56 protein-coding genes and 1 tRNA gene (2 of these 57 cut by a window edge) are annotated in these 57,671 nt (G+C 34.2%); 35 read left to right on the top strand and 22 right to left on the bottom strand.

All coding sequences use genetic code 11. The annotated features are described in order from the left end of the window. The 4 genes in view from HM984_RS07305 to HM984_RS07290 are tightly spaced (at most 24 nt apart) and all read left to right on the top strand, a layout consistent with a single transcriptional unit that may run on beyond the window. On the top strand, nt 1-1,723 hold the 3' portion of the coding sequence (locus HM984_RS07305) for a TonB-dependent receptor plug domain-containing protein (RefSeq protein ID WP_179348681.1). Its footprint begins 113 nt before the window's first position; 1,723 of the gene's 1,836 nt are visible here — the last part of the coding sequence; the start codon falls outside the window, past its left edge; it ends in the stop codon at nt 1,721-1,723. 3 nt (nt 1,724-1,726) lie between these two features. Beyond that, on the top strand, nt 1,727-2,815 hold the full coding sequence (locus tag HM984_RS07300; RefSeq protein ID WP_179348680.1) for a YncE family protein: 1,089 nt from the start codon (nt 1,727-1,729) through the stop codon (nt 2,813-2,815). A 24-nt stretch (nt 2,816-2,839) separates the two neighbouring features. Next, complete coding sequence (locus HM984_RS07295; protein WP_179348679.1) at nt 2,840-4,126, top strand: YncE family protein; 1,287 nt, start codon at nt 2,840-2,842, stop codon at nt 4,124-4,126. Then, a complete protein-coding gene (locus HM984_RS07290) occupies nt 4,123-5,097 on the top strand; it encodes a T9SS type A sorting domain-containing protein (RefSeq protein WP_179348678.1) in 975 nt (324 codons plus the stop codon). Before HM984_RS07295 ends, HM984_RS07290 begins: the two co-directional genes overlap by 4 nt. Before the next feature lie 137 nt (nt 5,098-5,234). Here the strand turns inward: HM984_RS07290 and HM984_RS07285 are convergent. Further along, nucleotides 5,235-5,309, bottom strand: a tRNA-Pro gene (locus HM984_RS07285). A 103-nt stretch (nt 5,310-5,412) separates the two neighbouring features. Between HM984_RS07285 and HM984_RS07280 the strand changes: the two genes are divergently transcribed. From HM984_RS07280 to HM984_RS07210, 15 genes are all read left to right on the top strand, one after another. Then, nucleotides 5,413-6,513, top strand: a complete 1,101-nt coding sequence (locus HM984_RS07280; protein ID WP_179348677.1) for a PQQ-dependent sugar dehydrogenase — start codon at nt 5,413-5,415, stop codon at nt 6,511-6,513. Further along, complete coding sequence (locus HM984_RS07275; RefSeq protein ID WP_115810238.1) at nt 6,510-6,953, top strand: c-type cytochrome; 444 nt, start codon at nt 6,510-6,512, stop codon at nt 6,951-6,953. The genes HM984_RS07280 and HM984_RS07275 overlap by 4 nt, the downstream gene beginning before the upstream one ends. 58 nt (nt 6,954-7,011) lie before the next feature. Beyond that, nucleotides 7,012-7,617: a uridine kinase gene (gene udk, locus HM984_RS07270; RefSeq protein WP_092468706.1), complete on the top strand. Its 606-nt coding sequence runs from the start codon at nt 7,012-7,014 to the stop codon at nt 7,615-7,617. Further along, nucleotides 7,617-7,943, top strand: coding sequence for an FtsB family cell division protein (locus HM984_RS07265; RefSeq protein ID WP_115810236.1), 327 nt, complete (start codon nt 7,617-7,619; stop codon nt 7,941-7,943). The genes udk and HM984_RS07265 overlap by 1 nt, the downstream gene beginning before the upstream one ends. Next, a complete protein-coding gene (locus HM984_RS07260) occupies nt 7,936-9,315 on the top strand; it encodes a methylmalonyl-CoA mutase subunit beta (RefSeq protein WP_179348676.1) in 1,380 nt (459 codons plus the stop codon). The genes HM984_RS07265 and HM984_RS07260 overlap by 8 nt, the downstream gene beginning before the upstream one ends. A 55-nt stretch (nt 9,316-9,370) precedes the next feature. Then, nucleotides 9,371-11,494: a methylmalonyl-CoA mutase gene (gene scpA, locus HM984_RS07255; protein WP_179348675.1), complete on the top strand. Its 2,124-nt coding sequence runs from the start codon at nt 9,371-9,373 to the stop codon at nt 11,492-11,494. Between the two features lie 56 nt (nt 11,495-11,550). Further along, nucleotides 11,551-12,483, top strand: coding sequence for an alpha/beta hydrolase (locus tag HM984_RS07250; RefSeq protein ID WP_179348674.1), 933 nt, complete (start codon nt 11,551-11,553; stop codon nt 12,481-12,483). Between the two features lie 101 nt (nt 12,484-12,584). Beyond that, nucleotides 12,585-15,422 carry a M16 family metallopeptidase gene (locus tag HM984_RS07245; protein WP_179348673.1) on the top strand — a complete coding sequence of 946 codons (2,838 nt, stop codon included), beginning with the start codon at nt 12,585-12,587 and terminating at the stop codon, nt 15,420-15,422. Nucleotides 15,423-15,561: 139 nt separating this feature from the next. Further along, on the top strand, nt 15,562-16,329 hold the full coding sequence (locus HM984_RS07240; protein WP_115810226.1) for a ParA family protein: 768 nt from the start codon (nt 15,562-15,564) through the stop codon (nt 16,327-16,329). Further along, entirely contained in the window at nt 16,329-17,231 is a 903-nt protein-coding gene (locus HM984_RS07235; protein ID WP_115810224.1) for a ParB/RepB/Spo0J family partition protein, read from the top strand. Before HM984_RS07240 ends, HM984_RS07235 begins: the two co-directional genes overlap by 1 nt. Beyond that, on the top strand, nt 17,221-17,808 hold the full coding sequence (locus HM984_RS07230) for a DUF5683 domain-containing protein (RefSeq protein ID WP_179348672.1): 588 nt from the start codon (nt 17,221-17,223) through the stop codon (nt 17,806-17,808). Before HM984_RS07235 ends, HM984_RS07230 begins: the two co-directional genes overlap by 11 nt. Nucleotide 17,809: 1 nt before the next feature. Then, a complete protein-coding gene (gene dapB, locus HM984_RS07225; protein ID WP_179348671.1) occupies nt 17,810-18,511 on the top strand; it encodes a 4-hydroxy-tetrahydrodipicolinate reductase in 702 nt (233 codons plus the stop codon). A 63-nt stretch (nt 18,512-18,574) separates the two neighbouring features. Next, nucleotides 18,575-20,179, top strand: coding sequence for a signal peptidase I (lepB, locus tag HM984_RS07220; RefSeq protein ID WP_179348670.1), 1,605 nt, complete (start codon nt 18,575-18,577; stop codon nt 20,177-20,179). A 21-nt stretch (nt 20,180-20,200) separates the two neighbouring features. Continuing rightward, a complete protein-coding gene (locus HM984_RS07215; RefSeq protein ID WP_179348669.1) occupies nt 20,201-20,821 on the top strand; it encodes a WbqC family protein in 621 nt (206 codons plus the stop codon). A gap of 80 nt (nt 20,822-20,901) precedes the next feature. Further along, nucleotides 20,902-21,210 carry a DUF6122 family protein gene (locus HM984_RS07210; protein ID WP_115810214.1) on the top strand — a complete coding sequence of 103 codons (309 nt, stop codon included), beginning with the start codon at nt 20,902-20,904 and terminating at the stop codon, nt 21,208-21,210. Between the two features lies 1 nt (nt 21,211). On the opposite strand, the gene HM984_RS07205 is transcribed toward HM984_RS07210, so the two are convergent. From HM984_RS07205 to HM984_RS07175, 7 genes are all read right to left on the bottom strand, one after another. After that, nucleotides 21,212-22,234 carry an endonuclease/exonuclease/phosphatase family protein gene (locus HM984_RS07205; RefSeq protein ID WP_179348668.1) on the bottom strand — a complete coding sequence of 341 codons (1,023 nt, stop codon included), beginning with the start codon at nt 22,232-22,234 and terminating at the stop codon, nt 21,212-21,214. Nucleotides 22,235-22,239: 5 nt separating this feature from the next. Beyond that, entirely contained in the window at nt 22,240-23,112 is an 873-nt protein-coding gene (locus tag HM984_RS07200; RefSeq protein WP_179348667.1) for a rhomboid family intramembrane serine protease, read from the bottom strand. A gap of 2 nt (nt 23,113-23,114) precedes the next feature. Continuing rightward, nucleotides 23,115-23,867, bottom strand: a complete 753-nt coding sequence (locus HM984_RS07195) for a rhomboid family intramembrane serine protease (protein ID WP_040756430.1) — start codon at nt 23,865-23,867, stop codon at nt 23,115-23,117. A gap of 3 nt (nt 23,868-23,870) precedes the next feature. Then, nucleotides 23,871-25,730, bottom strand: coding sequence for a DNA mismatch repair endonuclease MutL (gene mutL / locus HM984_RS07190; protein ID WP_115810206.1), 1,860 nt, complete (start codon nt 25,728-25,730; stop codon nt 23,871-23,873). Next, a complete protein-coding gene (locus HM984_RS07185; protein ID WP_179348740.1) occupies nt 25,730-26,014 on the bottom strand; it encodes a riboflavin synthase subunit beta in 285 nt (94 codons plus the stop codon). The genes mutL and HM984_RS07185 overlap by 1 nt, the downstream gene beginning before the upstream one ends. Nucleotides 26,015-26,493: 479 nt before the next feature. Then, nucleotides 26,494-27,000: a 6,7-dimethyl-8-ribityllumazine synthase gene (gene ribH / locus HM984_RS07180; RefSeq protein ID WP_179348666.1), complete on the bottom strand. Its 507-nt coding sequence runs from the start codon at nt 26,998-27,000 to the stop codon at nt 26,494-26,496. A gap of 3 nt (nt 27,001-27,003) precedes the next feature. Further along, nucleotides 27,004-27,768 (bottom strand): tetratricopeptide repeat protein, encoded by a 765-nt coding sequence (locus HM984_RS07175; RefSeq protein ID WP_179348665.1) that lies wholly within the window; start codon nt 27,766-27,768, stop codon nt 27,004-27,006. 140 nt (nt 27,769-27,908) lie between these two features. Here HM984_RS07175 and recF point away from each other — a divergent pair, with 140 nt between their 5' ends. The 8 genes from recF to HM984_RS07135 all read left to right on the top strand — a co-directional run bounded on the left by recF (nt 27,909) and on the right by HM984_RS07135 (nt 35,349). Then, complete coding sequence (recF, locus tag HM984_RS07170; protein WP_179348664.1) at nt 27,909-28,988, top strand: DNA replication/repair protein RecF; 1,080 nt, start codon at nt 27,909-27,911, stop codon at nt 28,986-28,988. Then, nucleotides 28,985-29,404, top strand: a complete 420-nt coding sequence (locus HM984_RS07165) for a lipocalin family protein (RefSeq protein WP_179348663.1) — start codon at nt 28,985-28,987, stop codon at nt 29,402-29,404. The genes recF and HM984_RS07165 overlap by 4 nt, the downstream gene beginning before the upstream one ends. A 51-nt stretch (nt 29,405-29,455) precedes the next feature. After that, nucleotides 29,456-29,752, top strand: a complete 297-nt coding sequence (locus tag HM984_RS07160; protein ID WP_020896067.1) for a DciA family protein — start codon at nt 29,456-29,458, stop codon at nt 29,750-29,752. Between the two features lie 344 nt (nt 29,753-30,096). Further along, entirely contained in the window at nt 30,097-32,508 is a 2,412-nt protein-coding gene (locus HM984_RS07155) for a penicillin acylase family protein (protein ID WP_179348662.1), read from the top strand. Further along, nucleotides 32,508-32,867 (top strand): hypothetical protein, encoded by a 360-nt coding sequence (locus tag HM984_RS07150; RefSeq protein ID WP_179348661.1) that lies wholly within the window; start codon nt 32,508-32,510, stop codon nt 32,865-32,867. Before HM984_RS07155 ends, HM984_RS07150 begins: the two co-directional genes overlap by 1 nt. 164 nt (nt 32,868-33,031) lie before the next feature. After that, nucleotides 33,032-33,331, top strand: a complete 300-nt coding sequence (locus HM984_RS07145) for a type II toxin-antitoxin system RelE/ParE family toxin (RefSeq protein WP_179348660.1) — start codon at nt 33,032-33,034, stop codon at nt 33,329-33,331. Nucleotides 33,332-33,334: 3 nt separating this feature from the next. Beyond that, the gene (locus HM984_RS07140) at nt 33,335-33,664 is read left to right on the top strand and encodes an addiction module antidote protein (protein ID WP_115810190.1); all 330 of its coding nucleotides are present in this window, start codon (nt 33,335-33,337) and stop codon (nt 33,662-33,664) included. A 476-nt stretch (nt 33,665-34,140) separates the two neighbouring features. After that, entirely contained in the window at nt 34,141-35,349 is a 1,209-nt protein-coding gene (locus tag HM984_RS07135) for an MBL fold metallo-hydrolase (RefSeq protein WP_179348659.1), read from the top strand. Between the two features lie 174 nt (nt 35,350-35,523). Here the strand turns inward: HM984_RS07135 and HM984_RS07130 are convergent, their stop codons facing one another. Continuing rightward, a complete protein-coding gene (locus tag HM984_RS07130) occupies nt 35,524-36,996 on the bottom strand; it encodes a T9SS type A sorting domain-containing protein (protein ID WP_179348658.1) in 1,473 nt (490 codons plus the stop codon). Nucleotides 36,997-37,274: 278 nt separating this feature from the next. Further along, nucleotides 37,275-38,207 carry a peptidylprolyl isomerase gene (locus HM984_RS07125; protein WP_179348657.1) on the bottom strand — a complete coding sequence of 311 codons (933 nt, stop codon included), beginning with the start codon at nt 38,205-38,207 and terminating at the stop codon, nt 37,275-37,277. Between the two features lie 140 nt (nt 38,208-38,347). On the opposite strand from HM984_RS07125, the gene HM984_RS07120 reads away from it, so the two are divergent. Next, entirely contained in the window at nt 38,348-38,806 is a 459-nt protein-coding gene (locus tag HM984_RS07120) for a hypothetical protein (protein ID WP_020896059.1), read from the top strand. A gap of 27 nt (nt 38,807-38,833) precedes the next feature. Here the strand turns inward: HM984_RS07120 and HM984_RS07115 are convergent, their stop codons facing one another. Continuing rightward, nucleotides 38,834-39,178 (bottom strand): hypothetical protein, encoded by a 345-nt coding sequence (locus tag HM984_RS07115; protein WP_179348656.1) that lies wholly within the window; start codon nt 39,176-39,178, stop codon nt 38,834-38,836. Nucleotides 39,179-39,413: 235 nt separating this feature from the next. Beyond that, on the bottom strand, nt 39,414-41,615 hold the full coding sequence (locus HM984_RS07110; protein ID WP_179348655.1) for a RecQ family ATP-dependent DNA helicase: 2,202 nt from the start codon (nt 41,613-41,615) through the stop codon (nt 39,414-39,416). 88 nt (nt 41,616-41,703) lie between these two features. Here HM984_RS07110 and HM984_RS07105 point away from each other — a divergent pair, with 88 nt between their 5' ends. From HM984_RS07105 to HM984_RS07085, 5 genes are all read left to right on the top strand, one after another. Beyond that, nucleotides 41,704-42,669, top strand: coding sequence for a KpsF/GutQ family sugar-phosphate isomerase (locus tag HM984_RS07105; RefSeq protein ID WP_115810177.1), 966 nt, complete (start codon nt 41,704-41,706; stop codon nt 42,667-42,669). Continuing rightward, nucleotides 42,669-43,511, top strand: a complete 843-nt coding sequence (gene tatC, locus HM984_RS07100) for a twin-arginine translocase subunit TatC (RefSeq protein ID WP_115810175.1) — start codon at nt 42,669-42,671, stop codon at nt 43,509-43,511. The genes HM984_RS07105 and tatC overlap by 1 nt, the downstream gene beginning before the upstream one ends. Before the next feature lie 3 nt (nt 43,512-43,514). Further along, nucleotides 43,515-43,871: a carboxymuconolactone decarboxylase family protein gene (locus HM984_RS07095; RefSeq protein WP_115810173.1), complete on the top strand. Its 357-nt coding sequence runs from the start codon at nt 43,515-43,517 to the stop codon at nt 43,869-43,871. Nucleotides 43,872-43,944: 73 nt separating this feature from the next. Further along, the gene (gene lptB / locus HM984_RS07090; protein ID WP_092468628.1) at nt 43,945-44,685 is read left to right on the top strand and encodes an LPS export ABC transporter ATP-binding protein; all 741 of its coding nucleotides are present in this window, start codon (nt 43,945-43,947) and stop codon (nt 44,683-44,685) included. 53 nt (nt 44,686-44,738) lie between these two features. Next, nucleotides 44,739-45,710: a carboxypeptidase-like regulatory domain-containing protein gene (locus HM984_RS07085; RefSeq protein ID WP_179348654.1), complete on the top strand. Its 972-nt coding sequence runs from the start codon at nt 44,739-44,741 to the stop codon at nt 45,708-45,710. Nucleotides 45,711-45,807: 97 nt separating this feature from the next. On the opposite strand, the gene HM984_RS07080 is transcribed toward HM984_RS07085, so the two are convergent. The 4 genes from HM984_RS07080 to HM984_RS07065 form a co-directional block, all read right to left on the bottom strand. After that, a complete protein-coding gene (locus HM984_RS07080; RefSeq protein ID WP_179348653.1) occupies nt 45,808-45,963 on the bottom strand; it encodes a hypothetical protein in 156 nt (51 codons plus the stop codon). 143 nt (nt 45,964-46,106) lie between these two features. Further along, nucleotides 46,107-46,406, bottom strand: a complete 300-nt coding sequence (locus HM984_RS17590; protein ID WP_218845031.1) for a hypothetical protein — start codon at nt 46,404-46,406, stop codon at nt 46,107-46,109. A 374-nt stretch (nt 46,407-46,780) separates the two neighbouring features. Then, nucleotides 46,781-47,662, bottom strand: a complete 882-nt coding sequence (locus tag HM984_RS07070; RefSeq protein WP_179348652.1) for a DUF808 domain-containing protein — start codon at nt 47,660-47,662, stop codon at nt 46,781-46,783. Between the two features lie 24 nt (nt 47,663-47,686). Beyond that, nucleotides 47,687-48,442, bottom strand: coding sequence for a CDP-alcohol phosphatidyltransferase family protein (locus HM984_RS07065; RefSeq protein WP_179348651.1), 756 nt, complete (start codon nt 48,440-48,442; stop codon nt 47,687-47,689). Between the two features lie 306 nt (nt 48,443-48,748). Here HM984_RS07065 and HM984_RS07060 point away from each other — a divergent pair, with 306 nt between their 5' ends. Both HM984_RS07060 and HM984_RS07055 read left to right on the top strand, forming a co-directional pair. Further along, entirely contained in the window at nt 48,749-49,822 is a 1,074-nt protein-coding gene (locus tag HM984_RS07060; RefSeq protein WP_115810163.1) for a putative type IX sorting system protein PorV2, read from the top strand. Between the two features lie 8 nt (nt 49,823-49,830). Then, nucleotides 49,831-51,000, top strand: coding sequence for a lipoprotein N-acyltransferase Lnb domain-containing protein (locus HM984_RS07055; protein ID WP_179348650.1), 1,170 nt, complete (start codon nt 49,831-49,833; stop codon nt 50,998-51,000). 276 nt (nt 51,001-51,276) lie between these two features. Here HM984_RS07055 and HM984_RS07050 read toward each other — a convergent pair whose 3' ends face one another. The 6 genes from HM984_RS07050 to HM984_RS07025 form a co-directional block, all read right to left on the bottom strand. Further along, the gene (locus HM984_RS07050; RefSeq protein ID WP_179348649.1) at nt 51,277-52,671 is read right to left on the bottom strand and encodes a sugar transferase; all 1,395 of its coding nucleotides are present in this window, start codon (nt 52,669-52,671) and stop codon (nt 51,277-51,279) included. A gap of 292 nt (nt 52,672-52,963) precedes the next feature. Then, nucleotides 52,964-53,782 carry a class I SAM-dependent methyltransferase gene (locus HM984_RS07045; RefSeq protein ID WP_179348648.1) on the bottom strand — a complete coding sequence of 273 codons (819 nt, stop codon included), beginning with the start codon at nt 53,780-53,782 and terminating at the stop codon, nt 52,964-52,966. A gap of 71 nt (nt 53,783-53,853) precedes the next feature. Further along, entirely contained in the window at nt 53,854-54,876 is a 1,023-nt protein-coding gene (locus HM984_RS07040; RefSeq protein ID WP_257018460.1) for a glycosyltransferase family 4 protein, read from the bottom strand. Next, on the bottom strand, nt 54,830-56,212 hold the full coding sequence (locus HM984_RS07035) for an O-antigen ligase family protein (protein ID WP_179348647.1): 1,383 nt from the start codon (nt 56,210-56,212) through the stop codon (nt 54,830-54,832). Before HM984_RS07035 ends, HM984_RS07040 begins: the two co-directional genes overlap by 47 nt. 3 nt (nt 56,213-56,215) lie before the next feature. Beyond that, nucleotides 56,216-57,343 (bottom strand): glycosyltransferase, encoded by a 1,128-nt coding sequence (locus HM984_RS07030; protein WP_179348646.1) that lies wholly within the window; start codon nt 57,341-57,343, stop codon nt 56,216-56,218. Between the two features lie 234 nt (nt 57,344-57,577). After that, nucleotides 57,578-57,671 carry the 3' portion of a glycosyltransferase family 4 protein gene (locus HM984_RS07025; protein WP_179348645.1) on the bottom strand. The gene runs 1,025 nt beyond the window's last position, so only the last 94 of its 1,119 coding nucleotides appear in the window; the start codon falls outside the window, past its right edge; it ends in the stop codon at nt 57,578-57,580.

Genomic DNA, 57,671 nt, shown 5'->3' with positions numbered 1-57,671 from the left:
TAAAGATTCTACATACACTAGAAACGTTATTGTAGTTAAAGACAGTGTTCTAAAACAAAACCAAGCTTCATTAACCAATTTTCTAAACTTTAATAGTACCGTTTATTTTAAGGAAAATGGTCTAGGCATGGTTTCTTCTCCGTCGTTTCGAGGGACTACAGCATCGCAAACCTCAGTTCTTTGGAATGGTATTAATATTAACTCACAAACCACTGGGCAAACTGATTTTAACACCATTAATACACGTGGTTATAACAAAATAGAAATAAAACCAGGAGGTTCTAGTGTTGCTGATGGCAGTGGCGCTATTGGAGGCTCTATTAATTTAGTAAATGAATTGGGCTTTAACAAAGGATTTCATAATGAACTCTTTGCTAATTATGGTGAGTTTAACACCTACGGAATAGATTACCAAACCAATTATTCTTCAAAGAAATTCAGCATGCTTTTAGGTATTGCAAGAAATGCTTCAGATAATAATTATCCGTATCCCGAAACCGACCGCATCAATATTAATGGCCAATACCACAATACTAATGTCAGTTTTGCAGCGACTTCAAAATTGAATTCAAATAACACACTTAAAGTTTTTGCTAATATATATGACGGTAGACGGAATTTTTCGGTACCTACACCAAATGCTTTAAAAACAAAATATACAGATTTCAACACGCGCTCATTAATAGAATGGGAAAGTCATTTTAGTGCATTTAAATCCAATCTTAAAGTAGCCAGCACCACTGAAGAATACCGCTATTTTGGAAATATTAATAATGACTTTTACACCTATGGAAAGGTCACTAGTTTTATAGCTAAATACGGGCTAGACTACGTTCTGTCTAATAAAATGTTACTTACCGCTGGACTTAATTACACACACAATGATGGTCGTGGCTCTAATATTGCTTCAGAAACCCGTAACTTATCTGCTGCTTTAGTGAGTTTTAAACATGTGCTTTCAGAAAAATTTCTATACGAATTAGGATTGCGTCAAGAAACCAATGAACAGTATGGGAATCCACTTTTATATTCTGCAGGTTTTAGTGCTCAACTCACCGACGTTTATCAATTAAAAGTTAATACATCCAAGAATTTTAGAATCCCGACTTATAATGATTTGTATTGGCAAGGCGTTGGAAATACGGATTTAAAACCCGAAACCTCTTATCAAGGTGAAATCAGCAATAATTTCAACTTTAAAAACCTATCCATTTCGTTAACTGGTTATTATAATTATGTCGAAAACTTGTTGCGTTGGATTCCTGATAATTCAGGTATTTTCAGACCAGAAAACACGAATAAGGTTGAAATTTACGGGCTTGAATCGGTCGTTACACTTCAAAAATCATTTGGAAATCATAAATTAACAGGTTCTGCAACCTTTGCTTACACGGTTTCAGAGAATAAAGAAACAGGAAAGCAGTTAATTTATGTGCCGTTTTACAAGTTCACGTCTTCAGTGGGTTACAATTACAAAAGAATTTCAGCTTATTACCAATACCTCAATAATGATGAAGTCTTTACAACTACCGACCATGCTACCGAACATATTTTAGACAGCTATATGGTGGCTAATTTAGGGGCCGAATATACCCTTAGTAAAAAACGCAACTATAAGCTAGGTGCACAAATACTCAATTTTTGGAACGAATCTTACGAAAGCGTTCTCAACCGACCAATGCCTGGGCGGAATTTCAACTTCTATTTACATTTAAAATTTTAAAATATGAAAAACCATTTTCACAAATTAGCAAGCCTCTTAATCATAGCGACACTAAGTATAACATCCTGTACTAGTGATGACAGAGACGATCCTATTGCTGTGCAACCACCCTCTGGAAATTATACAGACGGTATATTTATTTTGAATGAAGGCGGATTTGGTTATTCTAATGCTTCAATTTCTTTTTTCGGAGAGACAGGTGACGTTTATAATTCCATTTATACTGAAGTTAACGGTGTAAATCTTGGAGACACCGCACAAAGTATGGGTTTTAATGGTGACAATGCGTATTTAGTAGTCAACAACTCATCTACAATAGAAGTTGTTAATCGCTATACGTTTGAATATATCGCAACAGTAAGTGATATGATTGTCAATCCTAGATACATTGAATTTAGCAACAACAAAGGCTATATCACCAACTGGGGAGATCCAAATGACGTCAACGATGACTTTGTCGCGGTTTTAAATTTAGATACAAATCTTATTGAAGCTACCATTCCTGTAGCTGAAGGTCCAGAAAAAATACTATTGAACAATGATAAACTTTACATAACGCACAAAGGTGGCTATGGCTATGGTAATACTGTAAGTGTCATTGATGTGGCATCACAAAGTCTAGCAAATACTATTTCGGTGGCAGATGTACCAGATGGCATGGTAATAGACAACGGATATCTCTACGTCATTTGTTCTGGTAAAGCCTCTTGGACAGGAGATGAAACCCTAGCAAAACTTTTTAAGATTAATCTATCTGACATTAATGATGTAACGGCGCTCACTTTTTCTGCAGGTCAACATCCTAGTCATCTTGAATTTGAAAATGGAACATTGTATTACACCATGGACAATGCTGTATACAGTTTAGACAGCAATGGTTTTCAGCTTCCAGAAACCCCTTCTTTTTCAACAGCAGCAGATGGTGTTGAGATTCTTTATGGTTTTGAGGTGCACGAAGGTGCTATCTATATCGCTGATGCTAAAGATTACGTTTCTAATGGAGAAGCATTTATTTATAATCTTAATGGCGATTTACAAAACCAATTCTCAGTCCAAATCATTCCGAATGCATTCTATTTTAACAACTTATAATAATAAATTAAAAACAATTAAACTATGAAAAACTATTACAAAAAAACACTTTACATTCTATCTGCAGTTTTATTATCTGCAACAAGCTACGCTCAAGACTACTCTGATGGTCTCTTTATTTTAAACGAAGGTTTATTTGGTACAAATACGGCTTCAGTTTCACATATTGATGCCAATGGAACATTAGAAAATGATATTTTCACGACTCAAAATCCTAGTATGACTTTAGGTGATACAGGACAAGGAATGGGCTTCTATGGCGATTTTGCTTATGTCATACTTCATTATAGTGACGAAATAAAAGTAATGAACAGTACGACTTTTGCTTTTTCGGCTAGCATTACAGATCAATTAAGCGCCCCACGTAATATCGCATTTTATGATGGTTATGGTTATGTGACTAATTGGGGAGATCCATCAGATACAACTGATGATTACGTTGCTGTAATCGATTTAGCAACTAATACCATTACTGAAACAATTCTTGTAGCTGAAGGTCCTGAAAAAATTGTTCAGAAAAATGGAAAATTATTTGTGGCGCATCAAGGTGGTTATGGTTATGGTAATTCTGTTTCTGTAATTGATATAGCAACAAGTACTGTAGAATCAATCACTGTAGGCGACGTGCCATCATCATTAAAAGTTGACGATGATTATTTATATGTACTTGCTAGTGGAAAACAAGCTTGGACAGGTGATGAAACTTTAGGTAGTATTCACAAAATAGATTTATCAGATTATCAAAACCATGTGACCATTGATTTTCAAACGTCAGAGCACCCAAGTTTTTTAGCATTAGATGCTACTGATTTATATTATGTTTTAAATAATAACATTTATAAAATGGCTTCAACAGATACAACGCTTCCAACAGTAGCCTTTAATACAACGACTGACGCACAACTCACTTATGGTTTTGACAAGGTTGACGACAAGCTCTATTTATTAGATGCTATAGATTATGTAAGCCCAGGAAAAGTATTTGTATATGACGAAAGCGGACTTTTACTAACACAACACATCGTAGGACCACTTCCTAATGGAGTTTACAAAAACGAAGGAACTCTAAGCGTTAATAACTATGCTTTTGAAAACACAACTATATTCCCGAATCCTGCATCTGGAAGTTTTCAATTAAACCTTACAGAAAATGCTACTGTAAAATTATATGATGTATCAGGAAAATTAGTAAAAGACGTAAATTACACAAACACGCAACCAATCTCTTTAGAAGGTATAGAAACCGGAATGTATTTAGTTAATGTTGAAGTGAAAGGAAATTCTACAACTCTAAAACTAATGGTGAAATGATAAAAACGGTTCTTCTCTTTCTGTGTTCTAGCTTTGTTTTACAAGCTCAAAGTTATGCGCCTGCTGCAGGTGAACCAGGTTCTACTGCTATTTCTGCTGATAGTCCTGTTTTTGTAGCTTGGGCTACTGACATAGAATTACAACGTGGACATGTTGATATTTCTAACCCTACATTTGAGCATGAGGATAGTAATTATGCAACTTATGGAACAGCTGAAGATGCCTTAGGCTCCGCAACCAATAGCGTGGTAAGCTTAGGAGATGCTGGTGAAGCCACCCTAACCTTTGAGACACCAATTACCGATGGCGATGGTTTTGACTTTGCTGTTTTTGAAAATAGTTTTAGTGCTACTTTTCTAGAATTAGCTTTTGTTGAAGTGAGTTCTGATGGTGTTAATTATTTCAGGTTTCCATCTCATAGTGAAACGCAAACAGAAACGCAAATTGATGGATTTGGAACTATTGATCCGACATATATCAACAATCTCGCAGGAAAATACAAAGGGTTATTCGGAACACCTTTTGATTTATCAGACTTAGAGGAGGATGTTTTATTAGACAAAAATAATATTACGCACATCAAAATTATTGATGTCGTCGGAAGTATTGACCCAGCTTATGCCAGATATGATAGTTTTGGTAATGCTATTAATGATCCTTTTACCACACCATTTTATTCTGGTGGGTTTGATTTGGATGGCATTGGAGTTATCAATCAACAGGTATTAGGAGTCGATGATGAAAATCTTGACACCATTGCTATTTACCCAAACCCAGCCTCTAATAAATTCTACATTAAAACAGTTGAAGAAGTCAATGTAAGTATTTATAATATGCTTGGTAAATTGGTGATTTCAGAAAAAGTTAATGCAAATAATACTATTGAGATCGCTTCGCTTAAAAGTGGAGTGTATCTAGTTAGAATTGCATCTCATGGAAAAATAAGTCAACATCGACTTATAAAAGAGTAATAACTAATTTTAAAAAACTGCTTTTCATATCACTTTGAAAAGCAGTTTTTTTTTAGAAGACACCGAACATCTTATATTACAATAGTTTAAAAACTAAAAAACTCTATAAATCAAAAGACTTATAGAGTTTTTTTTAGTCGGGGTGGCAGGATTCGAACCTGCGGCCTCCACGTCCCAAACGTGGCGCGATAACCGGGCTACGCTACACCCCGAAGTTGTATTCCCAATTTCGGACTGCAAATATATAATTTTTCTTTATAATCCAACAACAATTGTCTAACTTTAAACTCTTAATCTTTTTTAGACAAAAAAATTATGGATATAAAAAGTATCATTATCGGACTAATCCTCTCTAGCACACTAGCATGCGCGCAAGATAAAAATCCTAAAAATTCAGAAAATACACACGAAATAATTGTCTCAGATCTAAATATTCCTTGGGGTTTTACGTTTCTTCCTGATAATTCCATGTTAATTACCGAAAAATCAGGTGAGCTTATTCATTTTAAGAATGGAACAAAAACAAGTATTTCTGGTCTGCCAGAAATTTATGTTCGTGGCCAAGGCGGTTTACTAGATATTATTTTACATCCTGATTACAAAGAAAACAATTGGGTTTACCTTTCTTATGCTTCATCTGAAGGTGAAGATTCTGGCGGAAATACAACTATCGCAAGAGCCCAACTTAAAGATCATAGTTTAACAAATCTACAAGTATTATATAAGGCCTCACCCAACACAACTAAAGGTCAACATTTTGGATCTCGTTTCGCTTTTGATGATGATGGATATTTATATTTTTCGGTTGGAGACCGAGGAAATAGAGATGAGAACCCTCAAGATATTACCAGAGACGGCGGAAAAATTTACCGCCTTAATGCTGATGGCTCTATTCCTGAAGATAATCCTTTCGTTAATGAATCGGGTGCCAAAACGGCTATTTACTCTTATGGCCATAGAAATCCTCAAGGCATGACAATTCACCCAGATTCAAGACAACTATGGACGCATGAACACGGCCCTAAGGGTGGTGACGAAATAAACATCATTAAACCAGGAAAAAACTATGGTTGGCCTATAATAAGCTTCGGAGTAAATTATATTGGCACAAAATTCACCGATATCACAGAAAAAGAAGGTATGCAACAGCCCATTCACTATTGGGATCCGTCCATTGCACCCAGTGGAATGGCTTTCATTAATAGTGACAACTATGGTGATTGGGATGGCAATCTTTTAGTAGGTTCCCTAAAATTTCAATATTTAGACATGTGCACTTTAAAAGATAATAAAGTCATAAAAGAAGAACGTTTACTTGACGGGTTAGGACGCGTAAGATCCGTAGAGCAAGGTCCTGATGGGTTTATTTACGTCGGCATAGAAAATTTAGGTATTGTAAAATTAATAAGAAAATGAAAAAAATAATTATCCTCGGAATTTCGATATTAGCACTTGTATCATGTAATTCAAACACTAAAAAATCGAATACAATAGCTCAAAACCACAATACAGTTAATCAAGATAACCCTAAACTAATAGCTAGTATAGAACGTGGCAAAATTGTATATAATGATATGTGCATCACTTGTCACTTACCAAATGGTAAAGGTGTACCAAGGGCCTTTCCTCCCCTAGCCGATTCAGATTTTTTAAGAGAAAACCAAACCGAAAGCATCAAAGCGGTAAAATATGGTATGTCTGGGGAGATTGTAGTAAATGGTATTACTTACAATAGTACAATGGCACCTTTAGGGCTTTCCGATAATGAAGTTGCTGATGTTATCAATTACATCAACAACAGTTGGGGAAATACGATTAACAACTTTGTTACGCCAGAGAAAGTTTCCGAATTATAAATGAACTATACTACATAAATAATTAAATTTGTAGCAATCAAACAAATCAAAATTACATATGCTTATTATAGGAATTGCAGGTGGTACAGGCTGCGGAAAAACAACAGTTGTAAACACTATTTTAAAAGAATTACCTGAAGGTGAAGTTGGAGTAATATCTCAAGATTCCTATTACAAGGATACCTCGCATTTAAGCTTTGAAGAACGCGTTAAAATTAACTTTGACCACCCAAGATCTATCGATTTTGAATTATTAGAGCAACACCTCAAAGAATTAAGAGCAGGAAACAGTATTAATCAACCGGTATATTCATTTGTGAAACACAACCGAACAGGCGATGTTATTGTTACAAAACCAAGAAAGGTGATGATTGTAGAAGGAATATTAATACTATCTCATGCTGAAATCCGAGATCTATTTGATATCAAAATATATGTGCATGCGGATTCTGATGAGCGTCTAATACGACGTTTAAGACGAGATATTACAGAACGAGGTCGTGACATCAACGAAGTGCTTCAACGCTACCAATCGACACTAAAACCAATGCATCAGCAGTTTATTGAACCCATGAAAGAATACGCTGATATCATTATACCAAATAACAAATACAATACCGTTGCCGTAGATATCGTTAAAACCATAATCAACGAACGCTTATAATGTCTAAATTCAATATAAAATATCTTAAACCATTTAAGAACATCTATGTTATAGTTCTTGTCGTTTTCATGGTTTGGATGTTATTTTTTGATGCGCATTCATGGTTATTTCATCATGAATTAAACACGGACATAAACGAGTTAGAATACCAAAAAGAGCACTATAGAAATGAGATGGCAAAAGACAATAAAGCTATTAAAGAACTAAGTACTGACGAAGGTATTGAGCGTACAGCACGCGAAACTTACTATATGAAGAAATCTAACGAAGATATTTTCATTATTGAATACGAAGACAGTATTCCGAAAAACAAACAAGATGAGTAAATCATTATTTAAAGATTTTGATTCCGTGTCATCAAAAGCATGGAAACAAAAAATACAAGTCGATCTTAAAGGTGCAGATTACAACGATACATTAATCTGGAAAACCAATGAAGACATCAATGTAAAACCATTTTACCATGCTGATGAATTTGAAACCTTACCTGAAATTTCAAAAAGCAAAGCAACGAAATGGAAAATAGCACAATCTATTACAGTTACTGATGCTAACGTCGCTAATTTAAAAGCGATAGATGCTATTCACCGTGGAGCTGAAAGCATTATATTTAATATAGCTTCTGAAAACACTTCAGCAGAGCACTTGCTTCAAAATATAGATTTAGATACCGTAAATGTTCATATTAAGTGCGGTTTTCTTTCTGAAGTATTCACTAAAAAATTAATGAATGCTATTCCTAACACGGCAAAAACCCCTCAAATTCATATCCATACAGACATCATAGGTAATCTAGCCAAAACAGGAAACTGGTTCAGCAATCTTAATGATGACTTTAGTAAACTTAAAGCAATTGTAAAATCTACTAATCAAATTAGTATAGATCTAAGTCAATATCAAAATGCTGGAGCTACTATTGTTCAGCAATTAGCCTATAGCTTAGCGCATGCAAATGAATATCTGAATCATTACGAAGCACATAAAGACACGTCTTTAAAGGAGATAAACGCAACATTTAATACGTCAATTGGCTCAAACTACTTCTTTGAAATAGCAAAGATTAGAGCTTTACGTCAATTATGGACAACCTTAGCTTCTGAATATGGTGTTAGTGAAGATTGCAAAATAATAGCCACACCAAGCAAACGTAATAAAACGATATACGATTATAACGTTAACATGCTACGAACAACTACAGAATGTATGAGCGCTATTCTTGGTGGAGTTAATGAAATTTGCAACTTACCTTATGATTCTCTATTTCATAAACCAAATGAATTTGGAGATCGTATTGCCAGAAATCAACTCTTGGTTTTAAAAAATGAGAGCTACTTCGATAAGGTAAATAACCCTGCAGATGGAGCGTATTATATTGAAAGTTTAACGGAACAATTAGCAGAAAAAGCACTCGAATTATTTAAGGATATCGAAGCCAACGGAGGCTTTTTAAGTCAATTAAAAGAAGGAACCATTCAAAGAAAAATTAAAGAAAGTGCGGCTAAAGAACAGGCCGATTTCGATGCAGAAAAATTAGTCTTGTTAGGCACAAACAAACATCCTAATAATGCTGACAAAATGAAAAATGATCTTGAAATTAGTCCGTTTTTAAAAATCGAAAAACGCAAAACTCTAATTGAACCAATCATTAACAAAAGACTGTCTGAAAAATTGGAAATCAAAAGATTAAACAACGAGTAAAACTCGGTATTGACAAAACCTATAGTTCTCTTTTATCCCTTAAAACATATTAAGAATGTCTAGAAAAAACCTTCAACATATAACACTAAATAACGAAGCTAAAACTTTGAAACAAGGCCAAGAAAATGACTTTCTTACAGCCGAAAACATCAAGGTAAAATCGACGTATTCAAAAGACGATATTCAAAATATAGAACACCTTAATTTTGTTGCAGGTATTGCTCCAAATCTTCGTGGACCGTACTCAACTATGTTTGTTAGCAGACCTTGGACAATTAGACAATATGCAGGCTTTTCTACAGCAGAAGAAAGCAACGCATTTTACAGAAGAAATCTCGCTGCAGGACAAAAAGGATTGTCAGTTGCCTTTGACTTAGCGACACACAGAGGCTACGATTCTGACCACGAACGCGTGGTTGGTGATGTTGGTAAAGCAGGTGTTGCTATAGATTCGGTTGAAGACATGAAAATTCTTTTCGATCAAATTCCACTAGATAAAATGTCGGTTTCTATGACCATGAATGGAGCCGTGCTACCTATTATGGCATTTTATATTGTGGCCGCTGAAGAGCAAGGAGTTAAACCAGAACAACTCGCAGGAACCATTCAAAATGATATTCTAAAAGAGTTTATGGTAAGAAACACCTACATCTACCCTCCCACACCATCCATGAAGATCATCTCCGACATATTTGAATATTCTAGCAAGAATATGCCAAAGTTCAACAGCATCAGCATATCTGGGTACCACATGCAAGAAGCAGGTGCCACGTGCGATATCGAATTAGCATACACCTTGGCTGACGGCCTAGAATACATAAGAAAAGGACTTGAAGCAGGTATGGACATCGACACCTTTGCTCCCCGCCTATCCTTTTTCTGGGCTATTGGCATGAACCACTTTATGGAAATCGCCAAAATGCGTGCTGCGCGAATGCTCTGGGCAAAACTTGTAAAGCAATTTAACCCTAAGAATCAGAAATCGTTAGCCTTAAGAACCCATTGCCAAACTTCTGGTTGGAGCCTTACCGAACAAGACCCTTTTAACAATGTCGCCAGAACTTGCATTGAAGCTTCTGCGGCAGCTTTTGGAGGCACACAAAGCTTACACACTAACGCTTTAGACGAAGCAATTGCCTTACCAACAGACTTTTCTGCGCGTATCGCTAGAAACACGCAAATATATTTACAACAAGAAACACATATCACTAAAACTGTAGATCCTTGGGCCGGAAGTTATTATGTTGAAAAACTGACGGATGATATTACGAAAGAAGCATGGAAACTCATCCAAGAAGTTGAAGAATTAGGAGGTATGACTAAAGCTATTGAAGCCGGAATTCCCAAATTACGAATTGAAGAAGCTGCAGCTCGTAAACAAGCCCGAATAGACTCTACTCAAGACATTATTGTTGGCGTCAACAAATACCGTTTAAAACAAGAAGACCCAATATCCACACTCGAAGTAGACAACCAAACCGTTAGACTACAACAAATTGAACGCTTAAACAGCATAAAAGCAAGTCGTGATAATACCGCTGTCACAGAAGCACTGTTAAAACTAACAGAATCCGCAAAGACAAGTGAAGGAAATTTATTAGCTTTAGCAGTAGATGCCGCAAGAAAACGTGCCACTTTAGGAGAAATAAGCGACGCTCTAGAGATTGAGTTCGGTAGATACAAAGCACAAATTAAATCATTTTCAGGAGTGTACAGCAAAGAAATAAAAGACGACAAAAGCTTTCAAAAAGCAAGAGAATTAGCAAATCAATTTGCAGAACAAGACGGACGAAGACCTCGAATTATGATTGCCAAAATGGGACAGGATGGACATGATAGAGGAGCCAAAGTTGTCGCTACGAGTTATGCCGATGTAGGGTTTGATGTAGACATCGGACCACTCTTTCAAACACCAAAAGAAGCCGCAAAGCAAGCCGTTGAAAACGACGTTCACATTCTAGGCATATCTTCCTTAGCAGCAGGACACAAAACACTAGTACCTCAAGTCATAGAAGAGCTAAAAAAATACGGTAGAGATGACATTATGGTTATCGTTGGAGGCGTAATTCCTAAGCAAGATTACCAATATTTATTCGACGCTGGTGCTGTTGCAGTTTTTGGACCAGGAACTAAAATTAGTGAAGCCGCTATTCAGATTTTAGAAATACTAATTGATTAATTAGTAGCTTTTCTTTTTAAATTTTTGAGCTATACTAAAACGATGTCCAACACTCTATGAGGACAAATAAAAAAAGCATTAAACGGTATATTCTAATCCTTATCACCTTAGGGTTATTATTTATACATTTTATTTTTCCGCGTTTTATTGTAGAAACGAGAAACCCTATTGCAGAATTATTTAAAACTGAAAAAGCTACAAACCTTAAAACAGAACTTAATAACAACTCTAATTTCAAAAGAAAGAAATTAACCATTATAACTTTTGATAAGCTTAAACTATCTGCCCTACTCACCTACTCAACCTCAGCAAATGCTAAAGGCACAATTATACTACTCCATGGAAGTAGCCATACTAAAGATCATTTTATAGATTTAAGTGAATTTCTTTCAATCAATGGTTTTAACTCCGTCGCATTAGATTCTAGAGGGTTTGGTGAAAGCGAGGGGCAATTTTTCACCTATGGAGCTAAAGAAACTAAAGATATTCAAACAGTAATTACCCAATTAATTAATAATGAAAAATTAGATAATATAGGACTCTGGGGACAATCCATAGGAGGAGCCTTCACCTTACAAACAATGGGCATTGACAAACGGGTTAAATACGGCATTGCAGAAAGTTCCTTCACAGACTTAAAGGCAAATATTCAATATTATTTTAAGCGTCACACAGGATTCAATCTAAAGTTTTTCAGCAATTATCTTGTGAACAGCGCAGGGCGTATTGCCGGTTTCGACCCTGATGAGGCTAACCCATACAAATACAGCGAAAATATCACACAACCGATATTAGTTGTTCATGGCACCAAAGACAAAGCCATTCCTGCTGCAAAAGGAAAAGCCAACTACTTAAGAATTAAAAGTATTGACAAAGAATTTATAGAGCTTGAAGCTGCTGGCCATTCGGATATTTGGGAAATTGGAGGCGAAGATTACTTTAATTCTATTCTGGAATTTCTGAACAGACAAGCCTCGTATTCAAACTAAGTACTTAGTTAAAATATTGTCATTACTTTGATTTTCATTATTTTATATTTAGATTAGTAGAGAATTCTTATAAAACACTAATCCATTAAACCCATCAGTCAATGAAAAATTTTAGTATTGGTACATTAGTAATAATGTGCCTAACCTTCGTGTTTCCAATAAATGCTCAGGTTGTAGCCACAGAATCAAAAGTTAATTATTCCCCATCAGATCTTATTCCCACCGACTCCAATGTTAAAACAGGCACTTTATCGAATGGCCTTACCTATTACATTCAAAACAATCCAAAACCAGAAAACAAAGTAGAGCTAAGACTCGTTATTAATGCTGGTTCTATCTTAGAGGATGAAGACCAATTAGGCCTAGCTCACTTTATGGAACACATGTGTTTTAATGGCACTAAAAATTTCGAAAAAAATGAGTTAGTTGATTATCTACAAAGCATCGGAGTAAAATTTGGAGCACATCTAAACGCTTACACTAGCTTTGACGAAACGGTTTACATCCTTCCTATACCTAGCGATGATCCGGAAAAACTTGAAAAAGGCTTTCAAATTATCGAAGATTGGGCGCACAATGCGCTTTTAACCGATGAAGAAATCGACAACGAACGAGGCGTTGTTTTAGAAGAATACCGTTTGGGCAAAGGAGCTGACGAGCGAATGATGCAAGAATATCTACCAAAAATGATGCATGGATCTATGTATGCAGAACGTCTCCCTATTGGCACAAAAGAAAATTTAGAAACGTTTAAATACGAAAGCCTTAAGCGTTTTTATAAAGACTGGTATAGACCAGACTTAATGGCCGTTATTGCTGTTGGTGATATTGATGTAGCAGTGTTAGAAGAAAAAATCAAATCACATTTCGGACATATAAAAAACCCGAAGAATCCAAGACCAAGACCGTCATTTGATTTACCTAATCATAAGGAAACCTTTGTAGCTATTGAATCTGACAAGGAAGCACCTTTCTCAAACGTACGATTAATGTTTAAGGATAAGGTAAACTCTGAACCAGATGTGACTTACGCTGATTACAGAAAATCTATGGTAGAAAATTTATTCTCTCAAATGATAAATAATCGACTAGATGAAATTAGAAATGGCGACAACCCTCCTTTTGTATATGGCTTCACCTATTATGGCGGCACGTATGCACGTACTAAGAACGCATACCAATCTTCTGCTATGACGAGTCCAACCGGGCAATTAGATGCTTTAAAAACACTTTTAGTAGAAAACCAACGTGTTCGCCAACATGGTTTTTTCGAAGGAGAATTTAATCGGGCAAAAAAAGACATCATTGCCAACATGGAACGTGCCTACAAAGACAGAGACAAAATGGAATCGAATAGAATTGTAGGTCGTTATGTTAGTAATTTCTTAGAACAGAACCCTATCCCTAGTATGGATTGGAGGTTCGATTTTATGAATTCACAACTACCTACTATTACATTAGATGAAGTTAACGCATTGATTAAATCTTATATTAAAGAAGATAATCGCGTAGTTATACTTACAGGTCCAGAAAATGACGACTTAGAGCAAGTTAAAGAAGCGCAAGTACTAGAGTTATTAGACTCAGTTAACGCCATGGATTTAAAACCTTATGAAGACAAAGCTGTTGCGACCTCCTTAATTACTAAAATGCCATCTAAAGGTAGCATCGCAGACTATAAAACTGACGACATACTAGGCACAACCACCTTATTCTTAAGCAATGGAGCTACCGTAACCTATAAAAAAACTGATTTTAAAAATGATGAAATTTTATTTGATGCATTTAGCTACGGAGGAACGTCATTATACACAGATGAAGAATACAAAGCAACCTCTAATGCTAATGGAGGTTTAACAGAAGCAGGTGTTAATGGTTTTGATAAGATTGAATTAGGAAAAATGATGTCTGGCAAAATCGCAAATGTAAGGCTGTCAATTGGCACTTATAGCGAAGGTTTATCAGGTAATACAACGCCTAAAGATTTAGAAACACTATTTCAATTAACCCATTTGCATTTTACAGCTTTAAACAAAGATGAAAACGCCTTTAAGAGCTTTGCTGATAAACAAAAAGCATTTTTAGGCAACCTATTATCAAGTCCACAATTTTATTTTCAAGATCAATTATCAGAGTTTATCTATGGAAAAAACCCAAGATATACCGGATTTCCAACTGCTGAAGACATGGACAATGCGGACTATAACTTAGCATACGAAAAATACAAGGAGCGTTTTGCTGATGCAGGTGATTTCAATTTCTATTTTGTGGGTAACATCGACGAAACTAAACTCGTTGAATTATGCGAAACCTATTTAGCAAGTTTACCATCAACAGAAAGTAATGAATCTTATAACGTAAGTGACTTTAGACCACTAACAGGTTCTCACGAAAAGATAGTTGAGAAAGGTGAAGATCCTAAGAGCTCAGTAAGAATAACCTATCATGGCCCAACGGATTACGATGAAAAAGAAGCTCATGCCTTAAAAAGTTTAGCAGAAGTTTTATCAATTAAATTAATTGAAAAGTTACGTGAAGAAGAAGGAGGCGTTTACGGAGCTGGTGCCAATGCGAGTATTAGTAACATGCCTTATGATTGGTTTAGATTTAATATTAGCTTTCCTTGCGGTCCAGAAAATGTTGATAAACTTATAACAGCAACCATGAAAGAAGTTGATCTTTTAATAAATGAAGGCCCAACAGAAAAGGATTTAGAAAAAGTAAAAAAAGCTCAAATCTTAGATTATGAAGAAGATTTAAAAACGAATAGATTTTGGCTAGGACAACTTAAAAATGCAGATTATCTTAAAAAAGATGCGCATAATATCTTAAAATTTGAAGACGCTGTAAATAGTTTAACCGTTGCCGACTTGCATAGTGCGGCGAAAAAATATTTAACTCAAGGTTATATTACTGGTATTCATAATCCAGAACAATAAAATAACATTTTTAATATTAAGCAGCCTTTTATGTTTCTATAGAAGGCTGCTTTTTTTTTATAGAACTGTTAACAACTTCAATTTCTTAAAGTCGTAAATAATCGTAATTTTAAGCCCTTATATTTAACCAAATCATTTAATGGGTAAAATCATTGCAATAGCAAATCAGAAAGGAGGAGTTGGTAAGACAACAACCTCAGTAAATTTAGCCGCTTCACTAGGTGTCCTAGAGAAGAAAGTCCTACTCATAGATGCCGATCCTCAAGCCAACGCAAGTTCGGGTTTAGGTATTGATGTAGATGCTGTTGAGATAGGCTCGTATCAGGTTTTAGAACACACTGCTTTAGCAAAAGACGCCATTGTAGCATCTAATGCCCCTAATGTAGATGTTTTACCTGCTCATATCGATCTTGTAGCTATAGAAATAGAGCTTGTAGATAAAGAAGAGCGTGAGTACATGCTTAAAAAAGCCATTATCGACTTAAAGTCAGAGTATGATTACATTTTAATTGACTGCGCACCGTCTTTAGGATTACTTACTTTGAATGCATTAACAGCTGCAGATTCTGTAATTATACCTATTCAATGCGAATATTTTGCATTAGAAGGTTTAGGAAAACTGTTAAATACTATTAAAAGTGTACAGAAAATCCATAATGAAGCGTTAGACATAGAAGGTTTATTATTAACAATGTTCGATTCTCGTTTACGCTTATCTAACCAGGTCGTTGAAGAAGTTCAGAAACACTTTAGTGATATGGTGTTTGATACGATTATTCAAAGAAACGTGCGCTTAGGAGAAGCCCCAAGTTATGGAGAGAGCATTATTAACTACGATGTAAGCAGCAAAGGAGCAGTAAATTATTTGAGCCTTGCAAAGGAGCTGATTAAGAAAAATGAATTATAATGGCGAAAGCAACAAAAAAACAAGCATTAGGACGTGGTCTTTCGGCCTTATTAAAAGATCCTGATAATGATATAAATTCTGCAGAGGATATAAATGCAGATAAAGTGGTTGGTAATATTGTAGAACTCGATATTGAAAGTATTGAGGTCAATCCATTTCAACCAAGAACTAATTTTAACGAAGAAACATTAAAAGAACTGGCGTCTTCTATACGCGAGCTTGGAGTTATTCAACCTATAACGGTTAGAAAATTAGCGTTTAACAAATACCAATTGGTATCTGGGGAACGTCGTTTTAGAGCGTCAAAATTAATTGGTTTAGAGGCTATCCCTGCCTATATTAGAATTGCTAATGACCAAGAGTCGTTAGAAATGGCTTTGGTGGAGAACATTCAACGTCAGGATTTAGACCCAATAGAAATTGCTTTATCCTACCAACGTTTAATTGATGAAATTCAACTTACACAAGAGCAAATGAGCGAACGTGTTGGAAAAAAACGTTCTACGATTGCAAATTATTTACGTTTGTTAAAGTTAGATCCCATCATACAAACAGGTATGAGAGATGGCTTTATTAGTATGGGGCACGGACGTGCTATGGTCAATATTGAAGACCAAGTAGACCAATTAGAAGTTTACGAAAAAATCATTACCAATAAATTATCCGTTAGAGCTACGGAACAATTAGTAAAGCATTTAAATACTGATGCACCGGCTAAAGCAGAAGAACCTACTTTCGAAATTCCTAAGCATATTAAAAAAGGAGTAAGAGACTTTTCAGAATACTTCGGACATAAAATAGATGTTAAGGTGACTAAGACCGGAAGCGGAAAAATAACCATACCGTTCCATTCTGAAGAAGATTTTAACCGAATTAAAAAATTAGTTCAACGTGACAAATAAAGGGTTTTACAGTCTTTTAGTGTGCTTGTTCTCTATTCTTTTTTCATTTTCACAAATCGAAAAAGACAGCACTAGTATTGCCATAGAAGAGAGTCCGATTATTGCAAATGAAACCTTAGTTAAAAAAGAAATAGATCCTTTAAGACCTTCTAAGGCTGCATTTTACTCTGCAGTACTTCCTGGTTTAGGTCAGGCTTACAATAAAAAATATTGGAAAATTCCGATTGTTTGGGGAGCTATAGGTACAGGTGTCTACTTTTTTGTAAGAAATGATAAGCAATTTGACCGTTATAGAGATGCTTACAAAAGTCGTTTAGCAGGTTATACAACTGACGAGTTTTATGGTTCAATTTCTGATGATGGACTTATTAGAGCACAAGAGCAGTTTAGACGAAATAAAGAAATGTCGGTTTTAATAACTTTAGGTTTATACGCCCTAAATATAATTGATGCCAATATAGACGCGCATTTACTTCAATTTAATGTTGATGAAAACCTAAGTTTTAGTCCACATTATCAATACAACCAAATGGAAAACACTTCGGATTTGGGATTAACATTTAATTTTAAATTTTAACATGAAAATAGCGTTACTCGGTTATGGAAGAATGGGAAAAAGTATTGAGGCTATCGCAGTAAATCGCAGTCACAATATCGTATTAAAAGTATCAGATGCAGATTCTAATTATGATTTTGCTGATGCTGATGTTGCCATAGACTTTAGTATTCCATCGGTTGCTGTCGCAAACATAAAAAAAGCTTTAGATGCAGGTGTTCCTGTAATATCAGGAACAACAGGCTGGTTAGATCATTACGATGACGTCATCGACTATTGCAAGGCTAAAGAGGGCACATTTTTATATGCTTCAAATTTTAGTTTGGGTGTTAATCTTTTCTTTGAACTCAACAAAAAATTGAGCGAATTAATGTCTGGATTTTCTGAATACACAACAGAAATAGAAGAAATTCATCATACACAAAAATTAGATGCACCAAGCGGAACAGCAATTACGTTAGCAGAGCAAATTATAGAGCACACCGATTATAGTAATTGGACTTTAGACGCGCCAAAAGCTACCGAAATTCAGATTGATGCTAAACGCATTGAAGGAATTCCTGGCACTCATGAAGTTACTTATAATTCTGAAGTAGATGCCATAAGCATTAAACATACAGCGCACAGCAGACAAGGTTTTGCTATGGGAGCTGTAATCGCTGCAGAATGGATAAAAGATAAAAAAGGCATCTTTAGTATGAAAGATGTCTTAAACATTGGTTAATTTGCCAATATATTGCAACGAATTAAAATAATTTTCAATCGATACTAGACAAAATATAAGGTTATGACCTGGACACAATGGTTTATTTTTATACTCATTTTACAAATTATACATGGACTAGCGACATGGAAATTATATATTAAAGCAGGCAGAAAAGCTTGGGAAGCCTTTGTGCCAATTTACAACGCCGTGGTTTTAATGAAAATTATCTCACGCCCTTGGTGGTGGGTAATTTTAATGTTTTTACCAATTGTAAATCTTATTATGATTCCTGCAGTATGGATAGAAACAGCGCGTTCTTATGGAAAAGACAGTAAAATCGATGCCCTTTTATGCATTGTTACTTTAGGTTTTTACCTGTTCTACCTTAATTATATTGCAGACGTTAATTATATTAAAGATAGGCAGCTTAAACCAAAAACAGCGACTGGCGAATGGATAACATCTATCCTTTTTGCTATAGTAGCTGCAACAATTGTTCACACGTATTTCTTTCAACCTTTTGTAATTCCTTCCTCATCTTTAGAAAAGTCTTTATTGGTAGGTGACTTTCTTATTGTGAGTAAGTTTCATTATGGTGCACGTACACCTATGACCACAGTTGGAGCACCGATGGTACATGACACCATTCCTGTTATAGGTAAAAAATCGTATTTATATAACGATAATTTTGAAGAACGTAACACGTCTTGGATCAATAAACTTCAGTTGCCTTTTTTCAGATTTCCAGGTTTTGAAAACGTAGAACGTAACGATATCGTTGTTTTTAATCAGCCAGCAGATACCTTGCTGAACATGAATGATTTTTATCCAGACCGAAATTACTACAAGCCTATCGATAAAAAAACCAACTTAGTAAAACGCTGTGTTGGTGTTGCTGGTGATACTTTAGAAATTAGAAATGGCTATGTCTTTATCAACGGGAAACAAAATCAATTACCACCAAGATCACACTTACAGTTTTCTTATGATATTACGTTTAACAGACAATTACAACCTGCCCGAATTATTGATATCTTAAAGAAATATGATATCACAGATGGTCTAGGTTATGGAACAACAGAAGGTTCTTATTCTATACCTGCTGCAACGGATGAAGCGGTTGCTAAATTAAGATTACACCCAGAAGTGGCATCTATTGTACCAACAAAACAAGAAGATGGTGTTGATGGCAAAATTTTTCCTAGAGACGCTAATTACCCTTGGAATTCAGACTTCTTTGGACCAATGTGGATACCGAAAGCTGGTGGTACAGTTAACTTAACTCCTGAAAATATTTCTATCTATAAACGTGCTATTGGAGAATACGAAGGTCACAATGTTGTGACTAGAGGTGATCAAATTTTTATTGACGACCAACCAGTTACATCGTACACGTTTAAGCAAGATTACTATTGGATGATGGGTGACAATAGACATAATTCTATTGATAGTCGTTATTGGGGATTTGTGCCAAACGATCATATTTTTGGTAAGCCTGTTTTCATTTGGATGAGTATTGATGGTATTAATCATGGTATTAAAAATTGGAGTTTCCGTTGGGATCGCATATTTACAACCGTGAGTGGTGGCCATGAACGTACCTCATATTTAATTCCGTTTATTATCCTTGTTTTAGGAATTACATTCTTTAACAAATGGAGAAAGAAGAAAAAGGCAACATCATAAAAACAGACTCAGGTAGTCGCTATGACAGGTCTTATATATCCAACATATTTTCCAAATATTGCACACTTTTGGGCTGTTATAAATGCGGATTCCATTCATCTTGAAGTTTCTGATAATTATCAAAAACAATCGTATAGAAACCGAACCGAAATTTATGGTGCTAATGGTAAGTTGGCTTTAACAGTTCCTGTAAGTTACACTCAGAAGAACAGACAGCTTTATAAGGATGTGAAGATTGCTAATGAAGAACAATGGCAACTTCTCCATTTAAAGTCGCTACAATCAGCTTACAGTATGTCTCCATTTTTTGAGTTTTATATCGATGACCTTATGCCGTTATTTGAAAAGCAATTCGATTATATATTAGACTTTAATTTGACATGTTTTGAAATCCTGACAAATAGCCTTCAATTAAATACTCAACCTATTCAAACTACCGCGTTTGAAAAAGAACCGATAGACAAAATAGATTATAGAAATTTAGTAAAGCGAAATTCCGAAGTCAAAACATTTGAGCCTTACACCCAAGTTTTTACTGAGAAGCATGGGTTTATTCCTAATCTTAGTATTTTAGATCTGCTATTTAATGAAGGACCAAACACAGAATTGTATTTAAAAAAACAAGAATTAGTACTCATTTAAAAGCGTAAATCTTGAAAAATTTAAATAGTAACAGAGCGTAGCCTACGTCCTAGCTTAAACATGACTTAACCACATAAATAATGCTTCAATCCTCTATTCATTACGGTTTACACTTTGGCTTACCTTTAGTCGTGGCTATTGTGTTTTATAAGACGTATTGGTTAAAGGCTTATGGCATTATGATATTAGGTATGTTAATAGATTTAGACCACTTATTGGCAAATCCTATTTTTGACCCTAACCGTTGCAGTATTAACTTTCACCCACTCCACTCCTACTATGCAATTGTGGTTTATATAGCGCTGCTAATTCCTAAAAAGTTACGATTGATTGGTCTTGGATTGGTAATTCACATTATTGCAGACACCGCAGATTGCTGGCTAATGTAGTTTACTGTAAACTAAGCGTGGTTTTTATAGGGTAATGATCTGATAATTTTACATCAAAAGTTTTAAAACCATTAACTGTAAAATCTTCATCCGCTAAAATAAAATCGATTCGCATCGGGAAAAACTTAAAATCGTAAGTTCTACCAAAGCCATTACCAGCAGCTTCAAAGGTATCTTTTAAATCGTCGCCCTTCACCATTCTATAGATATAAGAATAAGGTGTATTATTAAAATCACCAGTTACTATCGTCTTATATTTCGTTTTGGACTTGTGCTTTAAAAACAATTCTACTTGATCTTGTTGTGCTTTAAACGTTGCACCAACTTGCTTAAACAAATGACTAGATGTTTCTTTTTTAAGCTTTTCCACATCAGTTTCAATACCTGACGATTGCAAGTGAAATGTATAAACTCTAATCGTATCTTTTTGCTTTACGATATCTACAAAAATAGCATTGTTATAGGTGTTGGGAAATTCTAACGAACCCGAATTGATAATTGGGAATTTAGAGTAAATAGCTTGTCCACCTTTAACGTCTTTATTATAAGTAGCATTAAAGTCATTGTATCCTTCAAGTTTTACTCGTTCGCTTCTTGGGTATTCTTGAAGACACAAAATGTCTGGTTGTTCTTTCTTTATAAAATCGAGGATAGTCTCCTTTACTGTTTTATCCTTCAACCAATCATACTTATTAAATAGTCTGACGTTAAACGACATCACAGAAAAACTCGCCTCATCTTTAGTATCTTCTGAAGCTGAAAACTTATACATTGAATTTATATAATTCCAACCTAACAACAACACAATTAACGATAACAGCATTTGTTTCTTTACACGAAGTAACCAGTAAATAAAGAAAACAATATTGGCTAAAATCATTAAAGGAACACCTAAACTTAAAACAGACAATGACGCAAAACTTCTCGGTGAAACATAAGGTAGAATGTAAGATATGAGCAATAAAAATGCCACCAATGAATTGATGACAAACACAATTTTACTACCAAATCTTAAACCTTTCACGCGTTTTAGTCTTTACCTACTTTAAATAAAAATGCTTTTTCCTCGGCTGTTAAACTCTCATAACCACTTTTACTAATCTTATCGAGAATCGTATCAATCTTCTTCTGTTTATCTAACGTATCAGAAGGATTTTTAGTCTTCTTAGTCGTTGTACTTTTAGATTTATTTTTATGAACCGTTTTTAAGTTAGATTTAGGTTTAAATAAATTCATAAAACTATCCATAGTCCGCTCAAATCCTTTTCCTATATCTACACCCTTGAGCAATTTAGTCGCATAAATATAACCTAATAAATACCCTCCTAAATGCGCAACATAACCACCCTGATTAAGTCCTAAAGACATTCTAAACACATCTAAACCAACGATAACCATAGCGATATGTTTCCATTTTACATTAAAAGAATTAAACAATCTAATTTCGCTATTAGGCATATAAGCAGCCACAAAAAGTAATAAAGCACTGACTCCTGCAGATGCACCTACAAGTACTCCAGAAGCATTAAAGAAACTCAGTGGCACCAAATTAGCAACCGCTAAATAGGCTAAACCACCAAAAATAATTCCTAAGAAATAAATATTAAGAACCATTTTTTGGCGAAAGAGATTTGTCGTCACTCTAGATAGATAGTAAAGAAACAACATATTAAACGCCAAGTGCAACAATCCATTATGTAGAAAGCCATAAGTAATTAAAGACCATGGTTGAAACAGAAAATCCATGATATCTGATGGCAATTCAAAATAGCTAAACAGATTAAACCGCAATAATGATTTAAAAATAAGACCAATAATAAATACGATAATATTTATCGCAATGATCTTACCGAAAACATCGAGGTTCTTAAATTTATATTTTAAATCGTGAATCGTGCTCATAATTAGTTCCAACGGTATTTATCCATTTCATTTTTCTTCCAGAAATACATCAATAAAAACCCTGTAAGTGCGCCACCAACGTGAGCCATGTACGCTGTATTACTTGGGCTAAAAATGGATTGCCCTGTTAAACCAGAAAACAAATCTAACGCAATAATCGCAGGAATAAAATACTTCGCTTTAATTGGTATAGGTAAGAAAATAAGCATTAATTTATTTTCAGGAAATAGCATTCCAAAAGCTACTAAAACTCCCATAATAGCACCAGATGCGCCCACCATAGTACCGTTAAATGCACCAATAAAGCTATCAAAATGATCCCCTAAAAGTGGAACCCAAGCCGTACTATACTTACCCTCACTTAAAATACTTACCACTTCTGTTTGAGAGATCCCAGAGTCTATTAACGTTGTTAAACCTGTATTGTACTGAAAATACAAAAATGCAAGTTGTATTAAAGCAGCTCCAAAACCTGAAAGTAAATAGAATACTATAAATTTTTTCCATCCAAAAACCTGTTCTACAGCTGTACCAAACATCCATAAAGCAAACATATTAAATGCGATATGCATAAAATTACCGTGCATAAATATATGAGTCAAAATCTGCCAAGGTTGGAAATTTGGATTCTGAGGAAAATAAAGCGCAAACCATTGATAAAAGGCTTCTCCATTACCAATTACCAAAGTACCTATAAACATTACTACATTTATAATCAATAAATGCTTTACGGCATCCGTTATTCCTTGTCTCATAAACTACATGAATTTTTTTTCAATATCATCAACTGCCATCGTAATAAACGTTGGTCTATTGGTTGGTGATACATTGGGTTCCTTACAGGCAAACAAACTATTTACCATATGTTCTTGTTCTGTGCTGTTTAATGATTGACCGTTTTTAATAGCTAAACTCTTTGCCATAGATTTAGCTAACAAATCTGCAGCACTAAAATTAGTGTCTGGCACATCATTTTCTACATCGCTAATTAACTGTTCTAAAATAATAGACACTTCACTTTCTGGCACTCCAACTGGAACACCAGTTATCATAATCTCCTTTGCACTCAATTCCGAAAACACAAAACCTGTATGCTCTAAATCAGCTTTTAAGTCTTCTATAATTTTTATTTCGTTGGGTGTAAAATGCAATTGTAACGGAAATAATAATTGCTGACTTGTCGCTTCTTTTATCGTAATATGCCTTAAAAAGTTTTCATATAAAATACGTTGATGTGCCCTATTCTGGTCTATAACTAACATGCCAGATTTTAAGGTACTCACAATATATTTTTGTTGCAATTGAAACGTCGTTTTTCTAGTTTCAATAGACGAATCACTAAAAATAGACTCGTTTTTAGATTCACTTTCAAAAGTCACCTGACTAAAATCCGATGGCGAATTATTAGCTTTCGATTCTAAACCTACATACAAACTTTCCCATGATGCTGTTGGTGAAGACTTAAACCCAGTATTATGACTTGTGGTCTTTTGTTTTATACCTGACTCCTCTGCAAATGGATTAAAACTACGATCCACCTCAATAGCTGGCGTGGACGCTTTTTTATCCCTGTAATCGTAAGGCGTATTTAAACTACTCTGATGTTCAAAATCTAAAACTGGTGCAATGTTGAATTGCCCTAAACTATGCTTAACAGCAGAACGTAAAATCGCATAAAGCGTGTGCTCATCATCAAACTTAATTTCGGTTTTTGTTGGGTGAATATTGATATCTATCGATTTCGGATCGACGGTAAGATTTAGAAAATAACTAGCGTGATAACCATCTTTTAACAAGCCTTCAAATGCCGATTTAATAGCATGATTCAAATAAGGACTCTTAATAAAACGTTGATTGACAAAAAAGAATTGCTCCGATTTTGTTTTTTTAGAGAAATTAGGTTTGCCCACAAAACCTGAAATTTTCAAAACTTCCGTTACCTCTTCAACTGGTACTAACTTTTCATTGGTTTTAGTTCCAAAGATATGCACCACACGTTGTCTGTAGTTTTCTTCTGGAATATTAAACAAATCACTACCGTTATGATAAAAAGCAAAAGCAATATTAGGATGCGCTAAAGCGACACGATGAAACTCGTCTGTAATATGGCGAAGTTCAACAGTGTCGGACTTTAAAAAATTTCGTCTTGCCGGAATATTAAAAAATAAATGTTTTACTGCAACGGAAGTTCCTGTTGGGATTACGGAAACTTCTTGAGATTTCACCTCACTACCTTCAATTACAATGACAGTTCCTAAATCGTCTTCGTCTTGTTTCGTTTTAAGTTCAACATGCGCAATCGCAGCAATACTCGCTAATGCTTCGCCTCTAAAACCTTTGGTATTGAGTTGAAATAAATCTTCAGCAGCTTTGATTTTTGAAGTTGCATGACGCTCAAAACTAAGACGAGCATCGGTAACACTCATTCCTTTACCGTTATCAATAACCTGTACTAAGGTTTTACCAGCATCTTTAATAATGAGTTTAATTTCTGTAGCGTTGGCATCTATGGCGTTTTCCAATAGTTCTTTTACTACTGAAGCCGGACGCTGAACGACCTCACCTGCTGCAATTTGATTCGCAACATGATCTGGTAAAAGTTGAATAATATCTGACATTAGCTTTGTGGAAGGAAAATAGATAAATCGAAATCAATAATAAACAAAAACAGCAAGATTAAAACTGCAACAATAATAATAACGCGTTTATTAACATTATCATCCGGATTGTGCTTGTAGTCATCAATAGCAGCACTAAATTTTCCTTTAATACCTTTTGCAGGAGATATTGAAGTTCTATGCTCATCAAACTTATGCTTAAGTTCAAACGGATTACCGTCCCCTTTGTAATAACGTGGTTGATAATTAAACTTTTTATTTTTTTTCAATTTCATGAATCCCATAATAGTCTTATCTAATATATCCTTCAAGAATATAAATTATAACAAAAATCAAAACTAATAATATGATCAAAGCTGGTAATGAAGAGAGGAATTTGCCTCTACTTTTGTCTCCATCTTTAGCATCATTCCATTTTGCTTCGAAGTCGGCTCTCGACTTTTTGTCTTCGGAATCCTGAAAACGAGGTTTATAATTAAAACGTTTATTTTTTCTTTGCTTAAACAAGTGGCTCTTAAATTAAACTTGATTAATCTCAAAAGTACTGAAAATACAAGGAAATATACCTTAAGGATTCCTTAAAATTATTAACAAAAAGGATGCCAGAGTGTGCAGTGTGCAGTGTGCAGTGTGCAGTGTGCAGTGTGCAGTGTGCAGTGTGCAGTGTGCAGTGTGCAAAATTAAATTTTAGCCTATCACAAAATATAAGTATGTATTATTTTAAGGCGATTTGACTGCCAACTGAGGACTGAGGACTGAATACTTAAAAAGTTTCCTTACGTAAAGCTGCCATTTTTATTGCCGCAATTGCTGCTTCGGTACCTTTATTACCATGTATGCCGCCAGAGCGATCAATAGATTGTTGTTGTGTATTATCTGTAAGCACACAGAAAATTACAGGGATATCTCCTTTTACATTAAGGTCTTTAATACCTTGAGTCACCCCTTCGCATACAAAATCGAAATGTTTTGTTTCACCTTGAATAACACAACCAATAACAATAATAGCATCTAACATTCCGGAGTCGGCATAGATACTTTTACTCATTCTGGCTGCACCGTAAGTTAGCTCAAAAGCACCTGGAACATTCCAACGTACAATATTTTGCTTTATGGCTCCGCAATCTAACAGGGCATCAAAAGCACCTTGCCATAAGCCTTCGGTAATGGTGTCATTCCATTCTGAAACAACAATCCCAAACCGAAAATCTTTCGCGTTTGGGATTGTTGCTTTATCGTAAGCCGATAAATTATGATTTACTGTAGCCATAGACTATAAGCTTGCTTCTGCTTTTCCGATTAAAACATCTGCATTCTTAGCTTCAGTTGAAGCAGAAAATTCAGACTTAATACGCTTTAAATATTCTAAAGCTTTCGCATTTTCTCCTAAATCCATAGCAACACGCGCTGCTTTCATTAAGTATAATGGAGTTGTAAAACTATTAACGTTAGCTTTAAATGCTTTTTCGTAATACCCTAAAGCATCCGATTTTTGATCTAATTGTACAAATGCATCACCAATACCACCTTTTGCGATAGGATTTAACATTTTATCATCACTTGAGAAATTCCCTAAATGCTCTACAGCATTCTGATAATCTTTCAAATTCAAATATGCCATACCAGCATAATAGTTTGCTAAATTGGCAGCAGGACTTCCTCCATACTCACTAATAATATCTAGCATTCCGTATTTACCTTCACCACCATCTAAAGACATTCTATACAGTGAATCTGAAGATATACCACTTACAGCATCATCAAAATACTTTTTAGCAGTATACATTTCGTTCATAGCATCCTTTTGTTGTGGCTCTGCTACTAACTTATTATAACCTAAATATCCTAGAACAATTAAAGCTACTGCTCCAACTAAACCTAAAATATACTTTTGGTTCTTAACGGCCCACTCTTCTGTTTTGGAAGCACCCTCATCTAAAGTGTTAAACACTTCTGCTGTTGTTGATTCTTCTTCAAAAACCTCTTCCTTCTCTTTTACTGTCTTCGGTTTGTAGCCTCTTTTCTTATACGTTGCCATAAATTGTCATTTTGTGCGTCCGCAAAAATAAAATTTTTATTGGGATTTAAAAGCCTATTTATTTGTTATTTTTGAATTATTAATTACACGTTGAAAATGCTTGATTACATCAGTAAAATTAGGCATAATGTTATCTTTTCATGAATCTAAACACGCTATCTTTAGTTAATTATAAAAATTTTGAAAGTCAGGTTTTCGATTTCGACGTCAAAATCAACTGTTTTGTTGGTGCCAATGGTATCGGAAAAACGAATGCATTAGACGCCATTTATCATCTAGCTTTCGGAAAAAGTTACTTTAATCCTATTGCGGTTCAAAATATCAACCACAACGCAGAGTTTTTTGTAGTGGATGGTAATTTCTCCAAATATGAACGCACCGAAAAAATCATTGTATCCTTAAAACGAGGTCAGAAAAAAGTCATTAAAAAGAATGGTAAGGCCTACGAAAAGTTTAGTGAGCATATCGGATTTATACCGCTCGTTATTATTTCTCCTGCAGATCGCGATCTCATTATTGAAGGTAGTGATACCAGACGTAAATTTATAGATAGTGTTATTTCTCAAAGTGATAAAAACTATTTAACGGAACTCATTAATTATAATAAGGTACTATCTCAGCGTAATGCATTGCTGAAGTATTTCGCAGTCAACAATACCTTTAATAATGATACGCTGTCTATATATAATGAACAGCTTCATAATTATGGGACGGAAATATTTAAAAAACGAGATGCGTTCTTAAAAACGTTTATACCTATTTTTAAAGCACGTTACGAAGCTATAAGTCAAAGTAAAGAGACCATCGATCTACAATATAAAAGTGATTTATTTGATGATGAATTAATGGATTTGCTTAAAAAGTCGATTAATAAAGATAAAGCGATTCAATATACGACTGTCGGTACACACAAAGATGATTTGGTCTTTTTAATTGATGACTTTCCGATTAAAAAGTTTGGAAGTCAAGGGCAACAAAAATCCTTTTTAATAGCGTTGAAGTTGGCGCAATTCGATTTTATAAAACTACAAAGTGGAGTCTCCCCTATTCTATTATTAGATGATATTTTTGATAAGTTAGATGAAAACCGCGTGGCGCAAATCATCAACCTCGTAGATGACGAGCATTTTGGACAAATATTTATAAGCGATACACATGCCGAACGTACTGAAGATGTGATAAAGCAAACCCACCAATCCTATAAAATTTTCAAATTATGAAAAACTATTTTTGGCTACTCTGCCTTTTTATATTTAGCTGTTCTCCAAATCCAGAAATCTACATTGAGCACGTAGAAGGGTATTGGGAAATTGAAGAAGTTACCATGGCTAATGGCAGTAAAAAGGAATACAAGTTCAATGAAACTATAGATTACATAAGTGTAAACGATAGCTTAAAGGGTTTTAGAAAAAAACTAAAGCCCGGCATAAATGACACCTATTTTACATCTGATAATGCGGAGACCATTCAATTAAAAATTGAAGATAATAAACTGAACATTTATTATACAACTCCTTATGCGAATTGGACTGAAACGGTTTTAGAGGCCACACCAACCCAACTTAAAATCGTTAATGAGGATGAAAATGTGTATCTTTACAAACGTTACACTCCTATAAAATTAGATTTAGAATAATTTCAATTAATTGGGCAACAGAGCGATTAAAATACGTAAAGACAATTAGAAATGGCAAAACGAAATAACGATAACCAACCCATACAAGACATTCTAAAAGAGTTTGTACAAACCAACAATTTACAGTCTGGTTTAGATAAAGTAGATGTGCGCGAAGCTTGGGCAAATCTTATGGGAAACGGAGTTAATAATTACACAACTGCAATTGAATTAAAACACGATACACTCTATGTACAACTCAGCTCTAGTGTGCTACGTGAAGAATTGAGTTACGGTACAGATAAAATTATAAAGATGCTTAATGAATCCTTAAGAAAGGAAGTCGTTAAGAAGTTGGTGCTTCGATAGTTTTCAGCCTTTAGCCTTTAGCCTTTAGCCTTTAGCCTTTAGCAAATTAGTTATTCATTTTTAATTTAGTTCTTAAAATTTTAATTTTCCTTCTTTTTCTCTGTGCATCTCCGTGTAAACTCTGTGTCGCTCTGTGTAAAAACGTCGTATACTTTAAGCCCCCCCCTCAAATCCCACTACAATCTCTCGCGTATAGCCTTTAAGTCGCAAAGCTTCTATCCCCTTGTATTTCGTTCTAGTTACAGTGTCACTAATTCACATTCAACACTACTAATAATTAGTGCAGTCCGTGCCTCACATTAACAATAATTTTCCTATTTTTAAATTCTCTATAATTTAACTTCATGAAGTATTTTAAACTAATTCTATCCTTCGGACTAACAATAGCCATTTTCTTTGCGCTAAACACTAAGTTCGGATCCATTCCACCTATTGGTAAATTCTTAAATCCATACACTGGAGTCTGGCAAAATGAAACCGACGAATCCATTACAGGAGAGGTTTCGATTCCCGATTTAAAAGACAACGTCACCGTACATTATGATGCCGAATTAATTCCCCATGTATTTGCTCAAAACGATCTCGATTTATACAGAGCACAAGGGTATCTTACAGCAAAGCACAGGTTATGGCAAATGGAATTTCAGACGTTTGCAGCTTCTGGTCGGTTATCTGAAATTATAGGAGACGCCGCCCTCAGTTACGACCGACAAGAGCGTAGACGCGGCATGGGTTATGGAGCAGAACAGACCCTAAACAAAATGGCGGAAGATGAAAGTACTTCAGCCATGGTGCAAGCCTATGCAGATGGTGTAAATAGCTACATTAACCAATTAGAGCCAAAAGATTTACCAGTTGAATATAAATTATTGGATTATGAACCCGAAGCATGGACACCTAAAAAAACGGCTTTGTTGTTAATGTATATGACTAAAATGTTGGCTGGTGGAGACGACGACATGGAAAACACGAATGCCTTACGATTGTTTGGACAAGAACGATTCGATTTATTGTTTCCAGATTTCTTCGACATTACAGATCCAATAATCTCAAAAGACACCGATTGGAGTTTTATTGATGTGCCACAAACACCAACACCAAATAGCACACCTGTTTTAGATTCTATTTCCGAAACTATCGATAAACCGAATCCAGATAATGGGAGTAACAACTGGGCTGTTTCTGGCAAAAAATCAACCACCGGAAATGCCATTTTAGCTAACGATCCACATTTAGGTTTAAACCTACCTTCCATTTGGTTTGTTATGCAATTGAGCACACCGGACTACAATGCCTTTGGCGCCACATTACCTGGTGCATTAGCTGTTATTTCTGGTTTTAATCAACATATTGCTTGGGGAGAAACCAATGCCACAAGAGATGTTATTGATTGGTATAAAATTGAATTTAATGAGGATAGAACACAATATAAATTCGATGACCAATGGAAAGATGTGTCTGTACGCGTTGAAGAGATTAAAATAAAAGGTAAAGAAACCTACAAGGATTCTGTACTCTACACACATCATGGTCCTGTGGTCTATGATAAAAACTTTAAGTCCGACCAAGAATTAGCGGGTTATGCCATGCAGTGGACAGGTCATATTCCTGGGAATGGCCAAAAGACCTTCACCGAATTAAACAAAGCTAAAAACTATGATGACTATACTGAGGCTTTAAAAAACTGGATTGCACCTGCACAGAATTTTGTGTTTGCATCCACCGAAGGAGATATTGCATTATGGATACAAGGCTTATTACCGAATAAATGGGAAGGTCAAGGGAAGTTTATTATGAACGGTAGCAAATCTGAAAACGATTGGCAAGGATTTATTCCACAAGAATTTAATGCACACACTAAAAATCCGGAACGTGGTTTTGTAAGTTCTGCAAATCAGCATCCTGTTGATGAAACCTATCCGTATTATGTATTTAATGATGGCTATGAAACTTATAGAAACCGTGTCATTAATGATTTCTTTAATTCTAAAGATAAATTTAGTGTTCAAGATTTTAAGGATTTACACAACAATAACTACAACCTTAAAGCTGCTGAAATTGTACCCTATATGTTAGAGCACATGGATAGTTCTAGCTTAACTGAAGAAGAAAAAGCCATCTATGATGAAATAAAGACTTGGCAATTTAATAACGATATTAACGAAGTTGGACCTAGTATTTTTAGACAATGGTATGGAAAACTTTACGATATGGTTTGGGATGAGTTTGATGTAGAAGATACAGCCTTAGAACAACCATACACCTACCAAACCATTTATTTATTAAAAAACAAAGGCGATGATGCCTTTATGGATATTGTAGATACACCTGAAACAGAAACCGCAAAAGACTTGTTTTTATTAGCCTTTAAAGAAGCTGCTGCACGTCTTATAGAAATTAAAGCCGAAAAAGGCGACTACACTTGGTTAACTTATAAAGCCACTCATGCAAGTCATTTATTACAAGGTTTACCTGCTTTTTCTGTTTTCGATATTCCGATTGGTGGAGATCGAAGTATTGTTAATGCCACTTCCGAAGATCATGGCCCATCTTGGAGAATGATTGTAGAAATGACCTCACCTCCTACGGCGTTTGGTATTTATCCAGGTGGACAATCTGGAAACCCAGGAAGTAAATATTACGATAATTTTATAGACGATTGGGCTGCCGGAAAATACCATAGCCTTAATTTTCTACAAAGCAATACAGCAACCGACGCTATTATTGGCACACAAACCCTAACACCATCGAACTAATGAGCAAAAATATCATCAATTTTATAGTCACTATAGTCTTAGCATATGTATTATCCTTATTTCTGCCATGGTGGTCTGTAATGACAGCCGCATTAGCAACAGCTTTATTTATACCCTTAAGAAAAGCAGCCGTGTTTGTTATTCCGTTTCTAGCCGTACTTTTATTTTGGTTTGTAATGAGTTATTTTTTAAGTAGTGGAAACGATTTTACGTTAGCCAAACGTATCGCTGTGCTCTTACCATTAGGAGGTAATCCTTATGTTTTAATGCTGGTTACAGGTGTTGTTGGTGGATTAGCTGCAGGAATTTCTGCGATTTTCGGAAAGCAGTTGAGTTTAGTTTTAGCTGGAAGGAAGTGAGGTTGAAAATTGTGCTTATTCCAAAATAAGGATGAGATGAAGTTTATCTTAATATTGTTGTAACTAGTTGAGGTGCATAAAAATTCACTCTGCTGAAAACTCAATCTGAATTGAATATATTCAAATATTTTTCTTAATTTTGTATCCAAGTAGATACAGTGCTTATGTTCTTTATTGAAAAAACAGATGAATTTGACAAATGGCTGAGAAAGTTAAAAGACTTTAAGGCAAAAGCAAAAATTTTGTTTAGGATTCAGAAATTAGAAACTGACGAACATTTTGGCGATTGTAAAACAGTTGGCGATGGGATTCGTGAAATGCGAATAAATTTTGCGAAAGGTTACAGAGTTTACTTTAGAGAAAAAGACGGAAAAATAATTGTTTTACTAGTTGGAGGAGATAAATCTACGCAACAAAAGGATATTGCAACCGCGAAAGAAATTTGGAAAAAATTAAATAAATAGAAAATGGGTACTTCAAGATTTGAAATAGCGGATTATTTAGAAAGCAAAGAAATGATTGCGGAATACCTCAATACCGTTTTGCAAGAAGGAAATAATGCGGATATAATTAATGCAATTGGACATATTGCAAAAGCCATCGGAATGACAAAAATTGCGGAAGAAACAGGATTAAGCAGACCGAGTTTATACAAAGCTTTATCTGATGGTGCGAAACCACAATTTTCGACAATTATGAAAGTATTGAAAGCAATCGGGGGACAAATACAGGTGAATCCAATGTCTGCGTCAAAAAATTACGCACCGCGACAAAGTACTGTAGTAAAAACTCATTAACTTTTAACTAAAGCACTTTTACAGTTTCCATCAAACATTAATGCTATTTTATTACATCCTATTTCCTATTTAAAAATACTAGCGCACAATCACACAGCAACGTGGTGACCGTTAAAAAACACCGTTTCATTACTTACGTCAACTTAAACGATCGTATCTTTCATAGTATCAAATGATAGTATCATGAATGAAACCTCCTTACGAAATAACAACTTCTATTTTTAAATAAGTACATCTATTTCGGAGAAAAAGGAAGACTAGTTATCGCTCAAAATAACTGAGGGCAAGAGAAATACTCATTAATTTTCAACTAAAGCACTTTTCTAATCCCCTCCAACTATTTTCTCCAATTTACCTATAGCAAAAGAAAACTGCAACTCATCACACACAAGCTCCTTACCAATTTTAAATATAGTTATTTCCTTCTTAAATTAAACCTTTAAGAAAACGAGGTGTCAAAGAAAGAAATATATAAAATGAAAAACCACTGGGTTTTAATACTGCTTTTTTTAGGAACACAACTATGCGCTCAAGAAAACAATTCGCCATTAACCGCAACCATAATTGGTTCAGGATCTCCCAAATATAATACAGAACGTTCAGGGCCTTCGGTGTTAATTTCTTCTAAAAACACTCATATTTTAGTCGACATGGGTAATGGCACTCAAGCCAATTTAGATCAGATTGACACAAAAATTAAGGACATAGACGGTTTGCTGTTTACACACCATCATTTAGATCATAATGAGGAGTTGGCCCCTATTTTTATTCAATCACTTCTTGGTGGCAACAACACAATTATAGCAGGACCAGAACAAACCACTTCAATAATAAATCACATCCTTAACATTTATAAAGAAGACATTGATTATAGATTATCAAAATCAGGAAGAACTCTAAGCGATGTAACCTCTAAGTATGAAGCTAAAAACTTAACAGGAAATAACACCTTTCAAATTGGAGATATTAGCGTGTCGTATACTCACGTAAACCATACTATTACAACGCTCTCCTATCGTTTTGAGGCCGGTAACACGTCTATTGTAATTTCAGGTGATTTAACCTACTCAGAATCTTTACCCATTTTGGCTAAAAATGCAGATTATTTAATAATGGATTCGGGTGGTGCTATTGCGCTTGGTTCAAAACACAAAGGCACTAAAACCAATGGGAAAAATAACGGCACAAAAGAAAAGGCACACGTTAATTTAGCGGAAAGCTCGCAAATGGCTAAAGAGTCCAATGTTAAGACTTTAGTTTTAACACATTTCAACATTACAGAAGTAGATGAAGACGCCACAACTGCAGAGCTACGGAAAAACTATTTAGGCAATATTATATATGGAGAAGACTTAATGACTTTACCAAGCTCTCAAAATAGTACGTCTAGCGAGAATTCAAATAGAAACGTTAGAAACATAAACGACTTAGAAAAGACTGAGACTACACAACAATCTGTTCCAAATACCCAGCCTGTAAAGCAAAACCAACAAGAATCTAATAGTCAAGATACAAAAAACACAACTCCGTCTTTTAGTAAAATGCTAGAGAATATGGACACCAACAATGATGGTAAAATCTCTAAATCTGAAGCTAAAGGAAAATTAAAAGAGAACTTTAATAAGCGTGATCAAAATAACGATGGTTATATTACAGAAGATGAACTGACTAGAAGAAGTCGATAAACCAGCGACACACCTTTTAACTTAGCTCACTAAATTTTAATATAACTACGTTTTACCCCTGTTGATCTGAAATATTACCGTTGTTATCCATAAGCTAAATCAAGTATACTTTAAACCACAAAAAAAGCTCTACCAACTACGGTAGAGCTTTTTTGAAATTTTATAAGTCTCAAATTATTTAATTACTAACTTCTTAGTTGATTTTGCATTTAATCCATTGAATTCTAATAGATATAAACCTGTATTTAAATCTAGATATAAATCATTAGAACCTGATTGAAGCGTTTTTTGCATGATAAGTTTTCCATCAATACTATAAACGTTCATCTGATTAAATAACGTATTATTTGTTAAACTAAATTGACCAGAAGTAGGATTAGGATAAATAGCCATCTCATTATAAGCTAACTCATCTACACTTAAAAAACCACAATTCACCGGATCGAATGTAACCAATCCTAATGTCCCAATATCATTTTGGTGTACAATTACAGCTTCAGCATCAGCTAATGTATTTGGAACATTAATTTCATCCCAACAATTATGCATCGCAGTTAATGGATTATCTGTATTATTATAAAGTGCATATGTTACACCTCCATTACCATTTTCAGAAAACACATTTTGTCCAACGTTATCAACATCGTCACCTAAGTTAATCATAGACTCGCCTTGAAGTGTAATTCCCCATAAATTCCTGCGAATTTCATTCCCACTAGCCACAATAACATTGCCTTCTAACGCAGCAACCAATGAAATACCACTTCCACCAAGATTAGGATTATTTTGAGTATTATTGTCTTCAATCACATTATTTCTAATAAATGCAGACACATTGTTACTTTGTATCACCATACCATAACGGTTGTCAGTTATAATATTGTCATCGATTACAGCATTCACACTTCCTGCACTTATTAAGTCAGAAACAGAAATTCCTCCTACTTGTGATAAACTGCGATCACCTTTAATAGTATTCTGAATAATTTGTGTAGGATCTTCTAATGTCGGTCCTAAATTAATCTGAGGACGGTTAGAATTGTCTTGGTTATTCCCTTCAATATAATTATTAAATATATAAGGAGAAACTTGGTTTGTAGCGCCAGACCCAATAGCAGTCGTTTGATTAAATATTATAGTATTATTAGTAATTTGAGGTTTACCTCTTGAAACTCCAATAACACCACCTGTAGAAACTCCCGAAACATTATTGGTTATTAAACAATTATCAATAGTAAATGTTTCTGTAAGCACACGTAGACCTCCTCCGTATTGTATTGTGGCATTTTGAATCGTAATATCTGAAAATTCTTGAAAACGAAAACCATCATAAGGTGCTGTAATATCAATAGCAGTGAAAACAGCATTATCCGCATTTACATTAAAAACTCCGTAAATAGTTATTAGTATATCTGCACCAATCTCTAAAGTGACATCCTCACTGATATTAAAAGTGTCACTTGCAGAGATTGTAAGATCTTCTACTAAGGTATACGTCGTTCCGCTCACCGAAATGGAAGACGGACTCGCTGATACAAGGTCATCTAAAGTAAAAGTACTATTTGTATCTGGTGTTGTGTAACCTTGAGCAGTTACCATCCCAATCATACCGATTGTTGCAAAAAAATTAAGTAATAGTTGTTTCATAAATTGTATGTTTTGATTTTCTCTAAAATTAAAGAATAATGTAAGAATTTACTGTTAAAAAACAAGATTTATGACAAAAAGCACACGTAATTCCTCTAAAGTACGTAGAGATAACCAATTACAATCTTTTAACCAATGCAGGTGTTCAATTCAATTTATACTCTTAACATTTTAGATATCATCTTGGTTTAATTAATTATAAATGTGAACAAAAAAAAAGCCTCACTATTAAGTGAGACTTTTTAAATTTTATGAAGTATGTATCTAATACAATGTGATTATTTCACACCCATTAACTCTACATCAAATACTAAAGTTGCGTTAGGTGGAATGACTCCTCCTGCGCCAGCAGCACCATAACCTAAATCACTAGGAATTACCAAACGTGCTTTATCTCCGACATTTAAAAGACAAATACCTTCATCCCATCCTGCAATTACCTGACCTACTCCAACTTGAAAATCTAGTGGAGAATTTCTTTTGTAAGACGAATCGAAAACCGTTCCGTCAGCTAACTGACCTTTATAATGTACAGAAACTGTATTTCCTTTTTCTGCTTTTTTACCATCTCCTTTTTGGATGATTTGGTAACGTAAACCAGATTTAGTTTCATCAAAACCTACAGCTAATTTATCTAACTCTGCTCTTACAGCTTCGCGCTCTTCAGCAATACGCTTTTCGCGAGACCCTTCAAATGTTCTAAACGCCTCAATAGCATTAAACTTTTCAGCAGCATCACCTTGTCTTATGATTTCAATAGTCTCAATTTTATCACCTTGTGCAATAGCATCAACAATATCTTGTCCTTCAACTACGTTTCCAAAAACGGTATGCTTATTATCTAACCAATCCGTTGCAATATGTGTAATGTAAAACTGACTTCCGTTAGTACCAGGGCCAGAGTTTGCCATAGCTAAAACACCAGGACCACTATGTCTTAAATCTGGATGAAACTCATCATCAAATTTATAACCTGGATCACCAGTTCCTGTACCTTGTGGACAACCACCTTGTATCATAAAATCTGGAATTACTCTATGGAATTTTAATCCATCGTAGTAAGGGTTTCCTTGTGGCTTCGCTGAATTTTCTAAATTTCCTTCTGCTAAAGCAACAAAGTTACCAACTGTTCCTGGAGCTTTCTCGAACTCTAAATTCACTAAAATTGCACCTTTTGTAGTGTTGAATTTTGCGTATATACCGTCTTGCATTGTATTTTAATTTGTTTAAGGATGCAAAGATAAGAAAGTTAACTTGAAATCGAATCTGAAATTGAAATCGAAATAAAAACAACTTCAAATTCGATTTCGGGTTCTGATTCTTTTTTTTAGTTTTGAAAAAAACAAATCACATGGCATTTTCGTTATCTAAACTCTTTGGTTCTAAAAATTCTGAAACAACATCTCAGTCTGGTGATACTATTGAAGCTATCATTAATGATGTTGAAAACAGACCTTTTGGTGTCTCTGAAAATAATGTTCTGTTTGCTGGCTTAAATGAATTGGGAGGTTATTTCTTTTTTCAAACTGTTATTGTTGGTGCGCTCAATGTGAAATCTAAAAATGGAGCGCAATTATACTTTGTTGGAGATGACTTCAAATTAAAATTAGAAGCTGATATGCCAGAGTTTGAATCAGAGAACTCAGATACTAAAGGTAGAAATGTTACTAAAATCGATTTTCAGATTGAAGAAAGTGATGTTAAAAATTTAGAAAGTGCCACACTTAGAAGCATTCAAATAAAAGTAAAGAAGCACGATATTCTATTTAGTAAATATGTGGTTATTGAAGCTACTGACGAGGAAGAATAAAACAAATATTTAATTTCTAAACTTTTATCATTCTTCAAAATAATGCAACACCCTCTTAGCGTTTAAAGGGACATAGGTTTTCTTTAAAATGAGTCGGATTTTTTTCTCTGAACCATCTGCAATAGACAATGCTGTAAGTTGGTAATGCGTCTTAAATGAATATAGGCTATTAAAAAAACGTTCTTCGATTTTATGATTACCATCGTTTTTCACTTCCTCGCACTTCACAAATTCATAACCATGAGCCTCTAAAAAATTTTTAGCCTCATGGTCTTCAAAAGATGGTATGAAAAACGAGGCATTTAAAAAACTAACTATCCATATATAAAAAGGTATGCATATAATTAGAAAAAGAATTAAAAATGGGTTCAATATATGAATGTTAAGATTAAAAAAGTTAACACTAATTTTTCTCGAATTAATTGATTTTTACATTAGCGACTTTGCGCGAAAATCTTAAACAGAGATGTCCACAGAAAAAAACGTGGAATTTTAAACCTAGCGAGAAACTAAAAATTTAAATATTTTACCATTTACGTTACACTTTTCACTAACCACTAACCACTACCAACTAACCACTGAACACTGAACACTGAACACTGAACACTTAATTAGCCACTTCACTCATAAACTTTATGCGGTACAAGCGTAATTCTTCATCGTCATAATCACCATCAAACTCTTCAATAGCATCATCTATTTTATCGCTTTCAGTTTCCATAAAATACTCATGGATTTCTTCCTGTTGATCTTCATCTAAAATATCATCGATCCAATAATTGATATTCAACTTTGTGCCAGAAAACACAATAGATTCCATTTCCTTTATAAAAGCAGACATCCCCATACCTTTTGAAGAGGCAATATCACTTAAAGGTAATTTACGATCTACATTCTGAATGATGTATAACTTTATAGCAGAATTAGTCCCTGTAGACTTTACCACCATATCTTCTGGTCGTAAAATATCATTGTCTTCTACGTAATCTGCAATTAAACCAACAAAATCCTTACCGTATTTTTTTGCTTTACTCTCACCTACTCCATGGACGTTAGATAATTCCTCTATATTAATCGGATACTTTAAAGACATATCTTCTAATGACGGATCTTGAAAAATCACAAATGGAGGCACTCCTAACTTTTTAGCATTACGCTTACGTAAGTCTTTAAGCATGCTCATTAATTTTTCGTCTGCAACAGCTCCTCCTCCTTTAGAATTGGTAACTATACCATCATTTGATTCTTCATCAAACACATGGTCCTCAGCCATCATAAAAGATGTCGGATTATTTATAAAGCCCTTACCTTCATTACTTAACCTTAAAACACCATAAGTTTCAATATCCTTCTTTAAAAAACGCGCCACTAAAACCTGACGAATTAAAGCCATCCAATATCTAGGATCTTTAGCTTTACCAACACCAAAGTGCGCTTGTAAATCCGTTTTATGTGACGAAATAAGTGCATTTGAATTGCCGACAAGTACCTGTACTAAATCTTTAGCTTTATATTTTTCATTGGTTTTAGCAACAGTCTCTAAAAGAATTTTAACATCATCTTGAGCTTCAACTTGCTTTTTAGGATAACGAACATTATCGTCCATATCTCCACCTTCACCAGTTTCATTATCAAATTCTTCCCCAAAATAATGAAGAATAAATTTACGTCGAGACACTGAAGTTTCAGAAAAAGCAACTACTTCTTGTAGTAAGGCATGGCCAATTTCTTGTTCTGCAACAGGTTTACCTGCCATAAACTTTTCAAGTTTCTCAATATCTTTATAAGCGTAATAGGCTAAACAATGGCCTTCACCACCATCACGACCAGCACGACCCGTTTCTTGATAATAACTTTCTATACTTTTAGGAATATCATGATGTATTACAAAGCGTACATCGGGTTTATCAATACCCATCCCAAACGCAATAGTTGCCACAACCACATCGGTATCTTCCATTAAGAACATATCTTGATGTTTCACTCTTGTTTTAGCATCTAAACCTGCATGATAAGGCACCGCTTTTACTCCATTGACTTGAAGAACTTGCGCTAAACCTTCAACACGTTTCCGACTCAAACAATATATAATACCAGATTTACCATCGTTCTGTTTTACAAAACGAATAATATCGGCATCTACTGTCTTAGTTTTTGGTCGTACCTCATAATATAAGTTAGGTCTATTAAAGGACGCTTTAAAAGTTACGGCATTTGGCATGCCTAAACTCTTCAAAATATCCTCTTGAACCTTCGGAGTTGCCGTTGCTGTAAGTCCAACAATCGGAATATCGTCGCCAATACGCTTAATAATCGTCTTAAGATTTCTATATTCTGGTCTAAAATCGTGTCCCCATTCACTAATACAATGGGCTTCATCGACAGCCATAAAAGAAATTTTTACGGTTCTTAAAAAGTCAACATATTCTTCTTTTGTCAACGACTCTGGAGCGACATATAGCAACTTTGTAATGCCGTTTGTAATGTCATCCTTAACGCGTTTTACTTCAGTTTTATTTAAAGAAGAGTTTAAAACATGTGCTACACCTTCGTGCTCAGACACGGCCCTTATGGCATCTACTTGATTCTTCATCAGCGCAATAAGAGGAGATACTACAATAGCAGTACCTTCAGCAATTAAAGCTGGTAGTTGATAACATAAAGATTTCCCACCACCTGTTGGCATAATAACAAAAGTGTTATTACCGGCTACGACGTTCTTTATTACTTCTTCTTGAAGGCCTTTGAATTCTGAAAATCCAAAGTACTTTTTTAATGCGGAGTGTAAGTCAATTTCTGCAATACTCATTAATCCCTATTGGTATTTTATATACATTTGCAACAAGTTTAAAGATAATAAAATCTTTAAACTTAGAAAACTCAATAAATAATAAGTTTTGAACACTAAGCAAACTATCTTAAAAACTGCAGAGTCTACCATAAAATTAGAAAGCAAAGCAATAGACCATTTAGCTGAATTACTAACCGAAGATTTTGCTGATGCTGTAGAATTAATCTACAATTCTAAGGGTCGTGTTATTATCACCGGAATCGGCAAAAGCGCCATTATTGCTAACAAAATCGTTGCTACATTAAATTCAACTGGCACGCCAGCGGTTTTTATGCACGCTGCAGATGCCATCCACGGAGACCTTGGATTAATCCTCCAAGATGACGTTGTAATTTGCATTTCAAAAAGTGGAAATACTCCTGAAATTAAAGTTTTAGTACCACTTATTAAGAATGCAAATAATAAAATGATTGCGATTACAGGCAACATCGACTCCTTTTTAGGGCAACAAGCCGATTATATTTTGAATGCTTTTGTCGCGCAAGAGGCTTGTCCTAATAATTTAGCACCCACAACAAGTACTACGGCACAGCTCGTAATTGGAGATGCTTTAGCGGTTTGCTTATTAGAATTAAGAGGATTTTCGAGTAAAGATTTCGCAAAATACCATCCAGGAGGTGCACTTGGTAAACGTTTATATTTAAGAGTAAATGATTTATCCTCTCAAAATCAAAAACCACAAGTTGGTCTTGAGGCCTCATTAAAAGAAGTGATTGTTGAAATCACTGAAAAAATGCTAGGCGTAACTGCAGTAGTTGAAAATGATAAAATTGTAGGGATTATTACAGATGGAGATTTAAGACGTATGCTGAGCAAAAGTGATGATCTTACCGCTTTAAAAGCCAAAGATATAATGAGTAATAATCCAAGACGTATTTTAGAAGATGCTATGGCAGTTGACGCTAAGGAGGTTATGGAAGAATTTGGTATTTCTCAATTATTGGTAGAGCACGATGGTAAGTACTGTGGTGTAGTTCATCTTCACGATTTAATAAAAGAAGGCATTATATAATGGCAAAAAAGAATGTAGATGAGATGTCTTTCTTAGATCATCTCGAAGAATTACGATGGCATTTAGTTAGATCTGTAGTTAGTGTTTTAGTTGCAGCCACCTTAGCTTTCATTTTTAAAGATTTTGTTGTTGGAATTATAATGGCTCCTAAGCACATGGATTTTCCAACCTACGTTGCACTGTGCGAAATGTCTAAATTCCTAGGGATGGATATGTCATTTTGTGCCAGCGAGTTACCTTTTGTTATTGAAGTAAGATCTGTTGGTGGTCAGTTTTCTGCACATATCTGGACCTCTATTTATGCAGGTTTAGTCATTGCTTTCCCTTATGTTTTATATCAATTATGGAGTTTTATAAGTCCAGGGTTGCAAACTAACGAACGTAGAAATTCTAGAGGATTTATAATAATCGCATCATTACTTTTCTTTTTAGGTGTTGCTTTTGGATATTATGTCATTACTCCTTTATCATTAAACTTTTTAACGAACTATACATTTGCAGAAGAAGTTTCAAACGCTTTTGATTTAAGTTCTTATAATTCTATTGTGAGATCATCATCTTTAGCCGCTGGTTTTGTTTTTGAATTACCTATACTTATTTATTTCTTAACTAAAATCGGATTGGTAACACCTCAGTTTTTAAGACAATATAGAAAATATGCCTTAGTTATTGTGCTGATTTTATCTGCTGTTATTACTCCTCCAGATATAGCGAGTCAGGTTATTGTAGCTATTCCTATATTATTGTTGTACCAAATAAGCATTTATATTTCGGCTTTAGTTATTAGAAAACAAAAGCGAAGAGCTGCAAAAGAAAATAAAAAATCAAAAGTTAAGTCTTAAGTTATGTCTGATATTGTAAAGGAATTTAATGATTATCGTGCTAAAATGAACGATAAAATATTAGCTGATAATAATAAAATAGTAAAGCGAATTTTTAATCTAGACACCAATGCCTTTCAAGAAGGGGCTCTAGATAAAAAAACCAAAGAGCTATTAGGTTTGGTAGCCTCAACCGTACTAAGATGCGACGATTGTGTTAAATACCACTTAGAAGCCTCTTATAATGAAGGTATCACCAAAGAAGAAATTAGTGAAGCGTTGGGTATAGCAACTTTGGTTGGTGGTACTATTGTGATTCCGCATTTACGACGTGCCCATGAGTATTGGGATGCTATAGAACACCACAATTCTCAAGGTTAAACTTTTAATAAATGATAGCCAAAGCGAATAGAATCTATATGATTTTGTTATTTTTAGCGTTCTTACACCATATATGAAGTTACGAGCAGAACATTTAATGAAGTCCTACAGCGGACGAAAAGTAGTAAAGGATGTCTCTTTAGAAGTAAATCAAGGAGAGATTGTTGGTTTATTAGGGCCTAATGGTGCTGGTAAAACCACGTCTTTTTATATGATTGTTGGGATTATTAAGCCCAATGGTGGGAATATTTTTTTAGACGATACCAATATCACCAAATTCCCAATGTACAAACGTGCTCAAAATGGAATTGGCTACTTGGCTCAAGAAGCGTCTGTGTTTAGAAAACTGAGTATTGAAGACAATATTTTAAGCGTATTACAACTTACTAAACTAAGTAAGAAAGAACAACACCTTAAAATGGAATCGCTTATTGAAGAGTTTGGTTTAGGTCATATAAGAACCAATAGAGGTGATTTACTTTCTGGTGGAGAACGTCGTAGAACAGAAATTGCCAGAGCATTAGCAACCGATCCAAACTTCATTTTATTAGATGAACCATTTGCAGGAGTCGATCCGGTAGCGGTAGAAGATATTCAGCGTATCATTGCAAAATTGACAAAAAAGAATATCGGTATTTTGATTACCGACCATAACGTACAAGAAACTCTTGCGATTACAGATAGAACATATTTAATGTTTGAAGGCACCATTCTTAAAGCTGGTAAACCTGAAGAATTAGCGAGTGACGAAATGGTACGTAAGGTTTATTTGGGACAGAATTTTGAGTTACGTAAGAAGAAATTAGAATTCTAATTACTTATCGTAAGGAGAACCATTAAGGCTCCTTAAACTTTCATTCATTATAAATGAACATCAAATATTTCATTTTAAGCCTCTGTATTTTCCTCAAACTTACTCCAATTATTGGGCAAAATGAAACTATCATTACCGTTAGTAATCAATTAACAGCGCTACCTATTGCTTATGTAAATATCTCCTTTGGAGATAAAGATGGTATTTACACAGATAAAAACGGACAATTTAACTTAAGTCTCATCGCGTCTGATAGCATGCAACTCTCTGCATTAGGCTATGAAACAAAAATCGTTTTTGTAGACTCCATAAAAGCGCAACTTATAGTTTTAAATCCTGTTGCAACACAATTAGAGGAAGTGGTTTTATCTGACAAGAAGCGAAAGTTTAAAACAGAAAAGACGAACCCCATTAACGATAAGGATTTCTTAAACTCTTATCGAAATCCTATCGGTAGTGAAATTGCTTGCCTAATTGAGAATAATTTTAGTGATAAAGAGGTTAAAATCAAATCTATCACTATCCCAAGCTATAATAAAACTATGGATTTTTCGGGTAAGAAAAAACAAGTTTTAAAGCGACATCCATTTACTACATTGTATAGCCTGAGTTTTTACACCAATGAGAATGGTTTACCTGGAAAAGAGATCACAACGGAATCAATTGTTATCCTCTTCAATGAAAAAACGGATAAACTAAATATAGATTTAGAACAGCATCAAATTTACTTACCAGAAAATGGGTTTTACCTAGCGTTATTAAACTTAGGTCCTGCAGATGCTGAAGGCAACCTCATTCCAACGTCACCATTTTATGAAAAGGCAACTAAAGAAGGTTTATATAAATTCCCAAAACATATTAAACCCTATTTTCCTGTAAATTATAGTAAAAGCACAAATAACACCTATAGACGTTCTCGCTTTGATAATGACAAAAGTTGGACTTTGTTTTATCTAAATGAACGAAAAAAAGATAAGGTTAACAATATCACTTTAGGCACTGAATTAAAAGTCTTTGAAGACTAAATATCGTTATTTTTGATTCCTATCTCCGTCTTGATAGAGGCTTATCTGCGAACACCAAACGAATTTAGTCACTCAAATTTAATGCTTACCTTCTTTTTTAGGAAGTAATAACTTTGCCATTGTTGGTGTTTACCTTCGCCATTTTTGGTGTTTTTATTTGCCATTGTTGGTGTTTTTCACCAACAATGCATTGCAATATCAAAATACTAACCAAACCTGTTCCCATTCTTAAAAAACAGTATTTTAATGCCATTCACAAGTATTAAAAAACAAGCCATTGTTGGTGTTTTCCACCAACAATTACGCCTTTAATAAAAATCTAGAATCACGCAATCATATTCTAAAATCAGTAACAAAACTAAAATCATCCTTTTCTTCATTATAAAACTGAGCAGATTAAAACCTATAGTTCTCAGGATAATTACACAAACCCGCTTTTACAGGATTTTGATGAATGTAATTCAATTTCTGCGCAATGATATCGTTAGAGTACAGATTAATACAAAGGGAACTTCGTTTCCAAAACTGATACATCCTATCCTTAGATTCAACAAGAAAATGTTTTAAAACTGCGCGATGATTTAGTTCTAAATCTTGTTTAATACGTTGTGCTGTAAATTTCATAAAACTCAACTGTGTATGCTTTAAAGAATATAATTGTGTTGGTTTCCATATAAGGTGGATATGATTATCCATTATCACATAACCATAAACTATTACTCATTTTTCGTTCACTAAATACTGTAAAGACTGAATGATAATTAGCTTATATTTTTCCGGCTGTAAGAGCTTTTCCAATCCAAAATTGTCGCAGTAAAAAACTGTGGACAATCGTCTATTATCAAAGGTTTTAAAATCATTATAAATTGTAATTTGTAAAAAACATTCAGAATCGAATTCACAACTGCCATAAACACAGTGATGATACAAATTTTTTATTTAAGAAAGTAACACGTTGGTGAAAAACACCAACGTCGGCAACTTGAGGCTCGCCATGCCATTATTGCTATTTTCCACTTAGCCATTGTTGGTGTTTTCCTCCAACAATTACAAAAAAAAACAATAGAATTTTAATGCTTATTTTTTTTGCTAGGAAGTAATAACTTCACACCATTGACTAAGAGTAAACAAACAGCTCCTGCAGCAAGTCCAACAATAAAATCTCTTAAAATCGAAGGAATTTGTTCTAAGACATGATGCATAAACTCAATGTTGTGAACAAAAATACCACCAGCAACTAAGAGTAAAGCGATTGTACCAATAACTGATAAACTTCTAATGATGATTGGCAACGCTTTCACTAAAAACGTTCCTAATCCAAATAAAAATCCGCTTTTACCATTGCTTTTGCTAATAAATTTTAATCCCAAATCGTCCATTCGTACAATTAATGCCACTATACCATAAACACCTATTGTAGCGATTAAAGCCACAATAGAAACCACAATGACCTGTGTTACTATAGGCTCATTAACTACAGAACCTAAAGCTATAATTACAATTTCAACCGATAAAATGAAGTCTGTTACGACAGCTGATTTTATTTTAGATGTCTCTAAATCTAATAATTCGTCTTTCGTTAAATCTTTTTTAAGATTAACCGTTACCTCTTTAGGATGTGGTACTATAAATTCATATATTTTTTCTGCACCTTCATAGGCTAAGTACAAACCACCAAGTATTAAAATCAGGATAACAGCCCATGGAATAAAGGCACTTAACAAAAATGCCAATGGTAATATGATGATCTTATTAAGCATTGATCCTTTGGTAATAGCCCATAATACTGGGATTTCACGAGAAGAAATAAAACCTGAAGCCTTTTCAGCATTCACTGCTAAATCATCTCCTAAAATACCTGCTGTTTTCTTTGTGGTAATTTTAGTCATTGCAGCGACATCATCCATTATAGCTGCGATATCATCTAATAGTGCAAAAAATCCTGAAGCCATTAATAATAGTTAAGTTGGGTGAAATTAAATTTTAGACTGTGTCAATAAAGAAAGAGCAATATATAAACCGATAACAAGAGGAATTGCTGCAAAGTGAAGCACAATTAAAAGGACTACACTCAGTAAAAGAAAGATATAACGTACACTATTGTCTTTAAATCCCCAATTCTTAAATTTTAAAGCAAATAATTTAATGTTAGAATTTAAAAGATAACAACTCAAAAAGGTTAAACCGATTAGGAACCATTTATTAATAATTATAGAATTCATAAGATCATTATTCTGATATTCTAGAATTAATGGCAGTGATAATATCACTAAAGTATTTGCAGGAACCGGTAAACCTTTAAAATACGATTGTTGATCTTCGTCTATATTAAATTTAGCCAAACGATAAGCAGACGCTAGGGTAATAAACAAACCTATTAAAGGTAATAGAGACATTTTAAAGCCTTGCCAGTGAAAAACAGAATTCCAGTTATCATTATAGGCTGAATAATCTGGTGCGTCAATAGTCAACGAAATAAGCTTAAACATTATAATACCCGGCACTACTCCACTAGTTACCAAATCGGCTAAAGAATCTAGTTGAATACCCAATGGACTCTGCACATTTAGTTTACGCGCCAAAAGGCCATCAAAGAAGTCGAAAAACACTCCTAAAAACACAAAAATAGCGGCAACAATAAAGTTACCATTTACAGCAAATATCACAGCTATACAACCCGCAAACAGGTTAAGAAGTGTAACAAAATTAGGAATGTGTCTTTTAAAACTCATAGATGTATTTTTTGTAAAAATATAAAAGAATTTGTGTCTAATCTCATATTATTTTCAATTTACTTTAAAAGAAAACAATAAGAACAGACTTATAGAGTTAAATAGATAGAAAAATATTATGCATCTTTGTAAAAAAATTTTGCTATTGAACAGTTACTATGTAATTCTCTTATATCAAATTGAAAAACTAATGTCGTATAAAGAAATTGAATTATTTTTAGATTAATTGAAATTACAAATTCTTAGCATAGCCTTTGTTACGGTAACAATTTTTAATAAAAAGTAAGCTAAAAAGAAACGATTTATATGCGACATTATGTGTTTAGTTTGGTATTGACACTTGCTACTCTTATGGTTTCAGCACAGACAACCCGAAAATATTCAAATGAATTTATGAATATTGGTGTTGATGCTGCTGCTTTGGGTATGAGTAACGCTGTTGTATCTCAAACGGACGATGTTAATTCTAGCTATTGGAATCCTGCTGGATTGGTACATCTTGAAGACAGTCAACTGGCTTTAATGCACTCTAGCTACTTTGCTAATATTGCCAATTACAACTATATCGCTTATGGTATGCCTATAGATGACAAAAGTGCTGTTGGCTTCTCGCTTATACGATTTGGCGTCGATGATATTTTAGATACCACACAATTAATAGATGACCAAGGCAATATTAATTACGATAGAATAAGTACGTTTTCTACAGCCGATTATGGACTCACATTTTCATATGCTAGAAAACTCCCTTTAGATGGTTTAAATTTTGGAGTGAATGCTAAAATTATCCGACGAATTATAGGTGATTTTGCATCGTCTTGGGGTTTTGGTTTTGATGCTGGTATTCAATTTGAAAGCAAAAATGATTGGAAGTTTGGTATCATGGCCAGAGATATAACCACCACATATAATGCGTGGTCTATTGATGAAGATAAATTTGAACAAATTAGTGGTGCTGTTGATGGCGAAAACCAAGAGTTGCCTGAAACCACTGAAATTACCATCCCTAAACTACAAATAGGAATGTCTAAAAAATGGGTTTTCCATTATGACTATTCCTTATTAGCAGCGGCAAACTTAAATATGCGCTTTGCTCAAAATAATGATATAATATCTACATCGTTTGCAAGTATCAATCCTGCGTTAGGATTTGAATTTGGCTATACCGATTTAGTGTTTTTAAGAGCTGGAGTGGGTAATTTTCAAAATGAACTACAAATTGATGACTCCGAACAAATAACATTCCAACCCAACTTTGGCGTTGGTTTTAAATACAGAGGTATTCAAATCGATTATGCCTTTACCGATATTGGAGACCAAAGTGCGGCGTTGTATTCTAACGTATTTTCCTTAAAAATAGACTTTAGTGTCTTTAGATAGTTTTACTTATGAAATTAAAGTTACTCTCATTTATTTTCCTATTTGCTATTACTTCAACATTTGCTCAGCAATTTCAACTTTCAGATACTGCTAAAATATCTGTATTAACTATTGGGCCAGGTGAATCTTTAAATGATGCTTTTGGTCATAATGGTTTTAGAATAAAAGATACTAACTTAGGACTAGATGTTGTTTACGGCTATGGTGAGTACGATTTTGATGCCCCTAATTTTTATTTAAAATTCGCACAAGGAAAGTTAAACTATCTCATTAGCAGACATAACTTCGATCGTTTCTTTTATGCATATAGCAATGCGAATCGTACGATTGAAGAACAGGTTTTAAATCTTTCAAGGGAAGAAAAACAGAATGTATTCAATTACCTAGAAAACAATTACAAACCCGAAAATAGACGGTATTTATATGATTTTTTCTATGATAATTGTGCCACTCGAATTAGAGATGTTGCACAAACAACCACAAAAGGTGATATCAACTTTATAACACCTGAACATCTAGATCCAAAAACATTTAGAGAACTTATACATGAGCAAGTCGGCTTAAATACTTGGGGAAGCTTTGGAATTGACATCGCATTAGGAGCTGTTATTGATAAACAAGCTTCAGCCTATGAGTTTATGTTTTTACCGAAATATATTCATGCTTTTTTTGAAACCGCAAAAACAAGTACGTCTGAAAGCTTGATTAAGAATTCAACGGTGTTGTATCAAAAAAAAGATACAAATGCGGCATCTGGCATCTTATTTAGTCCTTTGGTGGTAATTGGTATATTAGCCATTATCATCTTATTTATAACCTATAAGGATTATAAAAATAAGGTACGAAGTAAGTGGTTAGATATATTACTTTTTAGTGTTACAGGAATTATTGGTATCGTTGTTTTGTTATTATGGTTTGCGACTGACCATTCTGCGACGGCTCAAAATTATAATGTATTATGGGCATTCCCGCTTAACATTTTTGTAGTTGCTCAATTGCTTAAGCCAAAAGTTAAAACCTGGTTTAAAAAGTATTTAAAGTTCCTAATTATAATGCTTTGTTTACTAACGTCGCATTGGATTATCGGTGTGCAAGTCTTTGCAATTGGTTTAATTCCATTACTCATTGCACTATTAGTAAGATATATCTATTTGGTAAAATTCTTTAATCAGAATTAAGCTAAAATACCAGACCATTTTAAATCGGAAATGTTCGATTCATAACTAGTTACATTTGTATTATGTAATTAACCCAATCAATGCTATTTGACCTATTTGATCTCAGATTTCAAGAATTCCTAAAACAATTTGAAAGAGTCGTGAAACTATTGTTTTCTCTTGAAGGAATAGATGGTAATCTTAGTGTTCGAATTAAACCTTTTTCTTAGTTCTTTTAACTTTAACCTTCACACTCTTCACTCTTCACTTTTCACTTTTCACTTTTCACTCAAAAACCTACTGTCCTCGGTAATACAAAATCGTACTTAGGGTTTTAATAAAAATATTAAAGTCTAAAAAGATGCTTCTATGTTTGATGTAAAATAAGTCGTATTGCAGTTTGGTTAAGCTGTCATCAACGGAAGCTCCATAGCGTGTTTTTACTTGTGCCCAGCCTGTTAGACCTGGTTTTATAATATGGCGTGTTTCATAAAAAGGAATAATACGCGATAGTTCACTCACAAAAAACGGACGTTCTGGACGTGGTCCAATAATACTCATTTCGCCTTTTAGTACGTTATAAAATTGAGGAATCTCATCCATACGAGAGCGTCTTAAGAACATTCCAAATTTTGTTATTCTAGAATCATTTTTCTGTGCCCACTTAGCACCATCTTGTTCGGCGTCTACCACCATACTTCTCAACTTCAAAATATTAAAGGGCATACTGTTTTTACCAACACGCTCTTGGGTATAAAATAAAGGGCCTTTATTCCCTATCACATTTCCTAGTAAAATAATTGGCAATAGTGAAACACCAATTAACAAACCTATAATTGCAAATACAACATCAAAGGCACGCTGCACAAATATGTAAAGCTTATTCTCATTACTTCGGCTAAAAGGAAAATATTTATAGAAATCCTTTCCAACAAATTGAATTGGAACCTTATGTAACAGTTCTTCATAAACTTGAGTATAATCTCTAATTTTAAACCCACGTTCTAGTAATGAAATTAAATCGTGATACACTTCTGCCATAATAGCTTCGGTGTTAAAACTCGCCACTAAAATTTCAGAAATTTTTTCTTTCTTAATTGTCTCTAAAAAGTCCTTAGCTTCAAACTCTGGAAGTCCATTATACTTTACAGATTCTAAAGACGAGGCTTCACTATTAATAAAACCCACTATTTTGTAATTGGGATCGGACGTGTTTAAAGCTTTAACTAAACCATCAATATTTGATATTTCACCAACTAAAAGCACGCGTTTATAAAACCGTGGAGATTCTATTAAGTTAATGTAAAAGATTCGCCATAAAAGAATAGAAGTTATTAAAACAAGATAGAGGTATACAATTTGTAAACGCTCTACTGGTAAATATGGAGCTAGCACCGGAGTTAACAGATAAAACAAAAGTACCGTAGAAGCGGTGATGACAATATTTTTAAACGTCGTGTCTAGCTGACTGGCTTTTTGTAAATCGTAGAGTTCAAAAATAGTTCCAAAAAGTGTAACATAAACCCCTAATAAGATTAAGGCAACACTATTCTCTTTGCTAAAAACAATGTATTCAAAATCAAAATGATAACTTAAGGCATAGACACCAAAAAACACCATTAATAAGTCAACAACCCTCAGCAGAATCTTACGCTCAGAAACCTCGAAATGTATACTTTTTTTCTTAGACATTATTTATATAAACTCTGCTGTAAATATAAGAAGTCTAATGGTTTTTTAACATTTATTTAGAATAAAAGAACTTTCCTTTTGAGCATTATATCAGGTTAATTAAGGTTTTCCGTTTTCTGTGAACTTTTTTAACTTTCAACGTCATTAATATTTTGTCCGTTTACATAGTAAAATAATGATATTAAAACATCAATAATTTGTATTAATTAAAAGTGTAATATAATAATTAAAAAAACGCTATTTATTTAAGATAGGATTCAGTGAATAACGCACACCACAAATAAAAAAAGTATTATACTTTATTTCTTAACAGCATAGTAAGGTGCATACATGGGTAGATATCTGTCCAATTTTCAGCATTCCAATCGTTATCAATCATTTTTAGAATTTTAGCTTTTTTTGACACAGAGGATAAAGGCGAGTAATTTAATAATAAACCATATTTACTTTGGCCGAGAATTCCTCTTTTTTCCACGATATTAAAACTTGAATCTAATTTTTTTAAGGTCACCTTAGTAAATGGCCATTCCCAGTCTTTATCGGACTGAAAAGGTCTATACAGCATTCTTACAAACTTTATAGGAAAACTTGTTTCTAAAGGGTCGTAAGATATAATACTACCATTTTTGGCTAATTTTTCCTGTAATTTATTAATTAATAAATCAAAATCCTCAAAATGATGTAAAACACCATAGGCATAAATAACATCAAAATTTTCATGCTTAAAATCTGCTGATAAAAAATCAACAGCAATTCCTTTTGCATTGGTGCAACCTGCATTAATTAGCTTCTCGTTTAATTCTTCTATGGCCACATCACTGAGATCAATACCAACATATTCTTTTGCGTTTTTGGCCATATATAAAGAAAGATTGTTTCCTCTTAAACAGCCTAAGTCTAGCACTTTTTTATCCTCTAAATTCCCTAACCATACTTTATGCTCTGAATAAACCTTATTCTTAAGATCTAAGTCATGAGTATATTTATGTAGAGTTCCATTTCTTAACTTTGACCAAAGCTTTGTTGCGAAATTCTTATGCTTATTAGTGTCGTTGTAGAATTCTTTTTGGCGTTTATTAACTTCTAAAGTTTTATGGTGAGTATCGTTCATTTTTTTATTTATCAATCAAAATTTAGGCAATGTAATATATTATTTAGAGGTAATATTTTAAAATTAAAAAACTAATTAGTAACTAATATTTCAACCCAACGCTCTTTTAAAAGCATCCAATCATACTGTTCTACTTTTTCCCGAGCCTTAACCACCATAGTTTCTGTCTCAGTAGGTTGGGATTTTAATTTTAAAATGGTATCAACAAATACTTTTGAATTATTAGGCGGCACCAGAATGCCATCAACCTCATCTTCAATGAGAAATGGCATCCCTCCAACATTGGTAGAGACTATAGGTAAACCTAAGGCCATGGCTTCAATAACACTGACTGGCATATTATCAAAATTAGTTGTATTGATAAACACGTTGTAATCCTTAGCGAGGTGTGTCCATTCTGCTTTAGTAAGTTTTCCAGGCGTAAAAACCTCGACATTTAAAGACCTAGCGTGTTTTTTTACTTTTTTAAGAGAACCATCTGTATCTGGGCCAGCCATGCATAAACTCACTTTATAACCTTGCTCTTGTAAAGCTTTCAGTACATCAACCGCTAAGCACGGATTATATATTTTACAAAAGGAACGAAGCCAAAATAAATTAATATTTTCTATCGGTCTCGACTTAAATTCATAATGATTTAAATTCAAGGCATTCGGTATATAAGCCACCTCGGTATAACCATGCTTATGAAAAGCATCCATCAAATACAGCGATGGAGATACTAAGGCTTTAGCTGGTTTAAAAGTGATAGCACATAATTTAGGATTATTCAGCAATCGTGCAGGCAAATTACCACCGTTAAGACTTAAAACATAAGGCAATTTTAAAAATTGACATAATTGCCCGACTAAGACAGCAAAATAAAAGTTACTAGTACTGTACGTATCAATGATAACATTACTTACGGCTTTTCTATATTTTATACAAGAATAAAGCATATCTAATAGCCTTAAAATCTTATTGTTTTTACTAGAACTATAAAACATATCAAACCCTTCACTTTCCAACTGTTTTCCAATGACTTGGATGGAGGATGGATTGGTTTTATTATTGTACAAGTTGTTTCCTATGTATAATATTTTTCTTCTTAACATTTGTAATATTTAATAAGGCTAATGCATAAAATAATGAAGGTGCAGCAATCCGCATACCCGTATGATTAATGGTAGCAAACCAAAAAAACAAAAAAGCATAAAAAAAATAACTACCGGGATGTCTTGCACGATATGCTAAGGGTTTTATAATTAAAATTAGTAATATAATAATACCAAACATCCCATGCTCTCCTAACAAACGACCAACTTCATTATGGGTTGGTACATGTTCACCCGTTTCTTGAACACGAATATCCTTCGTTCTGCTAGCCCCAATACCAAATATAGGATCTTGTAAAAACCCATCCATTTCTTGCATAAACAAAGTTCCTCTTCCTGTGGTTGCATCCCCTTTTTCACGTCCTAATGAATCTTCATTGGCATAGCGTTTATCTAACATACCACCCGTCTCAACTGAGGCTATAAGCCATGTAGAACTAATAGCAAATAAAAAAACAAATGTCGACCCTATGATTTGATTTTTAACCTTGTAATTCGATTTTAGAAATAAAATTCCAAGAAATGCTAAGATACATATTATAGCAGCAAAGACTCCTCCACGACTAAACGTCACAACTGCTCTAAATGCAATAGCGGCGAAAATAAGAATGTTTAAAACTTTCATGAAAAAACTTGGCGACTGCATATAGATACGTACCACCATTACAAACATACCCATGCCTAAAGCTGTAGACACTTGATTCGGTCCAAATCCCCCTGACGTTGCAGGGTTAGATGCAGTATTTGATATAGTATCTCGTATAGAGGGGTTGTACAGAAACAAATACACCGTCATAGAAATAATAGGCAATACTAAATACTGTAAGACCTTTAAAATTTGTTGTTGTGTTATTTTTTTATCATAACAAAATAATGTGGCTATACCTAAAGTTACAGGCCCAGCAAGAACAAAAGTCACACTGGTTCTAAAATTAATATCATAAGTTAACGTAATGGAAGCAACGATAACGGCTGGAACTAATAAAATAAGATATAAAAAATAAGGATAAGCCTTACCAGATGCACCTTTATAAAAAATTCCGGCAAGCATCATTAATAACACACAATACTTACCTGTTTCATAAAAGAAATAGCCTTTGGTCATCCGTAAAAATACCTCTCCACCAACGATATAAGCACACCCCAACAGGACGAACATCGTTTTTTCCTTTTCGGCCGAGGTAATTATATGCCACAGAAAATAAAATAATACCCCTAAAAAATAGACACGTGCAATAGGTTCAAAAAAATAAATAGCGATTCCTAAAAGTACATGTCCTAAAAGGAGTGGAATAAAGTTATCATTATAACGCTTATATTTCTTTGCTATTCCCATATCCTAATTTAAAATAGCTTGCTTTATATGGTCATTATAGTATGTAAACGTGAAACGTTTTACAACGTCTTGTCCGTTAGATACTAAGCGAAAATAGTCATTTGCAGGCAGATTTGCGAAATCAGTGATAAGTGCTCTTAGCGCGTCTGTATTAATATCTAGCAATACAAAACCTGTTTCATCAGTTTTAATATATTGCCCTATAGAAGAAATATTAGAAACTATAGGGACACACCCAAAATTCATAGCTTCTGCCAATACTTTTGGAAACCCTTCAGATGCTGTTGTAGGCATCAAAAAGCCATGGGATACTTTATAGATTTCAACAACAGAATGACGTGACAAGAACCCATGAAACTTAAAATTAACTCCGCTTAATGCCGCCTGCGTTTCAAAGTCTTTCCGTTCAGCCCCATCTCCAACCAAATGAATGGTACCTAGTTTTGCTTTGTCTTCAGGTTTTAAAGCTGTTACAGCTTCAATGATACGTCCAACTCCTTTTGGTGTTTCTAACCGCCCAACATAACAAAAGTTAATCGGATTCACCATTCTTTTTGTGGTCATAATGGCTTTACCAAAAGCTAAATCTGCTTCAGTTAAACACGGATTTTCAAATGTCTCACAATGTTGTGGCTGGTCATTCCAAGCACCATTAATAGTTACTTTACGTGATTGCCTTTTTAAAAACCAACGCTGAAAAGCATAACCTAAAGGAGCAGACGATTGTTTCCAATTTCCTGCATATTTATACCAGCCTGGTGTTCTAGTAAACCAAGTCAAATAAGGAATCAAATAAACTCCTATTCCGGTTGGAGTGCGCAGTTGAAAATAATCCGAAGCATTAACAAAACGCCGAACTAATTGTATGGTTTTTGGAGCCGATGTTATAATTTTTAATTTATTCTTTAAACCAGCACCACCAACAGTCGGAATATTTACAAATCTTATGTTTGAACTCGTATAGGGTAATGCGCTTGCGGGCGGCTCACCAGCGTATAGCATCCCTAAATGAACTACCTCTTCAAAAATAGCCGTAAGGTGATTAATTTCAGTAACCGTAGGTCCCCAACCAACAATACTGCCATCGCTTTTTTGATAGTGTTCGGTATGAGATATGATTACTAATTTCATGGGTATCGGTTATAGCATTAAAATCCTAAAAGTAAGAATATCATCTATATAATGTGAATTTTGATAATTCATTTGTTTTTCACGATTGACAAAAATAAAATTTGTTTCGAGAATAGAAGCTTTAGTTTATAAACAATTGCCTAGCACTTTTAAAAAATAGTAAAACCAAATACACACACACTAAACTTTTAAATTTCTCTTAGCGTAAACATAACAGCCTTGAACAATTAATAACTACTTAATATTAATATTCAATTTTTCTATTTCTTCAATATAGCTTTTAATAATGATAGCCCATTGGTGCTGATCTGCCCACTTTTTTGAGGTT

The organism is Winogradskyella pacifica (assembly GCF_013403915.1).
GTDB classification, from domain to species: Bacteria; Bacteroidota; Bacteroidia; order Flavobacteriales; family Flavobacteriaceae; genus Winogradskyella; species Winogradskyella pacifica.
The sequence above is the reverse complement of the archived record's forward strand: the minus strand, read 5'-3'. Positions and strand labels throughout refer to the sequence as shown.

Bases quoted from the DNA above. Each gene is read 5' to 3' on its own strand.
- HM984_RS07300 (WP_179348680.1), top strand. From the start codon at position 1,727: ATGAAAAACCATTTTCACAAATTAGCAAGCCTCTTAATCATAGCGACA.
- HM984_RS07295 (WP_179348679.1), top strand. From the start codon at position 2,840: ATGAAAAACTATTACAAAAAAACACTTTACATTCTATCTGCAGTTTTA.
- HM984_RS07290 (WP_179348678.1), top strand. From the start codon at position 4,123: ATGATAAAAACGGTTCTTCTCTTTCTGTGTTCTAGCTTTGTTTTACAA.
- HM984_RS07280 (WP_179348677.1), top strand. From the start codon at position 5,413: ATGGATATAAAAAGTATCATTATCGGACTAATCCTCTCTAGCACACTA.
- HM984_RS07275 (WP_115810238.1), top strand. From the start codon at position 6,510: ATGAAAAAAATAATTATCCTCGGAATTTCGATATTAGCACTTGTATCA.
- udk (WP_092468706.1), top strand. From the start codon at position 7,012: ATGCTTATTATAGGAATTGCAGGTGGTACAGGCTGCGGAAAAACAACA.
- HM984_RS07265 (WP_115810236.1), top strand. From the start codon at position 7,617: ATGTCTAAATTCAATATAAAATATCTTAAACCATTTAAGAACATCTAT.
- HM984_RS07260 (WP_179348676.1), top strand. From the start codon at position 7,936: ATGAGTAAATCATTATTTAAAGATTTTGATTCCGTGTCATCAAAAGCA.
- scpA (WP_179348675.1), top strand. From the start codon at position 9,371: ATGTCTAGAAAAAACCTTCAACATATAACACTAAATAACGAAGCTAAA.
- HM984_RS07250 (WP_179348674.1), top strand. From the start codon at position 11,551: ATGAGGACAAATAAAAAAAGCATTAAACGGTATATTCTAATCCTTATC.
- HM984_RS07245 (WP_179348673.1), top strand. From the start codon at position 12,585: ATGAAAAATTTTAGTATTGGTACATTAGTAATAATGTGCCTAACCTTC.
- HM984_RS07240 (WP_115810226.1), top strand. From the start codon at position 15,562: ATGGGTAAAATCATTGCAATAGCAAATCAGAAAGGAGGAGTTGGTAAG.
- HM984_RS07235 (WP_115810224.1), top strand. From the start codon at position 16,329: ATGGCGAAAGCAACAAAAAAACAAGCATTAGGACGTGGTCTTTCGGCC.
- dapB (WP_179348671.1), top strand. From the start codon at position 17,810: ATGAAAATAGCGTTACTCGGTTATGGAAGAATGGGAAAAAGTATTGAG.
- lepB (WP_179348670.1), top strand. From the start codon at position 18,575: ATGACCTGGACACAATGGTTTATTTTTATACTCATTTTACAAATTATA.
- HM984_RS07215 (WP_179348669.1), top strand. From the start codon at position 20,201: ATGACAGGTCTTATATATCCAACATATTTTCCAAATATTGCACACTTT.
- HM984_RS07210 (WP_115810214.1), top strand. From the start codon at position 20,902: ATGCTTCAATCCTCTATTCATTACGGTTTACACTTTGGCTTACCTTTA.
- HM984_RS07200 (WP_179348667.1), bottom strand. From the start codon at position 23,112: ATGAGCACGATTCACGATTTAAAATATAAATTTAAGAACCTCGATGTT.
- HM984_RS07195 (WP_040756430.1), bottom strand. From the start codon at position 23,867: ATGAGACAAGGAATAACGGATGCCGTAAAGCATTTATTGATTATAAAT.
- mutL (WP_115810206.1), bottom strand. From the start codon at position 25,730: ATGTCAGATATTATTCAACTTTTACCAGATCATGTTGCGAATCAAATT.
- HM984_RS07185 (WP_179348740.1), bottom strand. From the start codon at position 26,014: ATGGGATTCATGAAATTGAAAAAAAATAAAAAGTTTAATTATCAACCA.
- ribH (WP_179348666.1), bottom strand. From the start codon at position 27,000: ATGGCTACAGTAAATCATAATTTATCGGCTTACGATAAAGCAACAATC.
- HM984_RS07175 (WP_179348665.1), bottom strand. From the start codon at position 27,768: ATGGCAACGTATAAGAAAAGAGGCTACAAACCGAAGACAGTAAAAGAG.
- recF (WP_179348664.1), top strand. From the start codon at position 27,909: ATGAATCTAAACACGCTATCTTTAGTTAATTATAAAAATTTTGAAAGT.
- HM984_RS07165 (WP_179348663.1), top strand. From the start codon at position 28,985: ATGAAAAACTATTTTTGGCTACTCTGCCTTTTTATATTTAGCTGTTCT.
- HM984_RS07160 (WP_020896067.1), top strand. From the start codon at position 29,456: ATGGCAAAACGAAATAACGATAACCAACCCATACAAGACATTCTAAAA.
- HM984_RS07155 (WP_179348662.1), top strand. From the start codon at position 30,097: ATGAAGTATTTTAAACTAATTCTATCCTTCGGACTAACAATAGCCATT.
- HM984_RS07150 (WP_179348661.1), top strand. From the start codon at position 32,508: ATGAGCAAAAATATCATCAATTTTATAGTCACTATAGTCTTAGCATAT.
- HM984_RS07145 (WP_179348660.1), top strand. From the start codon at position 33,032: ATGTTCTTTATTGAAAAAACAGATGAATTTGACAAATGGCTGAGAAAG.
- HM984_RS07140 (WP_115810190.1), top strand. From the start codon at position 33,335: ATGGGTACTTCAAGATTTGAAATAGCGGATTATTTAGAAAGCAAAGAA.
- HM984_RS07135 (WP_179348659.1), top strand. From the start codon at position 34,141: ATGAAAAACCACTGGGTTTTAATACTGCTTTTTTTAGGAACACAACTA.
- HM984_RS07130 (WP_179348658.1), bottom strand. From the start codon at position 36,996: ATGAAACAACTATTACTTAATTTTTTTGCAACAATCGGTATGATTGGG.
- HM984_RS07125 (WP_179348657.1), bottom strand. From the start codon at position 38,207: ATGCAAGACGGTATATACGCAAAATTCAACACTACAAAAGGTGCAATT.
- HM984_RS07120 (WP_020896059.1), top strand. From the start codon at position 38,348: ATGGCATTTTCGTTATCTAAACTCTTTGGTTCTAAAAATTCTGAAACA.
- HM984_RS07110 (WP_179348655.1), bottom strand. From the start codon at position 41,615: ATGAGTATTGCAGAAATTGACTTACACTCCGCATTAAAAAAGTACTTT.
- tatC (WP_115810175.1), top strand. From the start codon at position 42,669: ATGGCAAAAAAGAATGTAGATGAGATGTCTTTCTTAGATCATCTCGAA.
- HM984_RS07095 (WP_115810173.1), top strand. From the start codon at position 43,515: ATGTCTGATATTGTAAAGGAATTTAATGATTATCGTGCTAAAATGAAC.
- lptB (WP_092468628.1), top strand. From the start codon at position 43,945: ATGAAGTTACGAGCAGAACATTTAATGAAGTCCTACAGCGGACGAAAA.
- HM984_RS07085 (WP_179348654.1), top strand. From the start codon at position 44,739: ATGAACATCAAATATTTCATTTTAAGCCTCTGTATTTTCCTCAAACTT.
- HM984_RS07080 (WP_179348653.1), bottom strand. From the start codon at position 45,963: ATGGCATTAAAATACTGTTTTTTAAGAATGGGAACAGGTTTGGTTAGT.
- HM984_RS17590 (WP_218845031.1), bottom strand. From the start codon at position 46,406: ATGGATAATCATATCCACCTTATATGGAAACCAACACAATTATATTCT.
- HM984_RS07070 (WP_179348652.1), bottom strand. From the start codon at position 47,662: ATGGCTTCAGGATTTTTTGCACTATTAGATGATATCGCAGCTATAATG.
- HM984_RS07065 (WP_179348651.1), bottom strand. From the start codon at position 48,442: ATGAGTTTTAAAAGACACATTCCTAATTTTGTTACACTTCTTAACCTG.
- HM984_RS07060 (WP_115810163.1), top strand. From the start codon at position 48,749: ATGCGACATTATGTGTTTAGTTTGGTATTGACACTTGCTACTCTTATG.
- HM984_RS07055 (WP_179348650.1), top strand. From the start codon at position 49,831: ATGAAATTAAAGTTACTCTCATTTATTTTCCTATTTGCTATTACTTCA.
- HM984_RS07050 (WP_179348649.1), bottom strand. From the start codon at position 52,671: ATGTCTAAGAAAAAAAGTATACATTTCGAGGTTTCTGAGCGTAAGATT.
- HM984_RS07045 (WP_179348648.1), bottom strand. From the start codon at position 53,782: ATGAACGATACTCACCATAAAACTTTAGAAGTTAATAAACGCCAAAAA.
- HM984_RS07040 (WP_257018460.1), bottom strand. From the start codon at position 54,876: ATGTTAAGAAGAAAAATATTATACATAGGAAACAACTTGTACAATAAT.
- HM984_RS07035 (WP_179348647.1), bottom strand. From the start codon at position 56,212: ATGGGAATAGCAAAGAAATATAAGCGTTATAATGATAACTTTATTCCA.
- HM984_RS07030 (WP_179348646.1), bottom strand. From the start codon at position 57,343: ATGAAATTAGTAATCATATCTCATACCGAACACTATCAAAAAAGCGAT.